We start from the raw sequence: 55,677 nt of genomic DNA, 5'->3' as shown, positions 1-55,677 counted from the left end.
ACGCCCACGTAGCCAAGCTGGGCGATGATGGCGCGCGCCGCATCCTGCGCTTGTTGCGCGCATTCGGGCGCGACGTTCGGTCCCGGCACGGTGGTCGTGAACAGGATGCCGTCGCGGTGCACGTTCTCGGCGATCGGATAGACGACGGACATGCCGTCATGCCCGCGCGCAGTCAGCACCGACACCTCGTAGGCCAGCGGCAGCATTTTCTCTAACAGGCAGGTCACGCCCTTCATTGCCGCGAAGGCGGCGCGCACGTCGTCGCGGCTGGCCACACGTACCTGCCCCTTGCCGTCGTAACCCATGCGCACGGTTTTCAGGATGCCGGGCAGCAGTTCGTCGCCGATGGCGGCGATGTCCTCGAGCGAGGCGATCACCTTGTGCGGCGCCGGCATCACGCCGGATTGCGGCGCGCACTCGACAAAGAAGCGTTTTTCGGCAATGCGGTCCTGGGCGATCGCCACGCAGGCGCCGGCCGGCGCGACGAAACTGCCGTGCGCCAGCAGGTTCATGCTGTCGGCCGGCACGTTCTCGAATTCGGTGGTGACGGCGGCGCACAGCGCCGACAATTGGCCGAGCGCGATGCTGTCGCCGTAATCGGCATTGATCAGGCGCTCGGCAACGTCGCCGGCCGGGCAGCTGATGGCCGGTTCCAGCACCGCCACTTTGTAGCCCATGGCCTGGGCGGCATGCGCGAACATGCGGCCGAGCTGGCCGCCGCCCATGACGCCGAGCCAGGTCGGTGGATTGGCGCTTGGCAAAAACGCGCCCTGCTGCGATTGACTTGCTTTACTCATGGGTTGTACTCAAACGGGCAATATCATCGCCTTGGCGGCGGCGGTCTGGTCCAGGCGGAACTGTTCCAGCTGCGCGGCCAGGGCATCGTCGTCCGCCGCCAGCAGCGCCACGGCGGTCAGCGCGGCATTCGCGGCGCCGGCCTCGCCGATGGCGAAGGTGGCGACCGGAACGCCCTTCGGCATCTGCACGATCGACAGCAGCGAATCCTCGCCGCGCAGGTATTTGGAGGGCACCGGCACGCCCAGCACGGGCACGATGGTTTTCGCCGCAATCATCCCCGGCAGGTGGGCGGCGCCGCCGGCGCCGGCAATGATCGCGCGCAGGCCGCGCGCGCGCGCCGTTTCGGCATAGCTGAACATCTCGTCCGGCATGCGGTGCGCCGAAATGACCTGCGCCTCGAACGGCACCCCGAACTGTTTTAATACGTCGACCGCGTTCTTCATGACGTCCCAGTCGGACGAGGAACCCATCACCACGCCGACCAACGGCTTTGCTTCGCTCATCATCTCAGGCCTTCAGCTTTTCGCCGGTCAGGCGTTCGATGGCTTCGAAATACTTGGCCTGGGTTTTATCGATTACGTCCTGCGGCAAGGCCGGCGCCGGCGCCGTCTTGCCCCAGTCGGTCAGCGTTTCCAGGTAGTCGCGCACGAACTGCTTATCAAAACTTGGCGGCGACATGCCCGGCGCGTACGAATCCGCCGGCCAGAAGCGCGAGGAGTCAGCGGTCAGCACTTCGTCCATCAGGTGCAGCACACCCTGGTCGTCCAGGCCGAATTCGAACTTGGTGTCGGCGATGATGATGCCGCGCGTCGCTGCGTATTCCGACGCGGCGGTGTACAGCGCGATCGAGATGTCGCGCATTTTTGCCGCCAGTTCGGGGCCGATGCGCGACTCCATGTCGGCGAACGAGATGTTCTCGTCGTGCTCGCCCAGGTCGGCTTTCGCGGCCGGGGTAAAGATCGGCTGCGGCAGCTTTTCGGCTTGCTGCAGGCCGGGCGGCAAGGCGATGCCGCAGATCGATCCGCTTTGCTGATAATCCTTCCAGCCCGAACCGATGATGTAGCCGCGCACTACGGCTTCGACCATGATCGGTTTGAGGCGCTTGGCGACGACCGCGCGGCCGCGCACCTGCTCGACTTCGTCAGGGGCAACCACGCTTTCCGGCGCCACGCCGGTCAGATGGTTCGGCACGATATGGCCGAGCTTCTCGAACCAGAAATCGCTCATCTGGTTCAGCACCATGCCCTTGCCCGGGATCGGTTCGTTCATGACGACGTCGAAGGCGGACAGGCGGTCGGTGGTGACGATCAGGATCTTGTCGTCGCCAACGGCGTAGTTGTCGCGCACTTTGCCGTGGCCCAGCAGTGGCAGGGACTTGATCGAGGTTTTATAGAGGCTGTTCATGGGAGGAGTATCAGAGAAACGGACTTCACGGACTCGGCAGCAATGTGACTCGCCGCCGACAAGAGACACGGGCTGCCGCAGCAGCCCGTTCCAGACAGTATATTACTTGACGACTTGCGCCAGTTCGCCGGCTTTGTAACGCTCGGCCATCTTTTCCAGCGGGATCGGCTTGATCTTGCCGGCTTGTCCCTCGCAACCGAACGACAGGTAACGCGCCTTGCAGATCTCGGTGGCCGCTTCGCGCGCCGGCTTGTTGTAGTCGCGCGGGTCGAATTTACCTGGATTCTGGAACAGGTACTTGCGGATCGCGGCGGTCATTGCCAGGCGGATGTCGGTGTCGATGTTGATCTTGCGAACGCCGTGCTTGATGCCTTCCTGGATTTCTTCGACTGGGACACCGTAGGTTTCCTTCATGTCGCCGCCGAATTCGCGGATGATCGCCAGCAGTTCCTGCGGCACCGACGACGAGCCGTGCATCACCAGGTGGGTGTTCGGGATGCGCGCGTGGATTTCCTTGATGCGGTCGATTGCCAGGATGTCGCCGGTTGGCTTGCGCGTGAATTTATACGCGCCGTGCGAGGTGCCGATGGCGATCGCCAGCGCGTCGCACTGGGTGCGCGCGACGAAATCGGCGGCTTGCGCGACGTCGGTCAGCAGCTGCTCGCGGGTCATGGTGCCGTCGGCGCCGTGGCCGTCTTCCTTGTCGCCCTTCATCGTTTCCAGCGAACCGAGCACGCCCAGTTCCGCTTCGACGGTCACGCCGATCGAGTGCGCGAACTTCACGACTTCCTTCGACACTTCGACGTTGTATTCGTACGAAGCGACCGACTTGCCGTCGGCTTCGAGCGAACCGTCCATCATGACCGAACTAAAACCCGAACGGATCGCGGCCATGCAGACGGCCGGCGACTGGCCGTGGTCCTGGTGCATGACGACCGGGATGTGCGGATAGGCTTCGACGGCGGCATCGATCAGGTGGCGCAGGAAAGCTTCGCCGGCGTACTTGCGCGCGCCAGCCGAGGCTTGCATGATCACCGGGCTGTTGGTGGCGTCGGCCGCGGCCATGATGGCCTGCACCTGTTCCAGGTTGTTGACGTTGAACGCCGGCAGGCCGTAGCCGTTTTCGGCAGCATGGTCCAGCAGTTGACGCAGTGATACGAGTGCCATGGTAGTACTCCAATAAGAAGAAATCTGTCTAAGGCTTCGACAACGCGAAGCTTCGTATATTCTTTTTTAATCTTTGTAGGTCTCGCCGACACGCACGATCTTCAGGGCGTTGGTGCCGCCGGCTTCGCCCATCGGCGAACCCCAGGTGACGACGATGGTGTCGCCCGGGCTGACCATGCCTTCCGCGATCAGCAGCTCTTCGGCCTTGCGCAGCACGGCGTGGCTGCCGCCTTCCTGCAGCAGGTGGAATGCTCGCACGTTGCGGTACAGGGAGGCCTTGCGCTGCGTCGTGCGTGACGGGGTCAGGGCAAAAATCGGGGTGGCGATGCCGTGACGGCTCATCCACAGGGCGGTCGAGCCGGACTCCGTCAGCGCGACGATGGCTTTCACCTTCAAGTGGTGCGCAGTGAACAGCGTGCCGTAGGCGATCGACTGGTCGATGCGGGTGAACTGCACGTTCAGGAAGTCGGTATCGAGCTTGTTGTAGTATTCGGACTGCTCCGCTTCGAGACAGACCGCGGCCATCATCTCGACGGTTTCGATCGGGTACTTGCCGGAGGCCGTTTCGGCCGAGGTCATGACGGCATCGGTGCCGTCCAGCACGGCATTGGCCACGTCCGATACTTCGGCGCGGGTCGGCACGGCGTTGACGATCATCGACTCCATCATCTGGGTCGCGGTGATCGCCAGTTTATTCGAGGCGCGCGCCATGCGGATCATGCGCTTTTGCAGCGCCGGCACGGCGGCATTGCCGACTTCCACGGCCAGGTCACCACGGGCAACCATGATGCCATCCGACGCGTCGAGGATTTCCTGCAGCACGGGAATCGCTTCGGCACGCTCGATCTTGGCGATCATCAGCGGCTTGTGCGCATACGGCTCGCCGGCGATGTTCGCCAGCTGGCGCGCCATTTCCATGTCGGTCGCGCTCTTCGGGAACGAGATGGCGAGATAGTCGGCCTGGAAGCTCATCGCCGTCTTGATGTCTTCCATGTCCTTCGCCGTCAGCGCCGGCGCGGTCAGTCCGCCGCCCTGGCGGTTGATGCCCTTGTTGTTCGACAGCTCGCCGCCGACTTTGACGGTGGTGCAGATTTCGTGGCCGGACACGCGGTCCACCACCAGTACGATCAGGCCGTCGTTGAGCAGCAGCTTGTCGCCGGGACGCACGTCGCGCGGCAGTGCCTTGTAGTCGAGGCCCACGCGTTCCTGGTTGCCGAGTTCGCCATTCTCTCCCCACTTGGCGTCGAGGATGAACCGGTCGCCATTATTCAGGAAAATCTTGCCTTCTTCGAACTTGCCGACGCGGATCTTCGGCCCCTGCATGTCGGCCATGATCGCCACTTCGGTGCCGCATTCGGCGGCGGCGCGGCGTATCAGGGTCGCGCGGTCGATGTGGTCCTGGGCCTTGCCGTGTGAGAAGTTAAGGCGCACGACGTCGACGCCGGCGCGGATCATCTTGACGAGAATGTCGAAGTCGGTCGATGCAGGACCGATGGTGGCGACGATCTTGGTGGCGTTGTACAGGGGACGCATGTGTGGGGATCCTCGATTCTGAAAAGAGAAGCGCAGCCTCGGGGCTGCGCTGTTACTTATTTGGCTTTAGTTACTCTTCCGCTGCAGCAGGATCTCGACTGCCGGCAGGGTTTTACCTTCGAGGAACTCGAGGAAGGCGCCGCCGCCGGTAGAGATATAGCCGATCTTGTCGCCGATGTCGTACTTGGCGATGGCCGCCAGCGTATCGCCACCGCCGGCGATCGAGAACCCGTTCGAACCGGCGATTGCCAGCGCCAGGGTTTTCGTGCCTTCGGCGAACTGGTCGAATTCGAACACGCCGACCGGACCGTTCCAGACGATGGTGCCGGCTTTGGCAACTTGCTCGGCCAGCATGGCGGCTGTTTTCGGGCCGATGTCGAGGATCATGTCGTCGTCGGAAACATCCGCCACATCCTTGACGGCGGCGGCGGCGGTCGGGCTGAACTCTTTCGCGCAGACCACGTCGACCGGGATCGGCACCGAGGCGCCGCGCGCGCTCATCATGTCGATAATCTGTTTCGCTTCGTTCACCAGGTCGTTTTCGACCAGCGACTTGCCGATGTTCAGGCCGACGGCCTTCATGAAGGTATTCGCGATGCCGCCGCCGACGATCAGGTTGTCGACTTTGCCGGCCAGGCTTTGCAGGATCGAGAGCTTGCTGGACACTTTCGAGCCGGCGACGATCGCCAGCAGCGGACGCGCCGGCTGGCCCAGGGCTTTACCCAGGGCGTCGAGTTCGGCGGCCAGCAGCGGACCTGCCGCGACGACAGGTGCAAACTTGGCGATGCCGTGAGTGGTCGCTTCGGCGCGGTGCGCGGTGCCGAAGGCATCGTTCACGTACACGTCGCACAGCTTGGCCATTTTCTGCGCCAGTTCGTCGGCATTCTTCTTTTCGCCCTTGTTGACGCGGCAGTTTTCCAGCAGCACGACTTGACCCGGGGCGACGTCGACGCCATCGACCCAGTTCTGCTTCAGTTCGACCGGTTGACCCAGCAGCTCGGACAGGCGCGCGGCGACCGGCGCCAGCGTGTCTTCCGGCTTGAAGTCGCCTTCGGTCGGGCGGCCCAGGTGCGAGGTCACCATCACGGCAGCGCCGGCCTTGACGGCAGCCTGGATCGCTGGAATCGAAGCGCGGATGCGCGTGTCTTCGGTGATGTTGCCGTTGTCGTCCTGCGGCACGTTCAGGTCGGCGCGGATGAAGACGCGCTTACCCTGCAGCGCATCGCGGTCGATCAGGTCTTGCAAGCGGGTAAAACTGAGAACGGCGTCCATGTCGGCTCAACAGTGAAATAGTGAAAGAACGATATTCTACCGCACCCCTCCTACAGACTTGCATCAAAAACGTGTAAGAGACGCAACAGTGTAAAAGCAAGCATCCCAAAAACGATGGTTTGCAGCATGTTCTTGCGCCACACATAAAATCCCAGCGCAGCGATACCGGCCAGCAGCTTCGGATTGCCGAGTTCCAGGTGCACCTTGCCGCCGGCATCGAGCAGCAGGTCCGGCCCGATGATCGCCGCCAGCGCGCAAGCCGGCGCATAACGCAGCATGTCCTGGATGCGCGGCGGGATCGTCACTTTATGACCGATCAGCCAGAAACCGCTGCGCGTGATTGCCGTCGACAGGGCCAGCACCACGATGGTGGCCCAGACTTCCCACTCAGCCATTGTGTGCCTTTCGTTTTTCGATCATCGCTTCGGTCGCCATCGCCGCCAGCATGCCGGCCAGCACCGCCGCCAGCAGGCCGAGCTTGTAAGGAAAACCGTAGGCCAGCACCGAGACCGCCCCGGCGACCAGCACGCCGCACAAGGCCGCGCTGCCCGCCACCAATGGCACCGTGATGCACAGGATCGCCAGCGTGCCGGCAAAGCCCAGCCCCCATTCCGCCGGGATCGCACTGCCGACGAAAATGCCGATCAGCGAACCCACCTGCCAGGCCGCCCAGTTCGGGAACACCAGCCCCTTTAAATAGGACAGCTTGCCCGGTACCGGCGCCGCGGTTGGGAAGCGCTGCAGGAACATCGCCACCGTCAAGTCGCCGGAGATATAGCCGTACATCAGGCGCTGGCGCCACGGCAGGTGCGTGAAATGGGGCGCGAGCAAGGCCGAAAAGATCACGAAGCGCAGGTTGACCACCATCGCGGTGGCAAACGTCACCCAGATCGGCGCATGCGCCAGGATCAGCGGCAGCGAGGCCAGCTGGGCGGAACCTGCAAACACCAGCAATGTCATACCGCAGGCCTGCAAGGGCGTCAGCCCGGTCTTGACCATCGCGATGCCGACCACCAGCCCCCAGGCCGCAATCCCGAACAGGCTCGGCAAGCCGGTCCGCAAACCTTCCTGCCACAGGGCGCGGTCGGGGCGTTCAACGATGGATTGGACAGGGTCAGGCGCGTTCATGTCGCCTTCCTGCAACAGAAAATAAGATGAGCAAAGCTGGGACGAAAAGACATGAAACAAGAAAAGAATTTGTAGGGTGGGCGCCCACGCGTACGTGCTCGACCGAAGACCACCGGCCGTAATCGATCGCTCGAAACCCAACCGCGAGCCACCATCATTGATCGGGAATGTGCATTAACCCAACCATGACGAATCCGCCATTCTACCGATCATTCCGAACGGTCGCCTGAATCCGTTAAAATCCTGTCTTTGCCCAACTTTGCGTGATGGAGAATGTGAATGACTGACAAGACGATGCCTGTGGTGGAACTCGAGGCCAAGGATCTGCCGGCCCACTGCCCGAACCCGGCCATGCCGCTGTGGTCGTCGCACCCGCGCGTCTTCCTCGACTTCGACCATGAGGGTACCGCCAAGTGCCCGTACTGCGGCACCCACTACCGCCTGGCCCCTGGTGTCGCGTTCAAGCACCATTAAGCCTTCAGGCGGCTTGCCGCGCCGCAGTTTCTTATGACCTACGTTGCCCCACGGTGGCTGCCCGGCGGCCACCTGCAAACCATCTATCCCGCCACGCTGGCCGAGAAACCGCCGGTCGCCTACCGGCGCGAACGCTGGGACGTGCAGGACCCGACCCTCGGTGACGATTTCGTCGACGTCGATTTCGTCGATGGCGAGCCGGGTAAGCCGCTGGTCGTGCTGTTCCACGGGCTGGAAGGGTCATCAAGCAGCCATTACGCACGCGGCCTGATGGCGGCGTTGGCAGCGCGCGGCTGGTCGGGCGCGGTGCCGCACTTCCGCGGTTGCTCGGGCGAGCCGAACCGCACGGCGCGCTTCTATCACTCCGGCGACGCCGCCGAGATTGACTGGATCATGGCGCGCCTGCGTGCCCGCGCGCCGGGTCCCATTTATGCGGCCGGTGTTTCGCTGGGCGGCAATGCCCTGCTGCGCTGGCTCGGCGAATCGGGCAGCACCGCGAATTTCGTTAGCGCCGCCGCCGCGATCTCCGCCCCGCTCGACTTGGCGCGCGGCGGCGAAGCCCTCTCTTCCGGCTTCAACATGCTATATACGCGCATGTTCCTGCGCACCCTGGTTCCGAAATGCCTGGCCAAGCTGGAACAATTCCCCGGCCTGTTCGACCGCAGCGCCCTGCTCGCCGCGCGCGACCTCTACGCCTTCGACAACGTCGTCACCGCGCCGCTGCACGGCTACCGCGACACCGACGATTACTGGCACCGCGCCAGCGCCCGCCACGTGCTCAATGACATTACCGTGCCGACGCTGGTGCTGAATGCGCGCAACGATCCTTTCCTACCGGGCCGCCATCTGCCGGCCAGCGCATCGCAGGCGGTGACGCTCGAGTATCCCGACGAAGGCGGCCATGTCGGTTTCCCGGCAGGTCCGTTCCCGGGCCGGATCGACTGGCTGCCGCGCCGCATTCTCTCCTTTTTCGACAGCCTCACCCGCGCGCCCGCTCCAGCCGAATTATGCGAAGCTGGCGCCCATGGATGACATCGTAAAACAGGCAATGGCCAAGTGGCCGAACGTGCCGCACTGCTACGGCTGGCTCGCACTGGATGCGCGCGGCGCCTGGCGCATGCGCGACGAAGCGGCCCAGCAAACAGACGCCCCCGGCGACAAACTCAACAACGCCACGCTGGTCGGTTTTATCAACCGCAACTATGGGCACGACGACGCCGGCCGCTGGTTTTTCCAGAACGGCCCCCAGCGCGTGTACGTGAACCTGGAAGCGACGCCCTACATTGCGCGCACCGACCCGGCGCAGGGCATGCTGCTGCAAACCGGCGCCGCGCTGGGCAGCATCGAACGCCTGTACCTGACGGCAGCCGGCGCCGCCATCGTGCAATCGGGAGAGATTGTCGCCCAGGTCGACGACCGCGACGTCGCGCAATTGTTCGAGTCGCTGGAACTCGATGGTCAGCCGATCGCCGACGAGGCGCTGCTGCGCTGGCTCGACGGCGGCGCGGGAACACTGTCCCTGCGCTGGCGCGGCGCATCGGTGCCGGCCGAACGCATCGCGGGCGACGAATTGCCGCAGCGCTTCGGCTTCGTGCGTGTGCCGGCGCCGTCCGCCTGATCAATTAAAGAGTGTCTAATTCGCCGTTGTAGGGTGGGCGCCCCTGTGCCCACGCGGGTACGCTTTTGCCAGAAATGAGTGGTCAGACCCGTAAGGTGGGCGGCTACACCTGAACGCGTGGGTGTCCGCTACCTGGATGCCGCCCACCTTACGAGGATGTGCGCAAACGCCGGACAGCCGACATCGCGGAACATGAACTGGCCGGCTACTACCTCACTCCGGCACCGCCAGGATCACGCTCGACGCCTTGAAAATCGCGGAGACCGCGCTGCCGACGGCGAGTTCGAGTCCGGTCGCGCTGTCGTTGGTGACAATCGCCGCCAGCGAGGCGCCGCCCGCCAGGTCGATCACCACTTCCGTATTCACGGCGCCGGGTTGCAGGCGTGTCACGGTACCGTGCAACTGGTTGCGCGCCGAGAAGCGTGCGCCGGCGCTGGTTGTCACGAGGATGATCGACGAGGCCTTGACCAGGGCAAAGGCTTCGGCACCGACTTCCAGTGCCAGCTCCTGCGTGCTGGCGTGGGTGATAATGGCGACGATCTTGTGGCCGCCAGCCACGTCGAGTTCGATCTCGTCGTTGACGGCGCCGGTTTTCACTGCGCTGACCTTGCCGAAAAACTGGTTGCGCGCGCTGGTTCGCATACTGACTCTCCTGATGAGCAGGTAATCGTCGGCGAGCCCGGCGCTCTGCCGCCCCAGGTGTTCGACAAAGCGCCGGTGCTCCTGTTCGACCAACTGAAAATTACGCACCAGCTGCGTACCACGCGCCGTCAGCCGGGTACCGCCCCCGCCCTTGCCGCCCGCTGCGCGCTCGACCAGCGCTTCGCCGGCCAAGTTATTCATCATGTCGATCGCATCCCAGGCGCCCTTGTAGCTCATCTTGACCGCCTTGGCGGCCGCCGTGATGGATCCGGAATCGGCGATCGCCGCCAGCAGCGCCAGGCGCGTCGACCCGCCGAAATTTTCGCCGCCGACCGTCAGCCAGAGCGCGCCCTGCACCTCGATCGGTGTTTCTTGTTTATCCTTCATGATTCGACCTGCTCCAACAAAATGGGTTCGGGCGCGGGCGCGCCGTCGTGCAAACGCACGATGTGGCCGCCGAATGCCTCGACGTCGGCGATATCATGAGAAATCAGGATCGTCGGAATCTGCAGGCGGCGCTGCAGCCGGTCGAGCTCGCCACGCAGCTGCACCCGCAAGTCCGGATCGAGCGCCGCGAACGGTTCGTCGAGCAGCAGCGCCGCCGGTTGCGCCACCAGTGTACGCGCCAATGTGGTGCGCTGGCGCTGGCCACCGGACAGTTCGCCCGGCAGCTGGTGCGCCAAGTGCTGCAAATGAAACAGTTCGAGCCAGTAATCGACCGCCTCGCTGCGGACATGCTTGTCCGGATTGCGCCAGCCGCGCTTCGTGCCGAAGGCGATGTTCTGGCGCACGTTCAGGTGCGGAAACAGGGCGTAATCCTGGAACACGTAGCCCATGCGCCGCGTCCGGGGCGGCAAGTCGATGCCGCGGGCAGCGTCGAACAGCAGCGCACCGCCGACCGCGATGCGGCCGCTGTCGGGCCGCAGCAAGCCTGCGATCGCCTGCAAGGTCAAGCTCTTGCCGGCGCCGGAAGGGCCGAACAGCACGATGCGCTGGCTGTCCGACTGGAAACGCACCGCCAGCGTGAAGCTGCGTTTGCCGGAGCGCAGGGTTTTCTGGATGTCGATATCAAAATGCATGCGCGGTCCGCTAACGGTTGAGAATCCGGGCCGGCGCCAGCCGCCCGGCCGTCAACAGCACGGCGACGCAGACGGCCGAGGTGATCAGCACCAGGCCATTGGCAAGATCGTCCTGCCCTGCCTGCACCGCCTCGTAGACGGCGATCGAGAGCGTCTGGGTACGGCCTGGAATGCTGCCGGCCACCATCAGGGTGGCGCCGAACTCGCCCAGTGCGCGTGCGAAAGCGAGCAAGGCGCCGGCCAGGATGCCGCGCCAGGCGAGCGGCAAGGTCACCCGGAAGAACACGGCGAGTTCGCCCAGGCCGAGCACCCGCGCAGCATCCTCGAAGCGGCCGTCGACGGTCTCGAAGGCGGCACGCGCCGGCTTGAACACGAGGGGAAAGGCGACAATGGCGGCGGCAATCACCGCGCCCTGCCAGGTAAAGATCAGGTTGATGCCGAACGTGTCGTGCAAGCGGGCGCCGATCCAGCCCTTGCGGCCCAGCAGCACCAGCAGGTAGTAGCCGAGTACCGTCGGCGGCATCACCAGCGGCAAAGTCAGCACCGTATCGAGCAGTTCGCGCCCCGGGAAACGCCGCCGCGCCAGCAGGTAGCCGGCCAGCACGCCCCACACCAGCGCCAGCGCGGTCGCCCAGCAAGCCACCTTCAATGACAGGGCCAGGGCGGTCCAGGTCGGATGCACTGTTGCGTTCCCCGATTCAGGGTTGAAGGAAGCCGTACCGGACCAGCACCGCCTGCGCCGCCGGCGTCTGGACATAGGCGCTAAACCGGCTCGCCTCGGCGCCGTTGCGGCTGGCCGTCGTCCTGGCGATCGGATACGTGATGGGAAGCGCCAGCGGCACCTCGAACGCCACCTTGACCCGTTCCTTGAACAGCATGGCGTCCGAAGCGTAGACAAAACCGGCCCCGGTCTCGCCGCGCGCAACGTAATCGAGTGCCTGGCGCACGTTCTGGGTCTGGATGAATTTGGACGCGAGCGGCTCCCACAGGGCTGCCGACACCAATGCCTGGCGCGCGTAGCGGCCCGCCGGAACGCTGGCCGGATTACCGATGGCGATGCGCTCGATGCCGGCCTGGCGCAGGTCGTCCAGGCGCGTCAGCGGCGCAGTCGCATCGCGCGGCACGATCACGACCAGGGCATTGCGCACGAAATTCCTGCGCTCGGCAGCGGCAACCAGGCCCTGGGCGACGGCGGCATCCATGGTTTCCTGGTCGGCCGAGGCGAACACATCGACCGGCGCCCCTTTCGCCATCTGCTGCAGGAGCGCGCCCGATGCGCCAAAGTTGAGCAACACCGTCGTTCCCGGATAGCGCGCCTCGTAATCGCGCGCGATTTCCTTGAACGCATCGGTCAGGCTGGCGGCGGCCGACACGGTCAGCTCGGCCGCTTGCGCCAGCGCGCCGGCACTCATGAACAAGCCGGCGATGGCGAACTTGTGTAGCAAAAAGGTACGCATGAAACGCTCCAGGAATCGTATCGATTACTGGAGTGTACACTATCGCTATATACCAAAGTATATAGCGCTTCAAATGACCGGCATGCCCGGGTATAGCAGCGCCCGCTACTTGCCTTTCTCTTCTTCTTTTTCCTCTTTCTGGCGCGCCTTCAGTTCGCGTTCGCGCGCATCGATCACGGATTGCTCGTAGAACGAGACGTCGCTCGCCTTGCGCGCGAAATTCAACTGGTCGACCGCGGCCGGCAGCGCCCCGGCCAACACGTACGATTCGGCCAGCGCCATGTGCTGCAGCGCGATCTTGCCCTGGTTCGAATAGGCGCGCGCCAGCAGGTCGTACAGCTTGGCATCCTCGCGGTACAGTTGCACCTGGTCGCGCAGGTAGCGCGTCGCCTCGTCGAGCTTGCCGGCGTTGATCATCGCATCGGCATACTGGCGCGCCAGCGCGCGCGACAGCGGATAGCGGTGGGTGGCCTGCTCGGCATCCTTCAATGCCTGCTGCACGACTTCCTTCGGCTGACCCGGCGCCAGCTTGATCTCCTGGTCGAGCACGGCGAACATGGCGCCGCCGTCGCTGCTTGGCGCGGCCGAGAACACGCCCGCTTTCGGCTGCATCGCGGCACGCGCCTTGTCGAACCAGCTGCGCGCTCCGGCAAGATCGCCCTCTTTCAGCGCCAGGAACGACAAGCCGTACTGCGCCGCCACCTGCTGCTGGCGGTGCTGCTGGGTCAGCTGGGCCTGGAAGGTGGTGCGGGTATCGCGGCGCCCGATCGTGCCCTGGTCTTGCAGCACCCGCGCACGCGCCTTGGCGAGGTGGAATTCGATGGTGTCGGGACGCTGCCGATACGGCGTTTCCTTGATACGCGCCTGGATGTCGACGATGCGCTCGCTTGTCAGCGGGTGGCTGCTGAGGAAAGCCGGAATCTCGCCATAGATCTTGTTCGCGCTTTGCAGGCGCTTGAAAAAGGCGACCATGCCCGAGGTATCGTAGCCGCCCGCGCCCATGATCTGGAAGCCGACCCGGTCGGCCTCGCGTTCGGCGTCGCGGCTGAAATTCAGCTGCCGCTGCACGGCCAGGCCCTGCCCGCCCATCAGCACGCCCATCGCCGCGTCCGGGCTGGCCTTGGCCGCCAGCGCGGCCAGGATGAACGAGGCCAGCGGCAGCAAGGCGTCCTGGCGCTGCTGGCCGAGCATGCGCGCGATGTGGCGCTGCGACACGTGGCCGATCTCGTGCGAGACGACGCCGGCCAGTTCCGATTCGGTCTGGGCCGCCAGCAGCAGGCCGGAATGGATGCCGATGAAGCCGCCCGGCAGCGCAAACGCGTTGATGGCACTGTCGCGCACCGGGAAGAAGGTAAAGTCGGCATTCGTCTCGCCGCGCGCGCCCGGCATGGCGTCGACCAGGGCGCCGCCGAAATTGTTCAGGTATTCGCCGATCGCATCGTCGTCGAGATAATCGCGGTCGCGCCGGATCTCGCGCATGATCTCTTCGCCGAGTTTGCGTTCGACGATCGGCGACAAGTCTTCGCGCGAGGTGTCGCCCAGGGTCGGCAGGCGTGTCGCATTTGGCAGCTTGCTCAATGGCTGGGCCGGCGCCATGGCCGGGGCGGCGCCACATGCGGCCGACACGAGCAGGACGGCCAACGAACGCCGCCAGCGGACGCGGGCGCGCGGCGGGACGGGGTGGGATGTCGAGTTCACGGTACTATGATAACCCCATCGGCCGGCACACTGCCGCAGCCTGAAACACTTTCTTACCCGAGCATATCGAACCCACTATGAGCCCATCCGATCCAACGACCAGCCTAGACGGCCTGACCCATTTCGACGCCACCGGCCAGGCCCACATGGTCGACGTCGGCGCCAAGGCCGAGACCCACCGCGTCGCAGTCGCCGCCGGCACCATCCGCATGCAACCGGAAACCCTGCAACTGATCGTCTCGGGCAACGCCAAGAAGGGCGACGTGCTCGGCATCGCCCGCATCGCCGCCATCATGGGCGCCAAGCGCACCAGCGACCTGATCCCCCTGTGCCACCCGCTGGCGATCACGCGCGTCGCCGTCGATTTCGACGTCGACACGGCCGCCAACAGCGTCCACTGCCGCGCCCAGGTGGAATTGCACGGCAAGACCGGAGTCGAGATGGAAGCGCTGACCGCGGTGCAGGTGGGCTTGCTGACGATTTACGACATGTGCAAGGCGGTCGATCGCGGCATGGTCATGACGAATATCCGCGTGCTGGAAAAGCATGGCGGCAAGAGCGGTGACTGGACAGCCGCAGGGGACTAAACGTGAACGACAACCCAGCGAAGGCGCCGCTTTATCGCAAGGTAAATACGCGGGCACGCGGGGTTCATCATCGTGTTGGCGGCGACTTCCGCAACGAGCGCCACAGCAAACAGGTGACGGAGTCGGAATCCATGCGCGCCTCAATGCACGGCAGGCAAAACCGCGGGCTGGATTACTCGCCGCTGTTTCGTTTTCTGCTCTCGAAAGTTGGCCACGATTGGTCGGCCGTTCACAGCGAAGCATGCTCGCGGCTCGACCAGGAAGCACCGATTTACTGGCTGGTCGCCCGCAGCGACGAGGAAAAAAGGGAGCTGGTCCGCATCGGAGAAAGCAGCTTCTACAGTGGCTTGTTCATTGATGAACATCACATCCTTCGCCAGGTCAATCCCTCGCTCGGACCTGACGACGTGGATGTCACCTGCTCATGTTGCACCTATACCTTGAATGGCGTCCCGCTTTTGCGAAAGCGGGAAGACGCTCAGCGCTCATAGCGTTGCCGGCAAAGCCGGCCATGCCTCATTGTGCCGGCTGCATCCCCGCCATCCACGCCTGCGTGAACACCCGGCCGATCATGCTGACCGCCTTCCCGTTCGCATCGGCGAAGCGTTCCATCGATTGCTGCTGCACCGCCATCGCATTCTTCGCCAACGCGTCGGCACAGGACTGCGAGGCGGTAACGAACGCGCGCAGCGTGTGCTCCTGGATGATACCCGCTGAACTGAGCAGCAATTGCTGCGTGTTCGCGTGCATGGCGTTCCGGTAGAGGCCGGCGACGTTGGCCCAGGTATCGAACATGGGGGTGGTGGTGACGGTAGGGAATGCCATCGTTGGGTGTGCGCTCATCGTTGCCATGATGTTGCTCTCCTGGTGAATGGATCGAACGCCCAATTGTGCGGCGCACCATCGAGTCTACGCTCCGGTTAGCGATGTGGCTACCTTTGCATGCACCGGCGCCGACAGTCGTGATAATGTTCCGACATCTCAAGGGCGTCGCGAATGGACGATCATGACATTCAAAGACTTCTTCGGCATCGTGCTCGTCACCGCCGGCTTTGCAGTCGGCACGATGGGTTATCGCCTTCTCGGCCTGGCTTGGTATTGGGGAGCCTGCGTGCTGTTGCTGACCGGCGGACTCTTGATCTGGAGCGCCCAGCGCGACCGGGCTCTCCGACATGCCCTGAGCGACGGCCCCGGCGATTGGGGTGACCGTCATTACCTGGGTGGCGGCCACGCCACCGATTGCGCCGACCTCGGCGACGACTAACTACCTCGTTTCCTCCTGCCAAGCGCTCCGGGCCACCCACCCAGCCCGCATGGTAAATTGCTGTCTTTCCGCAAAGCCCGTTGCACGCGGAACTTCCTGACACGCTCAAAGAGGAATCGATGAAATTACGTTTGATGATGCTGGGTGCGGCCATTGCCGCCTCCGGCGCCGTGGCCGCGCCGCGCGGTTTGACGGTGGAAGACCTGGTCGCCCTGGAACGCGTCGGCAGTCCCGCCGTCTCGCCGGACGCCAGCCGCGTCGTGTACACGGTGCGCCGCACTGACATGGGCAAGAACCGCGGCCATACCAGCATCTGGATCGCCGACCTGAAAGGGACGACTGCCCCGAAAGCGCTGACCACGCACGACAGCAGTAGCACCGATCCCGAATGGTCTGCCGCGGGGGACGCCGTCTATTTCCTGTCGAGCCGTTCGGGCAGTTCGCAGGTGTGGCGCCAGGCGGCCAGCGGCGGCGAACCGGTCCAGGTGACCAATCTGCCGCTCGACGTCGATAATTTCCGCGTCTCGCCCACCGGCGACCGCATCGCGTTCAGCCTGGCCGTGTTCCGCGACTGCGCCGATCTCGCTTGCACCAAGGACCGCATCGAGCAGCAGGGCAAGAACAAGGCAAGCGGACGCGTCTACGACCGCCTGTTCGTGCGCCACTGGGATACCTGGGCCGACGGCCGCAATGCCGTGCTGTTCTCGGCGCCGCTGGATGCCAGCGGCCGCGTCGGCAGCGCGCCGGTCAGCCTGTCCGGGTCGCTCGACGGCGACGTGCCGTCGAAACCCTTCGGCGACCGCGAAGAATACCGTTTTAGTCCGGATGGCAAGACCATCGTGTTTTCGGCCCGCATCGCCGGCAAGACCGAAGCCTGGTCGACCAATTTCGACTTGTACGACGTGCCGGCCGCCGGCAATGCCGCGCCGCGCAACCTGACGGCGGACAATCCTGCCTGGGATACCAAGGGCGTGTTTTCGCCGGACGGCCAGACTTTAGCTTATCTGGCGATGGCGCGTCCCGGCTTCGAAGCCGACCGCTTCCAGATTATGCTGATGGATGTTGCCAGCGGCAAGAAGCGCAAGCTGGCCGCCAACTGGGACCGCTCGGCCGGCGCCCTGCAGTGGAGCGCGGATGGCAAGACGCTGGTCGTCGATGCCGAGGACGTGGGCCAGCATCGCCTGTTCGCGATCGATGTCGCCAGCGGTAAAGTAACAGGGCTCACCGACAAGGGTTCGATCGGCGGCTTCGACATGCGCCGCGATACGCTCGCCTATACGCAGGCGACCCTGTCGTCGCCGGCCCAGCTGTACACGGCGCCGCTGGCCGGCGGCCAGGCGCAGCAACTGACAAAGAACAACGCCGACAAGCTGGCCGAGGTCCGCTTCGGCGAATTCGAGCAGTTCTCCTTCAAGGGCGCCAAGGGCGACACGGTGTATGGCTACGTCATGAAGCCGTGGAACGCCCAACCCGGCGCCAAGTACCCGATCGCCTTCCTGGTCCATGGCGGCCCGCAAGGCAGCTTCGGTAATGCCTGGAGCTACCGCTGGAATCCGCAGGTGTATGCGGGCGCGGGTTATGCCGCCGTGTTCATCGACTTCCATGGTTCGACCGGCTACGGCCAGAAGTTCACCGATTCCATCAGCGGCGACTGGGGCGGCGCCCCGCTGGTCGACCTGCAAAAGGGCCTGGCGGCAGCTGTCAAACAATTCCCGTGGCTGGACCGCGAACGCAGTTGCGCACTCGGTGCTTCCTACGGTGGCTACATGATGAACTGGATCGAAGGCAACTGGTCAGACGGTTTCAAATGCATCGTCAACCACGACGGCGTGTTCGATACCCGCGGCATGGCCTATTCGACCGAAGAGCAATGGTTTACCGACTGGGAAAACGGCGGGCCTTACTTTGCCGTACCCCAGAAACACGAGCGCTTCAATCCGGTGCATCACGTGAACAAGTGGAAGACGCCGATGCTCGTGATCCAGGGCGACCTCGACTTCCGCATCCCGACCGCCCAGGCCCTGTCGACCTTCACCGCATTGCAGCGGCGCGGCATCGACAGCAAATTGCTGGTCTTCCCGGACGAGAATCACTGGGTGCTGAAACCAGCTAACTCGCTGTTGTGGCACCACACCGTGATCGGTTGGCTCGACCAGCACCTGAAGCGCTGATTTACTGATTTTTCTGTCAAAACCAGGACAAGCCCGTGTCATCACGGGCTTTTTAACGGGATTTGCCGAAATCGTTGCTTCAGATAAACACACTGCGATGGTAAAATCTCGCCCTTCCCGGGCCGTCGCCCCTAGCTTCCACAATGAACAGCATGCAGTCCGGACAGGCAAACGCCCCCGCACCCCAGGATGTCGATTTCGAGACCATGCATCTCCAGGTCGGCACACGCCTGCAGCTGATCACGCACCGCCGCATTAAGCCAGTCCTGCACTTCTCGAGCCTGGTTGGCTATGTCAAGGATGAGTACATCATCCTCAAGATTCCGATGGAAAGTGGCGCGCCGATCGGCCTGGCCGAAGGCGAGCGCCTGACGATCCGTGTGTTCTCGGGCATCAAGGTGTGTTCGTTCGCCTGCACGGTCGAGCGCGTATTCGGACGTCCGTTGTTCTATGTGCACGTATCGTTCCCGACCTCGGTGCAGGGCACCAGCCTGCGCACGGCAATGCGGGTCAAGGTCGACTTGCCGGCGACGCTCAGCGGCAGCGGCAGCCATGGCAAACCGCTGGCCTGCACCATTTTGAACCTGTCGGTGAGCGGCGCCCTGGTCGTCTCGCCGAACCGCCTGCCGGCGGACGAAGAACAGATCACGCTGCAGTTCGCCCTGCAGGCGCCGCCGGATGACCAGGAAGTGCAGATCGGTGCACGTGCGGCGATCCGCAACGTGAACGTGACCAAGGCGGCCGATGATACTGACCTGTTCACCTACGGCATGCAATTTACCGGCCTCGATCCGGTGCACTACACGCTGCTGCAGAACATGACCTACGAGGCGCTGCTGGAGAACCGGCAAAAAATCGTTTGAGCCTGATCGATGCCTGAATAAAAAAACCCGCTATTGCGGGTTTTTGTTTAACAACCTTACTACGCAGTCTTTCCTTTGCAAACACCTTCCGGCCCGATCAACTTTTGCAGGACGGCGGGTGCAGTACAGGTCCAGACGCCGGTATCCTTGTCGCGGGCCAGGGTAATGGTCTGGCCCTTGATGCTTGTTGGACCGGCAACGATTTCGCAGCTCAGGCTGGCGCCATCGGCACTGGCTGTCGCGGCGAACTTGCAGTTGGCAGTCGGTTTATCCTGTGCTGCCAGGCCGACTTCCTCCGGTTTGCTGACCGTCTCGTTATCCATCAGCTTGGTCTCGATGCCGACTTTACCGGCCGACAGTTCAGCCAACGACACCCCGAACTTCGATTTGGCCATGTAATCCTGATAGACGGGGAACGCGACCGTTGCCAGGATGCCGATGATTGCCACGACAATCATCAATTCGATCAAGGTAAAACCGCCTTCTACTTCTTTGGAAACTTTCCTGAATGACATCGTAATTCTCCGGTGTGATTGAGCAGTCCGGAACGATAACCGTGGCTGCGAGCGCGCGATTGCGGTACCTCAGCCAAAAACAAAAACCCCACCGAAGCGGGGTTTCTGTATCAGTTAAGCGTTACTGATATCAGGTCGCGTCGCCGGTGCAGATGCCGGTTGCGCCGATGAACTTTTGCTTGACTTTGTCAGCTTTGCACGACCATGCACCGGAGCTAGAATCACGGGTCAGGGTGATCGTTTCGCCCTTCACGCCGGTTGGGCCGGCTTCGATAACGCAAGTCAGGCCGGCAGCGGTTGCGGAAGCTGCAGCAGTAAAGGTGCAGTTCGAAGTCTTGGTTGACGCCAGGCCGATTTCTTCCGGCTTGGTGATGTCCTTCCCGTCATTCAGAGCGGTGTCGATGCCGACTTTACCAGCCGAAACTTCTGCCAGAGCAGCGGTGAACTTCGACTTCGCGGTGTACGTCTGGTAGTTCGGGATTGCAACAGCAGCCAGGATGCCGATGATCGCAACAACGATCATCAGTTCGATCAGGGTGAAGCCGGCTTCTGCTTTTTTGACAATTTTCATCGATTTCATGGTGTTTCTCCGAGGGTAGGTATGTGAGGGTAAGTATTCGATATTGCTTCGTGCCACGTACTCCTTATTGCAAGCGCCGTGCCAGCTCGTTTACACCTGGAAACACCGGAGATCGGTAGTTAGTGCATAACAAAAGTGACGGTTTACGTCAGTTCCCACATTTGTACTGACAATTTTTGTCACCCACTGTCCAATTTCTGTATGGAAACGAATTATGCGCACAGGATTTGTCACCTGCAAAATTCGGACGCATAAAAAAAGGAGCCCGCAGGCTCCTTTTCTATAAAACAAGAACTGTCCGGTATTACAGCATGGCCTTCAGCAGGCGTGCCATTTCCGACGGGTTCTTGGTAGCTTTGATGCCGCACTCTTCCATGATGTCCAGCTTGGCTTGCGCGGTATCGGCGCCGCCCGAGATCAGCGCGCCGGCGTGGCCCATGCGCTTGCCCGGAGGAGCGGTGACACCGGCGATGAAGCCGACTACTGGCTTCTTCATGTTGTCCTTGACCCAATGCGCGGCATTGGCTTCGTCTGGACCGCCGATTTCGCCGATCATGATGACTGCATCGGTATCAGGATCTTCGTTGAACATGCGCATGATGTCGATGTGCTTCAGGCCGTTGATCGGGTCGCCGCCGATGCCGACTGCCGACGATTGACCGAGACCGAGTGCGGTCAGCTGGCCGACTGCTTCATAGGTCAGGGTGCCCGAGCGCGAAACGACGCCGATGCGGCCCTTGCGGTGGATGTGACCCGGCATGATGCCGATCTTGATTTCGTCCGGGGTGATCAGGCCTGGGCAGTTAGGACCCAGCAGCAAGGTCTTCGAGCCGGCTTTGGCCATGCGGTCCTTGAGGGCCATCATGTCGCGCACTGGAATGCCTTCGGTGATGCAGATGGCCAGGTCCAGGTCGGCTTCGACGGCTTCCCAGATGGCGGCAGCAGCGCCTGCTGGTGGAACATAGATCACCGACACGGTGGCGCCGGTGGCAGCTTTCGCTTCCGAGACGTTGGCGTAGATCGGGATGCCTTCGAAGTCTTCGCCGGCCTTCTTCGGGTTCACGCCTGCGACGAAGGCAGCCTTGCCGTTCGCGTAGTCGCGGCACATGCGGGTATGGAACTGACCGGTCTTGCCGGTGATACCCTGGGTGATGACTTTAGTATCTTTGTTGATCAGGATCGACATTTTTTATTCCTTGAATTAGGCGTTACCAGCTGCAGCGGCGACGACGGCCTTGGCTGCATCTTCCATCGTATCGGCAGCGATGATCGGCAGACCGGAGTCGGCCAGCATCTTCTTGCCCAGGTCTTCGTTGGTGCCCTTCATGCGCACGACCAGCGGCACTTGCAGCGAGACAGCCTTCGATGCGGTGATCACGCCTTCGGCGATGACGTCGCAACGCATGATGCCGCCGAAGATGTTGACCAGGATGGCTTTCAGGCCAGGGTTCTTCAGCATGATCTTGAATGCTTCGGTGACTTTCTCAGCCGTCGCACCGCCGCCCACGTCCAGGAAGTTGGCCGGCTCGCCGCCGAACAGCTTGATGGTGTCCATGGTGGCCATCGCCAGGCCGGCGCCGTTCACCAGGCAGCCGATGTTGCCGTCCAGCGAGATGTAAGCCAGGTCGAACTTCGATGCTTCGACTTCGGCTGGATCTTCTTCGTCGATGTCGCGGTACGCCATGATCTCTGGCTGGCGGAACAGGGCGTTGGCGTCGAAGTTGAACTTGGCGTCGAGGGCGATCACTTTGCCGTTGCCGGTCAGGATCAGCGGGTTGATTTCGGCCAGCGACGAATCGGTGTCCCAGTAAGCTTGGTAAAGGCCCTTGAGGTTCTGGCGCGCTTCGGGCAGCGATTCGGCAGGAATGCCGATCTTGGTCGAGATGTCGTCCGCTTCGGCGTCGGTCAGGCCGACGGCCGGGTCGATCGCGATCGAATGGATTTTTTCAGGGTTGCTGTGTGCAACTTCCTCGATGTCCATGCCGCCTTCCGACGAGGCCATCAGCACGACCTTCTGGGTCACGCGGTCGGTAACCAGCGAGACGTACAGTTCTTTCTTGATGTCGGCGCCTTCTTCGATCAGCAGGCGGCGCACTTTCTGGCCTTCAGGGCCGGTCTGGTGCGTGATGAGCTGCATGCCCATGATCTGTTCCGCGTATTCCTTGACCTGCTCGATCGACTTGGCCACCTTCACGCCGCCGCCTTTACCACGGCCGCCAGCATGGATCTGGGCCTTGACGACCCAGACCGGGCCGCCCAGCTCTTCCGCTGCCTTGACGGCCTCGTCGACCGACATGCACGGAATGCCGCGCGGAACCGTCACTCCGAACTTTCGGAGGATTTCTTTGCCCTGATACTCATGGATTTTCATGCTGGCTTCCCTTCTTCTGTTACTGATTTAGCTACGTTAATTGGAAAACTTCGACATCAATATCAACCCTGTACGGCCTTGATCACCCAGCGCGGGTAATACTTTGCCACAGCGGGGCCGTCGGCGCGCAGCGCGTGGCAGCGGTCGATTTCATACGGACGCACAGCGTCGCCATCGTTGGCGGCGTTGCGTATCTCGAATTCTTCATCGGCGAAGGCCTGGATTGCCGCGGTGGGCAAAACCTGCGCCAGTTCGGTCAGGTGGGTGCAGCCGAGCACGCCCGAGAGGCGGTCTTTCAGGTGCAGCCGGAAATGTTTCGCAAGCGAGAGGCCAACCAGTTTCTTGTACGCCGGCCCGATCGTGTCGCAATACCCCGGATACGGCACCGAGTCGGACGCGGCTTCGGCGTCGACGATCTCGAGGTCGCGGTTGATGGTAATGCGCAGGCTCAGGTCATGTACGGCCGTGCCCGCCGGACGGGTGCCGGATGCCAGCACGATGTCGCGCGCCTTGATGTCGCGAATACACGCGTCAAGATCCCACAGGCCATCGTCGCGCGCGTACGCTTCGACGGTAATGGCGCGTGTGTGCCGCAGGGAGCGCGGGGCGGGAGGTGACAGAGGCATAAAAAAAACGGGTGCCGGTGAAGGCGGCAATCAATGGGGCAGCCGGTGTGCTGATGCACGTTGCCGCAGCTTCTGCGGCAACAACCGCTCATGCGGCGCTGCTTAAACCGTGAAAGTTTAGCACACGCGGGGCACGGTTGCACTGCAACATGGAAGATGCCGGAAATGCATGGCGCTATGGTGGAGAGAACATCAGCTTGCCTGCTCTGCTGTTAAAAAGCTGACCATGCCCGGGCCAGGGCTACTTATCGACGTTGAGGCCATAGCTTCCTACGCTGCAGCTTAGTATCGATCGCAATGGGCAGGCACTACCAATAAATCCAGCCTGAAACGACAAGCCCGCCAGGCGGCGGGTTTGTCATGAATCTGGGTGGCCCCACCAAGCGAGGCCAAAAACTGACCTAGGGTCATCACCAGTATGACGGCTGGGAGAGGAGGTAGCCTAGGGCTGCATGCACAGTATACCGTTGTGAATCTGGAATCGGCTCAATTATGATGAAGGGACTATCAACCCACGCCGTCCTTAACGAAGCAAACCAGGCCTTCGCCGTCGAGACAAATGCCCCCGTCGCTTTCGAAGGATACGGGCCATATGTTGGTACCAGCTTCGGGTTCGCTTCCGTGCCAGATGAGTCCGTGGAAGGAAACGTCCATTGACGTGCCTCGTTCGTCCTCCCAGCGGCCGCGGATTTCGTCGGTCATGCTATCCGGGCCATCGATCTGGAGCACATAGTCGCCACTGCGCCGGACGTCGAGCACCAGCGTTTTTTCTGCCGTAGCAAGCCGGTAGACACCGACAGGCTCGGGAGCTTGCCGGGTGCAGGCGGCGAGTACCAGCATCACTACGAAGGCAGGGATTGTTCTCATAATGGCAACTTTTCAAACGCAAAGCGCCAGCGTGCAGCGTCATCCGGGTTGAGGAATATGCGGATGCATATCGCCGGATGGCGCTCCGTGCTGGCGCCTGAGAATCAGTAAAGGTTGATACCGCATTGCCGGGCGCAGGGCTGAGTACACCCTGCGGGCAACCGTTAAAACGCGTCGTCCTCGTCGGGCGCACCCTTCAAGGCAGTGCGCACGGCGCTGCTGGAAAAGCCGCGCGCCATCAGGAAGCGCATCTGCTTGCTGCGTTCGGCCGCGTCTTGCGCGACGGTGCCGAACTTGCGCTGCCAGACTTCGACGGCACGCGCGGTTTCGCTGTCGGCCAGGCCGGACTTGAGTTCGGCCAGCGCCTCGCCGTTGACGCCGTGGCTTTGCAGCTCGGCCATCACACGGCTGTTGCCGTAGCGGGCCGCTTTTCGGTGAATCAGCGATTCAGCAAAACGCTCCTGCGACAGCCAGTTGTTCTTTTCCAGAAAATCGAGAAGGGCATCGATGTCGTCGCCCTCCTCGGCATGGCGCGCCAGCTTGCGCTTGAGCTCGATCCGGCTGTGCTCCCTCATCGAGAGGAAGCGCAGGGCCCGGGCCTTTAGACTCAATACTGGTGCGCGCATGGTGGCGGGAGGAACCGGATGGAGCTGACGCGGGTCAGCCCCAGCCAATTACTCCGACACGGCCTTCAGCTTCGGTGCCTTGTCGTCGCCGGCTGCTGCATCGGCGGCGACTGGCGGCAGTTCGCGCACACCGAGGGTCGCACGGACCTTGTTCTCGATTTCGCGCGCCAGGGCTGGGCGGTCCTTCAGGAACAGGCGGGCGTTGTCCTTGCCCTGGCCGATACGTTCGCCGTTGTAGCTGTACCAGGAACCGGACTTCTCCACGATCTTGTTGTCGGCGCCCAGATCGAGGATTTCGCCTTCGCGGGAAGTGCCTTCTCCATACAGGATGTCGAAGTGCGCTTCGCGGAACGGCGGCGCGATCTTGTTCTTGACGACCTTGACCTTGGTTTCGTTACCGATCACCTCGTCACCCGACTTGATCGAACCGGTACGGCGGATGTCCATGCGCACGGAGGCGTAGAACTTCAGCGCGTTACCGCCGGTGGTCGTTTCCGGGCTGCCGAACATGACGCCGATCTTCATACGGATCTGGTTGATGAAGATGACCAGGGTGTTCGTACGGTTGATCGAGGCGGTCAGCTTGCGCAGTGCCTGCGACATCAGACGCGCCTGCAAGCCTGGCAGCGAGTCGCCCATGTCGCCTTCGATCTCGGCGCGCGGGGTCAGTGCCGCCACCGAGTCGATGACCACCAGGTCGACCGAACCCGAGCGCACCAATGCGTCGGTGATTTCGAGTGCCTGTTCGCCGGTGTCCGGCTGCGAGATCAGCAGTTCGTCGAGCTTGATACCCAGCTTTTGCGCGTAACCGACGTCGAGCGCGTGCTCGGCGTCGATGAAGGCGCAGGTGCCGCCGATCTTTTGCATTTGTGCGATGGTCTGCAGCGTCAGCGTGGTTTTACCCGACGATTCCGGACCGTAGATTTCCACGATACGGCCGCGCGGCAAGCCGCCGACGCCGAGCGCGATGTCCAGGCCCAGCGAGCCGGTCGACACGGTTTGCACCTCTTCCACAGGGGTGTTCGCATCCATGCGCATGACCGAGCCCTTGCCGAACTGCTTTTCGATCTGCGCGAGGGCGGCGGCCAGTGCCTTGCCTTTTTCAGAGGCGTTTGCTGCTACTTTTTTGTCGTCCATAATTTTCTCTCAGTCTTGGAGGTACCAAGGTGTGGGCACCCTCACGCTTTACAAGGGTACTACTGTATATAAATCCAGTATTTTTGGCAAGCGCGGTTTTGCTCAACTGTTGAAGAAGACTCGCTTTGTTGCGCCAAATCAAACACAATAAGGTTAGCCGGGAGGTCTAATCGATAACAGGGTGATCTTATGCGAATTTTGCTTGCTGAAGATGATAGCGTACTCGCCGACGGGTTGACGCGCTCCTTGCGTCAGTCCGGTTATGCGATTGATGACGTGCGCAACGGCGCCGACGCCGACACGGCCCTGTCGACCCAGGAATTCGACCTGCTGATCCTCGACCTGGGGCTGCCGAAGATGTCGGGACTGGAAGTGCTGCGCCGCCTGCGCGCGCGCGCTTCGCTGCTGCCGGTATTGATCCTCACCGCGGCCGATTCGGTCGAGCAGCGTGTCGAAGGGCTCGACCTGGGCGCCGACGACTACATGGCCAAGCCGTTTGCCCTGTCCGAACTCGAGGCGCGCGTGCGTGCGCTGACCCGGCGCGGCGCCGGCGGCGGGCCGACCGTGATCCGCCACGGCCCGCTGGTCTACGACCAGGTCGGGCGCAGCGCCTACATCAACGACCAGATGCTCGACCTGTCGGCGCGCGAGCTGGGTTTATTGGAAATCCTGCTGGCCCGCACCGGGCGCCTAGTGTCGAAAGAGCAGCTGGTCGACCACCTGTGCGAATGGGGCGAAGAGGTGTCCAACAACGCCATCGAGGTCTACGTGCACCGGCTGCGCAAGAAGATCGAAGTCGGCGGGGTGCGCATCGCCACCGTGCGCGGCCTGGGCTATTGCCTGGAAAAATATTCCGACGCCGCGCGCGCCGGCGCCGAACAGGCGCTCGATTCGAAGTGAGGAAGCGCGCGTGGAAGCACAGGCTGTCCGCGCCCGAGGCCGGGCTGCCCGAGCCGCTCTACGTGCCGCCGAATCCCGAACCCGAGGAAAACATCCAGCATTCGCTGTTCGGCGAAATCCTCGACTGGATGCTGGCGCCGCTGCTGCTGCTGTGGCCGATGAGCATCGCGATTACTTACCTGGTCGCGAAATCGATCGCCAATCAACCATTCGACCATGCGCTCGAAGACCGCGTCACGGTGTTGGCCCAGCAGGTGCGCGAAGAGAACGGCATCATTACCACCCGCCTGCCGGGCAGCGCGCGCGACATCCTGCGCGCTGACGACATCGACAGCGTGTATTTCCAGGTGGTCGATGCCGCCGGGCGCCACGTCGACGGCGACCGCGAACTGCCGCGCCCGCGTGACGACGAGGCCGACAAGGATGGCGCCGTCCATTTTCGAAGCGCCGCCCTGCACGGCAACCTGCTGCGCGTAGCTTACCTGTACATCAACCTCGACCCGCTGGCGCCACCCGACAGCAACTCTCCCGCCTTCCCGCGCAAGGCGCTGGTGCAGGTGGCGGAAACGCTCGACAAGCGCGCCCTACTGGCCAACGAGATCATCAAGGGCGTGATCCTGCCCCAGTTCATCATCCTGCCGATCATCCTGGCGCTGGTCTGGTTCGCCCTCTCGCGCGGCTTGTCGCCACTGGCCGAACTCCAGGAGCGCATACGCGCCCGTTCCTCGGACGACCTTTCTCCCATCGATTCGCGCCAGGTGCCGGAGGAAATTTCGCCCCTGGTCGGCTCCTTGAACGACATGCTGGGCAGACTGTCCCAGACCATCGACATGCAAAAGCGCTTCATTGCCGACGCCGCGCACCAGATGAAAACGCCGCTGGCCGGCATGCGCATGCAGTCCGAACTCGCCCTGCGCCAGCTCGATCCGGACGAGATCCACCGTTCGCTCGAACAACTGGCGAAGAGTTCGGAATCGGCGACCCGGCTGGTGAACCAGCTGCTGGCCCTGGCGCGCGCGGAAAACCAGCCGCATGCCGGCCTCGCCTTCGAGGAAATCGACCTGGCCGCGCTGGCCCGCGGCGTGGTGCAGGACTGGGTGCAAGCCTCGTTCGCCCATCGCATCGACCTCGGCTACGAGGCCCAGGACGAAGACGTCAATATCGCCGGCAACGCCCTGATGCTGCGCGAACTGCTGTCGAACCTGATCGACAATGCGCTGCGCTACACGCCGCCGGGCGGCAGCGTCACGGTGCGCGTGCGCCGCGACGGCGACGCCGCCCTGCTCGAAGTCGAAGACACCGGCCCCGGCATCGCCCCGCACGAGCGTGCCCACGTGTTCGAACGCTTTTACCGCATCCTCGGCTCGAACACGCCAGGGAGCGGCCTGGGGCTGGCGATCGTGCGCGAGATCGCCGGGCAGCACGGCGCCGAGGTCGACATCTTCAATAATCCGCGCACCCAATCGGCCAAATTCCCGGGCAGCCTGTTCCGGCTGACCTTCCCGCCACCCGTCAACGATGCCATCGATGCCACCTGAGCCAATGCAATCTCCAGCGCCTTCGCCCGAACCGGAGCTGGAACAGCAGCGCCGCCTGGTCGCCGCCCGCGCCGCGCACTGGCGCCGCACCCGGCGCCTGACCTTCGTGCTGCTGGCCTTGTGGCTGATCACCGGCTTTTGCACCGTGTATTTTGCGCGCGAACTGGCGCAGGTGTCCGTGTTCGGCTGGCCGCTATCCTTCTACATGGCGGCGCAGGGCGCGGCGCTGGTCTGCCTGGCGATCATCGGATTCTATGCCTGGCGCATGCGCCGTTTCGACCGCCTGTATGCGCGTGCGCTGGAAGGCAATGCGCAGGTGGGCGGATGAGTACCAATAAACGCTATTTCCGGCGCCTGTCCGGCTACTACGCCTGGTTCTGCGTCTGCTTCGCCGGCTTCCTGCTGGCCCTGACGATCCTCGAAAACGAGGGCATGCCACGCCTGTGGATCGGGCACCTGTTCATGTTCGCCACCATCGTGCTGTACGCCACCATCGGCGTGGTCAGCCGCACCTCGAACGTGACCGAATACTATGTCGCCGGACGGCGCGTACCGGCCCTGTTCAACGGCATGGCCACCGCCGCCGACTGGATCTCGGCGGCCAGCTTCATCAGCCTGGCCGGCGGCTTGTATCTGTCCGGCTTCGACGCCCTCGCCTACATCATGGGCTGGACCGGCGGCTATTGCCTGGTCGCCTTGCTGATCGCGCCTTACCTGCGCAAGTTCGCCCAGTACACGATTCCGGATTACCTCGCGGTGCGCTATGGCGGCGGCGCGGGTGGGCGCGGCGGGCCGGTGCGCGCGCTGGCGGTCGGCGCCACCATCATCGTCTCCTTCGTCTACGTGGTGGCGCAAATCTACGCGGTCGGCCTGATCGCCTCGCGCTTCACGGGCGTCGATTTCTCGGTCGGGATTTTCCTCGGGCTGGCCAGCATCCTGGTCTGCTCGTTCCTGGGCGGCATGCGCGGCATCACCTGGACGCAGGTGGCGCAGTACATCATCATCCTGGTTGCCTTCTTGATTCCGACCATGTGGCTGTCGGCCAAGCACGCCGACAATCCGGTGCCGCAGGTGGCCTACGGTTCGGTGCTGCCGAAACTGGCCCAGCGCGAAGCGCAGCTGGCGGCGGACCCGCGCGAGCGCGAGGTGCGCGCCACCTTCCAGCGCCAGGCGGACAGCTATGGCGCCCGTCTGGCCGGCCTGCCGGCATCCTGGGAACAGGGCAAGCTGGAAGCCCAGCGCCGCCTCGATACGGCGCGCCTGCGCAACGTCTCGCTGGCCGACGTGCGCAGCGCCGAACGCGCGCTCGCCGCCTACCCGAAGACCGCGGACGATGCCGAAACCCTGTGGCGCGAGCAGCGCACGCGCCTGCTGGCACGCGCCCAGCCGCCCCAGCCGCACGCCACGCCCTTCCCGGGCGCGACCGAGGCGGAATCGAATGCGCGCCGCAACAATTTTCTGGCGCTGGTGTTTTGCCTGATGTTCGGCACCGCCGCCCTGCCCCATATCCTGATGCGTTCCTACACCACGCCCTCGGTGGCGGACACCCGCGTCTCGGTGTTCTGGACCCTGTTCTTCATCCTGCTGATTTACCTGAGCATTCCGGCGCTGGCCGTGCTCGCCAAATACGACATCTACACGAGCCTGGTCGGCAGCGATTTCAGTGCGCTGCCGACCTGGATTTCGTACTGGGGCAATATCGACAAGGTCAATCCCCTGATCCAGGTGGTCGACATCAATGGCGACGGCGTGGTGCAGCTGGCGGAAATCGCGATCGACGGCGACGTGCTGGTACTGGCCACGCCGGAAATCGGCGGCCTGCCCTACGTCATTTCCGGCCTGGTCGCGGCCGGCGGCCTGGCAGCGGCGCTGTCCACCGCCGACGGCTTGCTGCTGGCGATCTCGAATGCGCTCTCGCACGACGTGTATTACAAGATCGTCGACCCGGGCGCCTCGACCCAGAAGCGGGTGACGATCTCGAAGCTGCTGCTGCTGGCGGTCGCCTTTATCGCCGCCTATGCCGCCTCGCAAAAGCCGGCCGACATCCTCTCTCTGGTCGGCGCCGCCTTTTCGCTGGCGGCCTCGGCCTTGTTCCCGCCGCTGGTGCTGGGCGTGTTCTGGAAACGGGCAAACCACGCCGGCGCCATCGCCGGCATGCTGGCCGGCTTTTTCGTCTGCCTGTATTACATGGTCCGCGTGCACCCGATGCTGGGCGGGCAGATCGATGCCGCCTGGTTCGACATCGCGCCGATGTCGGCCGGTATCTTCGGGGTCCCGGCAGGCCTGCTGGCGGTGGTCGTCGCCAGCCTGATGACGGCGCCGCCGGCGCGTGGCAGCGATGGTTTAGTGGACTATATCCGCGCGCCGGAGTAGAAAAAAAGTGGCCTTATCTCCCTCGCATGGCCGCGCCCGGATGCCAGTGTTATTCTGGTTTTCCGATTTTGTAGGGTGGGCTTCGCCCACGCGGTGATACGCGACGGCGAGATCATCGAGCACGAGAGCGGAGCCAGTACGTATCGCCGCGTGGGCGGAGCCCACCCTACGTAAAGCCCATACGCGAAGGAGATCCTATGTCATCCGGCAAAATCCTCGTTGCACAAGGAGGCGGCCCGACCGCCGTCATCAACCAGTCGCTGGTCGGGGTGGCGCTGGAGGCGCGCCGCTTCCGCAATGTCACGCGCATCTACGGCGCCCTGCACGGCGTGCGCGGCATCGTCAACGAAAACTTCCTCGACCTGACCCAGGAAACCAGCCACAACCTCGAACTGGTGGCGGCCACGCCCTCGTCGGCCCTCGGTTCGACCCGCGACAAGCCGGACGCGGCCTACTGCACGCACATCCTCGACGTTTTACGCGCCCACGAGATCGAACATTTCTTTTATATCGGCGGCAACGACTCGGCCGACACGGTGCGCATCGTCAGCGAGCAGGCGCGCGCCGCCGGCTATCCGCTGCGCTCGATCCACATCCCGAAAACCATCGACAACGACCTGGTCGGCAACGACCACACGCCCGGCTTTCCATCGGCAGCGCGCTTCGTCGCCCAGGCCTTTGCCGGCGCCAATCTCGACAATGCGGCGCTGCCCGGCGTGTACGTGGGCGTGGTGATGGGCCGCCACGCCGGCTTTCTCACGGCGGCCTCCGCGCTGTGCAAGAAGTTCCCCGATGACGGCCCGCACCTGATCTACCTGCCCGAACGCGTGTTCGACCTGGAACGTTTTCTTGCCGACGTGAAGACGACCTACGCACGCCATGGCCGCTGCGTGATCGCCGTCTCCGAAGGCGTGCACGACGCGGCCGGCGAGCCGATCGTCACCCTGCTGGCGAAGGAAGTCGAAAAGGATGCCCACGGCAACGTGCAACTCTCCGGCACCGGCGCCCTGGCCGACCTGTTGTGCGAGGAAATCAAGGACAAGCTCGGCATCAAGCGCGTGCGTGGCGACACCTTCGGCTACCTGCAGCGCTCGTTCATCGGCTGCGTGTCCGACGTCGATGGCCGCGAGGCGCGCGAAGTGGGAGAGAAGGCGGTGCAGTTCGCCATGTGGGGCGATGCCGACGGCTCGGTGGCGATCCGCCGCACCGGTAGTTATGCGGTCGACTACGTGTTGCAGCCGCTCGACCAAGTAGCCGGCAAGACGCGCACCATGGAAGACGAATTCATCAGCGAGAGCGGCACCGACGTCACCGACGCCTTCCGCCGCTACCTGCGCCCGCTGCTGGGTTCAATCATGCCGGAGGCATTCCGGCTGCGCGGCGCGCAGGTCGCCAAGATGCTGCAACCGGATCGGGCGTGACATTTCGATAGTTTTACACGCAGCAGCGCCTGCTATGCTGTGCGGGCCGCTGCCTTGGCATTCCGATAACAATATCCTGAACGAGACAATATGGCCTTAAGCATTCCCGTGCGTCCCATGTGCCGGCTCGGCAGCGCGCTGGCGCTGTTGCTGGTTGCCGCTGCGCCGCTGCACGCCGCCCCCGCGTCGGCCGCCGTGCTCACGCCGCCGCCGATCGAGCGTTTCTTCATCAATTCGCAAATGGCCGACGCCAGCCTGTCTCCGGACGCACGCTACCTGGCCGCCATTTCCGGCGCCTCGGGCAGGCGCGATTATCTGATCGTGATCGACCTGCACAAGAGGACGGCGCAGACGGTCGCCGGCTACCAGGACGCCGACATTCGCCGCTTCGAATGGGTCAACAATGGCCGTCTCCTGTTCGACCTGACCGACCACCAGCTTGCGCCGGGCGGCCAGGTAATGGCGGCCGGGCTGTACGCGGTCGACCGCGACGGCGGCAACCTGCGCCAGCTCGCCGGACGCCGCGGCGAGCCTCCGATGTCGATCGGCACGAACATCACACGCAAGATCCTGCCCTGGCATACCTTCATGCTCGACCAGCGCGGCGCCCAGAATTCCGACCACGTGTACGTCGAAAGCGTCGAGTTCCTGGAAGACGGCGAGGTACGCAACGTCAACCTGCTGCGCCTGGACACCACAACCGGCACCTACCAGACGGTGCCGCGCCCGGGCAGGGTCGAGGACTGGATGCTCGACCACAAGGGCGAGCCGCGCCTGGCCCTGTCGAGCGAAAAAGGCATCACGACCATGCATTACCTCGATCCCGCGAATGGCCAATGGCGCGTGCTGAGCAGTTTCAATTCCTACCAGGGCGGCAAGGACGCCTTTGCGCCGCTCGGCTTCGGCAGCGACGGCACCCTGTATGCGACCGCCTACGGCAAGAGCGACACCACGGCGCTGGTCACCATCGATCTCGCCACCGGCAAGCCGAATCCGGAGCCGCTGGTCGTCACCCCGGGCTACGACTTCACGGGCATCCTGGTGCGCAGCGGCGAAAAGGTGCTGGGCGTACAGGTGCGCACCGATGCCGACAGCATCGCCTGGTTCAATCCCGCCATGGCCGAGGCCCAGAAAAAACTCGATGCCGCCTTGCCCGGCACGGTCAACCTGATGTCTTTCCCGGCGCAGAACCAGTCCGAGTGGGCACTGGTGAAGTCGTTCTCGGACGTGCGGCCGCTGTCCTACGTGCTCTATAACCTGCGCACCGGCGCGCTCGACCCGGTCGGCGAAGCCTATCCGGGCATCGCTCCGCAACGCATGAGCCAACAGGATCCGGTGCGCTACAAGGCGCGCGACGGCATGGAGATTCCCGCCCTGCTGACCCTCCCGCGCGGCGGCGCCAAGAATGCGCCGCTGGTGGTGCTGGTGCACGGCGGCCCGCACGTGCGCGGCAATCACTGGGGCTGGAAACCGGAAACGCAATTCCTGGCCTCGCGCGGCTACGCGGTGCTGGAACCCGATTTCCGCGGCAGCACCGGTTACGGCGACAAGCATTTCCGCGCCGGCTGGAAGCAATGGGGCCTGGCGATGCAGAACGACCTTGCCGACGGCGCGCGCTGGGCGGTCGCCCAGGGATATGCCGACCCCAAGCGCATCTGCATTGCCGGCGCCAGCTACGGCGGCTATGCCGTGCTGATGGGCCTGGTGAACGACCCCGACCTGTACAAGTGCGGCGTCAGCTGGGCGGGCGTCACCGACATCAACCTGCTCTACGACGGGCACTGGAGCTTCACCTCCGATCTGTCGGCACAATGGAAACAGTACGGCATGCCCGACCTGATTGGTGACAAGGTCAAGGATGCGGCCCAGTTGAAGGCCACCTCCCCGCTCGCGCAGGCGGCGCGCATCAAGGCGCCCCTGCTGCTCGCCTACGGCGGCGTCGACCAGCGTGTGCCGATGTACCACGGCCGTAAATTCCTGGACGCCGTCAAGCCGCACAACAAGCAGGTGGAGTGGATCGAGTACCCAGACGAAGGCCATGGCTGGCGCCTGCCGCAGAACCGCGTCGACTTCTGGGGACGGGTCGAGAAGTTCCTGGACAAGAACATCGGGCCTGCGGCAGCAAATTAATACGAAGTTCGTAGGATGGGCTCTCGAGCCCACGCGGTCTGACCCATGCATGTCGAAACATGGCGCGTCAGCCCATGGTGCAGGTGTAGGGTGAGCAGTTCAAACGTTGCGGCATGCACCGGTACGACCGCGTGGGCTCGAGAGCCCACCCTACGAAAAACACAAGGCGCTCCTCGGAGCGCCTTTTTTATTCAGCCCGGTGCGCTTACAGCACCACAGTCTGCGCCTGCCCCTCTTCACGCGCGCGGATCTCGCCGATACGGTACACGGTCTCGCCCGCCGCCTGCAGCTGGGCCATGGCCGCGTCCGCGTTGTCGGCGGAGACGATCACGGTCATGCCGATGCCGCAATTGAACACGCGGTGCATTTCCGCATCCGCCACGCCGCCGTGCTGCTGCAGCCACTGGAACAGCGGCGGCATCGTCCACGATGAACCGTCGAGCACGGCCGTCAGGTGGTCCTGCAGCACGCGCGGGATGTTTTCAACCAGGCCGCCGCCGGTGATGTGAACCAGGCCCTTGACTTCCATCGATGCCATCAGCGCCAGCAGCGGTTTCACGTAGAGGCGCGTCGGCGCCATCAGCACGTCGGCCAGCTTGCGCCCGTGGAAATCGGCTTCCAGGTCGGGTTTCGCCACCTCGATGATCTTGCGCACCAGCGAATAGCCGTTGGAGTGAATGCCCGACGAGGCCAGGCCCAGCACCACGTCGCCCGGGACGATCTTGCTGCCGTCGATGATCTGCGATTTTTCGACCGCGCCGACGGCGAAGCCGGCCAGGTCGTATTCGCCGTCCGGATACATGCCCGGCATCTCGGCGGTTTCGCCGCCCAGCAACGCGCAGCCCGACTGTTCGCAGCCTTCGGCGATGCCCTTGACCACCGCGGTCGCGGTCGCCACGTCGAGCTTGCCGCAGGCAAAATAGTCGAGGAAGAACAGCGGTTCCGCGCCCTGCACCAGGATGTCGTTCACGCTCATGGCGACCAGGTCGATGCCGACCGTGTCGTGGCGGTTCAACTCGAATGCGAGTTTCAGCTTGGTGCCGACGCCGTCGGTACCCGAGACCAGCACCGGTTCCTTGAACTTCTTGCTGATCTCGAACAGCCCGCCGAAACCGCCGATGCCGCCGAGTACGCCTTCCCGCATGGTGCGCTTGGCTAACGGTTTGATTGCTTCGACCAGGGCGTCGCCGGCGTCGATGTCGACACCCGCGTCGCGGTAGGAGAGAGAAACATTAGATGGTTGGCTCATGGTATTTGGCAGCGGAGGCGGTAAAATAGAAGGCGAAAACTAGATTCGTGCACTGATTCCAGTCAATCCGCTATTCTAACAAAACGCCCCGGCCCATTTGCCAAACCGAGATAACAACAAAAACATGCCCTCATCCCGCCATCTGGAGCACACACCGCCGAGCCTTGCGCCGGCGCTCCCGAAGGCACCCGCGCCTGACCTCATTGCCTCCTCATTTGGCGTTCGCCATCCATGCGTTTCCATTGTCAGCCCGGCAGCTTCTATAATGCCGCATGCGTATGACACTTCCAGGATGACCCGATCGCCATGAAACAGCTGGTGCTCGATTTAGGCGCCGAGCCGGCGCACAGCCTCGATACCTTCCAGGTCGGGGAAAATGCCGAACTGGCGCACCTGATGCACCAGTTCGCGCAGCGTGCATCGCGCGAGCATTTCGCCTACCTGTGGGGCGATACCGGCGCCGGCAAGACCCACCTGCTGCAGGCGCTGGCCGCCACGCCGCACTCGCGCTACATCGCTGCCGACGCATCCGCCGCCGACTTCGTGTTTTCCCCGGAAACGACCTTGTACCTGCTCGACGACTGCGACCGCCTGTCGGCCACGGCGCAAATCGACGCGTTCGCCCTGTTCAACCAGATCCGCGAGCATGGCGCCTACATGGTCTCCACCGGCCCGGTGCCGCCGGCCGTGCTGCCGGTGCGCGAAGATCTGCGCACGCGCATGGGCTGGGGATTGATCTACCTGATCCACGGTTTGTCGGACGACCAGAAGATCGCGGCGCTGACCCAGGCTGCCGAAGCGCGCGGCCTGACCCTGTCGGCCAGCGTGTTACCCTATTTGCTGTCCCATTTCAAGCGCGACATGCGTTCGCTGGCGACCATGCTCGATGCGCTCGACCAGTATTCGCTCGAGACCCAGCGCCCGGTTACGCTGCCCTTGCTGCGCGACTTGCTGCTGTCAAATCCAACCGACGCCGCGCAGTCGGAATTCACGCTGCCGGAAAAGAAACAATGACCAAGCTTGCCCTGTTTGACCTCGACCACACGCTGCTGCCGATCGACTCGGATTACGAGTGGGGCCAGTTCCTGGTGCGCATCGGCGCGGTCGACGCCGCCGCCTATGCGCGCCGCAACGACGCGTTTTTTGCCCAGTACCAGGCTGGCGTGCTCGACCCGGTCGAATACCTGGAATTCGCGCTTGGCACGCTGGCGCGTTTCCCAAAACCTGAACTCGAGGCGATGCATGCGCAGTACATGCGCGAGGTGATCGAACCGGCGGTCCGCCCGCAAGCGCTGGCCCTGGTGCGGCGCCACCTCGATGCGGGCGACCTGGTAGCCATCATCACCGCCACCAACCATTACATTACGGCGCCGATCGCACGCGTGTTCGGCGTCGAACACCATATCGCGGCCATGCCGGAAACGGATGCCGACGGCAAGCCGACCGGGAAACTGGCCGGTACGCCGACCTCGGGACCGGGCAAGGTCAATCACATGCACGCCTGGCTGGAACGCCTCGGCCGCCCTTTCGACAGTTTCGAGAGCAGCCATTTCTACAGCGATTCGCACAACGACATTCCGCTGCTCTCGATCGTTTCGCACCCGGTCGCGACCAACCCGAGCGCCGCGCTCGCCAGCCACGCTCAAGCCCAAGGCTGGCCTTTACTCCATCTCTTCAATGATTAAAAAATTCATTCGTAAAATCCTTGGCGTGAAAGACGAGCGCGATCCTACCCAGCCGCACACCCTCGGCCCGGACGAACACGGCATCGATTTGAAACTGGTGTCGCCGAACGCGATCCGCCTGACGCAAACCCTGCAGGAAGCCGGTTATCAAGCCTTTGTGGTGGGCGGCGCCGTGCGCGACCTACTGCTCGGCGTGAAGCCGAAAGACTTCGATATCGCTACCGACGCCACGCCCGAACAGGTGAAAAAGCTGTTCCGGCGCGCCTTTATCATCGGCCGCCGCTTCCAGATCGTGCACGTGATGTTCGGCCAGGAGCTGCTGGAAGTGACCACCTTCCGCGGCAACGGCAGCAACAACGCCCCCAAGGACGAACACGGTCGCGTCCTGCGCGACAACAACTTCGGACCGCAGCACGAAGACGCCGCCCGCCGCGACTTCACCATCAACGCGATGTACTACGATCCGGCTACGCAAACCGTGCTGGACTACCACGGCGGCATCGCCGACATCCGCGAAAAGACGCTGCGCATCATCGGCGTGCCGGAAGCGCGTTACCGCGAAGACCCGGTGCGCATGCTGCGCGTGGTGCGCTTCGCGGCCAAGCTCGGTTTCACGATCGAGCCGACCACGCGCGCGCCGATCCCCGTGATGGCGCCGCTGATCGACAACGTGCCGGCCGCGCGCGTGTTCGACGAGATGCTGAAATTGCTGCTCTCGGGCCACGCGCTGGCTTGCCTGAAAGAGCTGCGTTCGGCCGGCCTGCATCACGGCTTGCTGCCGCTGCTCGACGTGGTGCTGGAACAGCCGATCGGCATGAAGTTCGTCACCCTGGCGCTAGAATCCACGGACTCGCGCGTAAAGGCCGGCAAGGGGGTGTCGCCGGGCTTCCTGTTCGCCTCGCTGTTGTGGCACCAGGTGCTGGAAAAGTGGACCGCCTACCGCGCCGCCGGCGAAGCGCCGATCCCAGCCCTGCACCTGGCCGCCGATGCCGTGCTCGACACGCAAACCGACAACCTGGCCCTGCAGCGCCGCATCGCCACCGACATGCGCGACATCTGGGCCATGCAGCCGCGCTTCGAACGCCGCAGCGGCAAAGCCCCTTACAAGCTGCTGGAGAACCCGCGCTTCCGCGCCGGCTACGATTTCCTGCTGCTGCGCTGCGAATCGGGCGAACTCGACATGGAGCTGGGCGAATGGTGGACCGCCTTCTACGAAGCCGAAGCGGGCGAGCGCGAACGCCTGGTGACCCAGGCCAACCGCCCGGCGCCGGTCGCCGGCGAAAAGAAGAAGCGTGCGCCACGGCGCGGACCGCGCCACCGTAGTGCCGAAGGTACCGATGCGGGTGCCGATGGAGATGCGGGATCGAACGCGCGCCTGGACGCAAGTTCGAGCGCGGGTTCGATCGCGAATTCGACCGATCCAGGACCGTCCGTGAGCAACATCCGCGAATGATCGCTGTCATCGGCATCGGCGCCAACCTGGGCGATGCGCGGGCGAATGTGCTCGACGCCCTCGCCCGCCTGGATGCGCAGCCCGGCTGCCGGCTGGTTGCCGGTTCAAGCCTGTGGCGCACGGCGCCGATCGACTCGTCGGGCGACGACTACATCAACGCGGTGGCCCTGCTCGACACCGAACTCGACGCCCACGCGCTATTGGCCATGCTGCAAGCCATCGAGACGGCCCACGGCCGCGAGCGCCCCTACCGCAACGCCCCGCGCACGCTCGACCTCGATCTGCTGCTGTATGGCGACGAGGTCATCCATACCCCGGCCCTGAGCGTGCCGCATCCGCGCATGCACGAGCGCGCCTTCGTGCTGGCGCCGCTGCTGGAAGTGGCCCCAAGCGCGGTCATTCCCGGACAGGGACATGCGGCCGATTATTTGCCGGCGGTGGCGGACCAGGCCATCGTCCGCCTCGACAGATAAACCCCATGCAAATTCCCGTTTTCTTCCAGACCGCCGGCTTGCTGGTGCTGTCGAACATCTTCATGACCTTTGCCTGGTACGGGCATTTGAAAAGCCTGAACAACCGGGCCTGGTACATCGCCGCGCTGATCAGCTGGGGCATCGCCCTGTTCGAATACCTGCTGCAGGTGCCGGCCAACCGCATCGGCGCCACCCAGTACAGCCTGGCGCAACTGAAGATCATGCAGGAAGCGATCACCTTGAGCGTGTTCGTACCGTTCGCCATGTTCTATATGGACCAGCCGTTCAAGCTCGATTACGTCTGGGCGGCGCTGTGCCTGGTCGGCGCGGTCTATTTTATTTTCCGCAGTTAAAAACGGGCCGCTTCGGCAGGTTTTTGTGCGCCGGATTACACTACGCCGTCGCATAGTTTGTTTTCAAAAGGATCACCATGAGCGCTTATTTGCAGGGCAAGGAAATGACGGGCGGCGACGCGCCGGCACCGGTTAAAACCACGCCCAAGGCGATCACCATTCCGACGCTGCAGGCGATGCGTGCGGCCGGCACCAAGATCGCCATGCTGACCTGCTACGACGCCAGTTTCGCCTCGCTGATGGACCGCGCCGGCGTCGACATGCTGCTGGTGGGCGATTCGCTCGGCATGGTCTGCGCCGGCCATTCCTCGACGCTGCCGGTGACGCTCGCCGACATGGTCTACCACACTGCCTCGGTCGCGCGCGGCAACAAGAACGCGCTGCTGGTGGCCGACCTGCCCTTCGGCAGCTATGCCACCAGGGAGACCGCCTTCGAAAGCTCGGCCGCGCTGATGCGCGCCGGCGCCCAGATGGTCAAGATCGAAGGCGGCGCCTGGCTGGCCGAGACCGTTTCCTTCCTGTCCGAGCGCGGCATTCCCGTCTGCGCCCACATCGGCCTGACCCCGCAATTCGTCCACCAGCTGGGCGGTTTCAAGGTGCAAGGTAAAACGGATGAAGGCGCCGAACGCCTGAAAAACGATGCGCTGGCCCTGCAAGCGGCGGGCGCGGCGATCGTGCTGCTGGAAGCGGTGCCGGCGGCGCTGGGCAAGGCAACCACCGAACTGCTGCAGGTGCCGACCATCGGCATCGGCGCCGGTCCCGACTGCTCCGGCCAGGTGCTCGTCATGCACGACATGCTGGGCGTCTTCCCGGGCCACAAGGCGCGCTTCGTGAAGAACTTCATGGAAGGGCAAACCAGCATCGAAGCAGCCGTGCGTTCCTATGTCGGCGGCGTCAAGGATGGCAGCTTCCCCGCCGCGGAACACTGCTTCTAAATGACGGCGCGATGAATACCCGGCTGTTCCTGGCGCTGTGGCCCGATCCGGCAATGCGCCACCTGCTGCGCGAACGGCGCGACGCCTGGGACTGGCCGCGCGGCGCCAGCCCCGTGCATGCCGAGAAGCTGCACGTGACGCTGCATTTCCTCGGCGAGGTGCCGAGCGAACGCGTGCCCGAACTGCGCCGCGGCTTCGCGGTGCCGTTCACGCCATTCAGTCTGTCGCTCGGAGTACCGAAACTGTGGCCGCACGGGATTGCCGTGCTCGAGCCGCACGAAGAACCGGCCGAACTGCTGGAATTGCACGCCAAGCTGTCGTCGGCCCTAGTCGCCCTCGGCCTGCAACCTGAAGCGCGCACGTACCGCCCGCACGTGACGCTGGCGCGGCGCGCGAACGGGGCCGTCGTGCCGCCCGAGGCGGAGCCGCTGATTTGGCAGGTCGGTGGGTATGCGCTGGTGGAATCGCAGCCGGATAATGGCGGGGGTTATACCGTGCTGGAACACTACAGCTGAACCACGCGTTTAACGGACTCGCCACGATGCGCATCGGCCGGTTGGACGCGTGGACGGGGAAAACCCGTCCACCCTACGGAAATTGCGCCTTCGCCTTATAGCAGTGCAGTGTTTCCTTTAGCTCACCCCGATCCAGGTGGTTTTCAATTCCGTGTACTTGTCGAAGGCGTGCAATGACTTGTCGCGTCCGTTGCCCGACTGTTTGTAGCCGCCGAAGGGCACGGTGATGTCGTCGTTGTCGTACTGGTTGACGTGCACGGTGCCAGCCCGCAGCGCGCGCGACGTGCGGATCGCCTTGTTGATATCGGCCGTCCAGATCCCCGCCGCCAGGCCGTAGGGCGTGGCATTCGCTTTGCGCACCGCGTCGTCCAGGTCGGTGAACGACAGGACCGACAAGACCGGCCCGAAAATTTCCTCGCGCGCGATGCGCATCGACGCGTTAACGCCGTCGAACAGGGTCGGCTCGATGTACAGGCCGCCACTCTCTGCCCGCGCCGCCCTACCGCCGGCCAGCAGGCGCGCGCCCTCTTCCTTGCCCGCCTCGATGTAGCCAAGCACCGTTTTCATCTGGATCGGATCGACGATCGCGCCCATCACCGTGGCCTCATCGAGCGGGTCGCCCGGCGCGAAGTCGGAGATCATGCCCAGGGCCTTGTCGAGGAAGGCGTCCTTGATCGATGTTTCGACGAACAGGCGCGAAGGTGCGTTGCAGCTTTCTCCCTGATTGAAATAGATCGAGCCGATGGCGGCGGCCACGGCCGCGTCGAGGTCCGGGCAATCGGCGCAGACGATGTTCGCCGACTTGCCGCCGAGTTCGGTCCAGGCGCGTTTCAGATTCGACTGGCCGGCCATCTGCACGATCTCCTTGCCGGTACGCGTGGAACCGGTAAATGCAATGCAGTCCACATCCATGTGCAGCCCGAGCGCGCGCCCGGCCTCGTCGCCGAAACCGGGCACGACATTGAAGACGCCGGGCGGCAGGCCGGCCTCCAGGGCCAGTTCAGCCAGCCGCAGCGCAGTCAAGGGCGCCTTTTCCGAGGGTTTCAGTACCAGGCTGTTGCCGGCGGCCAGCGTCGGGCCGATCTTCCAGGCCGCCATCAGCATCGGATAATTCCAGGGAATGATTGCCGCCACCACGCCGACCGGTTCGCGCGTGATCAGCGCCAGGCTGTTCTCCGCGGTCGGCGCGACCTGGTCGTAGAGCTTGTCGATCGCTTCGCCATACCAGCGGATGCAGTTTTGCGCCAGCGGGACGTCGACGCTGCGGCTGTAGCGGATCGGTTTGCCCATGTCGAGGGTTTCCAGCAGCGCGAGTTCGTCGCGGTGATCGAGCATCAGGTCGGCCAAGCGGACCAGGATCTTCTTGCGTTCGGCGGGCGCCTTGCCGGCCCAGCGGCGGTCGTCGAAGGCGGCGCGGGCGCTGGCCACCGCCGCGTCGACATCCAGGCCATCGCAGCGCGCCACCTGCGCCAGCGTGCGGCCGTCGACCGGAGAGCGGCAATCAAAATACGTTCCCGCGCGCGCGGCGATACGCTCGCCCTCGATGAAAGCGCGGCCGTCGATCCGTAGTTCGGCGGCGCGTTCGTACCATGGTGTTGTTGGCATACCAGTGTTCCTTCCAAAGTGAATAGAATCCGGAGGAAAAACAGTGAGAACCTCATCCGTCGGCGAAGTTCTGCCGCTATAATCGCCGATTTTCCGCCCGATAATTTTCACTCCCCCGGAGCTGCTGCCACCATGAACTACACATTGATTACCTGCGTCGTGGTCTATTTGCTGGGCACGCTGGCGCTGGGAGTATGGGCGGGTACGCGCATCAAGAATACCAGCGACTTCGCCGTGGCTGGGCGCAGCCTGCCGCTGATCATGGTGATCACCACGACGTTTGCCACCTGGTTCGGCGCAGAGACCGTGATGGGCGTGCCGGCCCGGTTCGTGCAGGGCGGCCTGAACGCCGTCATCGAAGACCCGTTCGGCGCCGGCACCTGCCTGATCCTGGTCGGCCTGTTCTTCGCCACCAAGTTATACAAGCTGAACTTGCTCACCATCGGCGACTATTACCGCCAGCGCTACGGCAAGGGCATCGAGGTATTCTGCTCGGTCGCCATCATTCTCAGCTACCTGGGCTGGGTGGCGGCCCAGATCACGGCGCTCGGCCTGGTGTTCTCGGTGCTGACGAACGGCGCCATGGCGCCGGCGGTGGGCATGGTGATCGGCACCCTGGCGGTGCTGATCTATGTGGTGGTCGGCGGCTTCCTGGCCGTGGCCCTGACCGACTTCATCCAGATGATCGTGCTGGTGATCGGCATGTCGATCATCGCCTTCTTCGCGGCCGATCTGGCCGGCGGCGCCGGGCGCGTGCTCGACATGGCGCAGAGCGCCGACCTGTGGCGCCTTTGGCCGGAGCCGACCTTCACCGACATCATGTTCTTCTTCGCCGCCGCCATCACCATGATGTTCGGCAGCATCCCGCAGCAGGACGTGTTCCAGCGCGTGATGTCGGCCAAGGATGCCCCGACCGCGCGCACCGGCGCCGTGATCGGCGGCGCCAGCTACATCCTGTTCGGCTTCGTGCCGATGTTCATCGTCGCCGCCGCCGTGGTGGTGATGGGCGGCAGCGCGATGGACCTGGCCAAGAACGATTACCAGCGCCTGCTGCCGACTTTCGTGATGACCAAGATGCCACTGATCATGCAGATCCTGTTCTTCGGCGCCCTGCTCTCGGCGATTAAAAGCACCTCGTCGGCCACCCTGCTGGCGCCGTCGACCAGCTTTACCGAAAACATCCTGAAAAACCTGCGCCCGGGCATGAGCGACAAGCAGCAACTGTTCGCGATGCGCGTCACCATCGTCGTCTTCGCCGCCCTGGTGCTGGCCTACGCGATCGCGATGGAAGGTACCTCGATTTATGAACTGGTGTCGTCGGCCTACCAGGTCACGCTGGTGGCCGCCTTCGTGCCGCTGGTGATGGGGCTGTACTGGAAGCGGGCCACCACCCAGGGCGCGATCCTGTCGATCGGTGCCGGGATGTTCGTGTGGATTCTGTTCTTCCCGCAGGTTTCGTCGCTGGGCGAACAGTTTCCTGGTCAGCTGGCGGGCTTGATCGCGGCGTTTGCCGGCATGTTCATTGGTTCGCTGGCACCGCAGTTTTTGAAGAATCGGACCGAGCCGTCGAAGACGATTGCGGCAGGCGCTTAATAATTGCAGGCAGGGAGCGCAGGGACGTAGGGTGGGCGGCTTTGCCGCCCACCCTTGTATCTTGAACCTATGTGGAGCCAGCTACTCTACATGGAGTTGAGGCAGCCTGGGACCACCCTGATGGCAAGACCATGAAACGTAGATCAGGTGCCTCAGCTCTTTCTACTTTTGCCAAACTTTGACACTGGACGGTAGCCAAGGGGAAAACCCTGGATGTGCAAGGCAAGCGGGCGAAGTTGGCGTTTCAGGAGCGAGGATCATGAAATATCTTGGCATGGATGTGTCGAAGGAAAACCTCGACAACTGCCTGTTGCGCGATGCAGTCGATACGAAGCGCAAGACCAGAAAGTTCGCCAATAGCCCGTCAGGGCTTGCCGATTTTCTTAGCTTTGTGGAAAAAGAAGGGATCCGTCCGGATGAGCTGCATGTCATCATGGAAGGTACAGGCGTCTACCACCAATTGGCGGCCGAGACGCTGTGCGACGCCGGCATTACAGTCTCTATTGTTAACCCAGCTCATGTAAAAAACTTCGCGCGTGCGATGGCGGTAAGGACCAAAAACGATACCAAGGACAGCTTCGTTCTGGCGCGCTATGGGGCACTCTTGAAGCCTGCCCCATGGATCCCGCCACCGCCAGCGGCGCGGGAGCTACAGGCCTATATCACGCGCGAAGATGCCATCAAAAAGGACATCATTCGTGAACGGAACCGCAAAGAGAAATCTGTTATTGGCCATGCTCTCGATGACGTCCTCACATCGATCGACGAAACCATCGAATTTCTCAATGCTCAGCTAATAGCGATCACAAAAAAAATCACCTCGCACATCAACAAGCATCCTGATTTGAAGGAGGACATGAAGCTGCTGATCAGCATTCCCGGTGTTGGACCGGAGACTGGGCACCACATGCTGGCGGTGATGCATACCCATCAATTTCGCTCGGCCGAACAACTTGCAGCTTATCTCGGCCTGGTGCCTGTCGAACGCCAATCGGGAACCAGCCTGCACGCACAGCCCAGGCTGTCGAAGGCCGGACCGAAAACGATGCGTGCAGCCTTGTACATGCCTGCGGTATCGGCCCTGCAGTGGAATCCTCACATACGAGCACTCAAGGAACGCCTCGCCGCGAAAGGCAAGACCCCGATGGCGATCGTCGGTGCAGCCATGCGCAAGCTGGTACACCTCTGCTTCGGTGTGTTGAAAACCAGAAAAAAATACTCTCCGGAGCACGTCCAGCTTGCTTGACAGCCAAGACGGTATCTACGTCCCTCCGATTTAAGCCAGCTTTTACATCCAGCCGCGGTGCTGCGCATCCGCCAGCGTCAAATCCAGGCACATCCAAATCCGCGCTGCCATCTCGTCGATCTCCGCCTTCGTCATCACCAGCGGCGGCGCCACGATCATCCGGTCGCCCACGGCGCGCATGATGATGCCGTTGCCGAACATGTGCCCGCGGCACAGCATGCCGACTTGCAGCGTGCGCTCGAAAGGCACGCAATCGTGCACCGTCGCCCCTTTGACACGCACCAGGTTCAGGCCCGCCACCATGCCGCAGCTCTCGGCGTGGCCGACCAGCGGGTGCGTCGCCAGCTGCTGAAAGGCCGCCTTCAGGTGCGGGCCGGTTTCCAGCGCTACCTTTTCCACTAACCGTTCGTCGCGCAGGATGCGCAGGTTTTCCAGCGCCGCGGCGCAGGCGACCGGGTGGCCCGAATAGGTAAAACCGTGGTTGAAATCGCCGCCCTGCTCGACCAGCGCATACGCCACGCGCTTACCGACCAGGACGCCGCCGAGCGGTACGTAACCCGAGGTGACGCCCTTGGCAAAGCTGATCAGGTCGGGACGCATGCCCAGCAACTCGGAACCGAACCAGGCGCCAAGCCGCCCGAAGCCGCAGATGACTTCATCGGCCACCAGCAGCACGCCGTACTTGTCGCAGATACGCTGCACTTCCGGCCAATAGGTCGGCGGCGGGATGATGACGCCGCCCGCGCCCTGCACCGGCTCGCCGATAAAGGCGGCGACCTTGTCCGCTCCGAGGGCGAGGATCTCGTCTTCCAGCCAGCCGGCCGCCACCAGGCCGAAGGCGTTTTCATCCAGGCCTTGCCCGTGCTCGGCATAGTTCGGCTGGCCGATGTGGCGGATGCCCGGCACCGGCAAGCCGCCCTGGGCGTGCATGCCGGCCATGCCGCCCAGGGAGACGCCCGCCAGCGTGCTGCCGTGGTAGGCGTTGTGGCGGCTGATGATGACTTGCCGTTCGGGCTGGCCGCGGATGTCCCAGTAGCGCCGCACCATGCGCACGACCGTGTCGTTCGCTTCCGAGCCGGAGCCGGTGAAGAACACGTGGCTGAACTGCGGCGGCGCGAGGGCCACCAGTTCGGCCGCCAGCTGCACTGCCGGGACGTTGGTGGTGTTGAAAAAACTGTTATAGAAGGGCAGCGTTTCCATCTGCCGGTACACGGCTTGCGAGATCGTCGTGCGGCCATACCCCACGTTCACGCACCACAGGCCCGACATGCCGTCGATCAGCTGGTGGCCGTCGGAATCCCACACATACACGCCCTGCCCGCGCACGATCACGCGCGCCCCCTTGCCGCGCAGCGCCGCGTGATCGGTGAACGGGTGCAGGAAGTGCGCCGCGTCGAGCGCCTGGATGGCGCGGGTGTCGAAGGTCTCCACGTCGGGAATGCCCGCGGAGATCATGCTGGCGGCAAGCACCGCCGATTCGTCGGTTGCCATGACGGCACCTCGTTTTGGTTATAAATATCCCTAGTAACGACAGTCAAACGTGCAATAACAGGTGTTCGCGCTCCCATGGACTGATGACGGTCATGAATTCCTGGTGCTCGAGTTCCTTGATCGCCGAATACACATCGATGAAACGGTCGCCCAGCACTTCGCGCAGGCGCGTGTCGTTGCGTACCAGGGTCAGCGCTTCGGGCAGCCCTTGCGGCAGTTCGACCGGCATTTTGTAGGCGCTGCCTTCGACGATCGCGGTCGGCTCCAGCGCATCGACCATGCCGAGGTAGCCGCAGGCGAGCGTCACCGCCAGCGCAAGATACGGGTTGGCGTCGGCGCCGATGATGCGGTTCTCGATGCGGCGGTCCTGCGCCCCGGATACCGGCACCCGGAAGCCGACGGTGCGGTTGTCGACGCCCCATTGCAGGTTGATCGGCGCAGCCGTATGGCGCACGATGCGGCGGTAGGAGTTGACGTAAGGCGCGACGATCGCCATGGCGGAGGGCATGTAACGCTGCAGCCCGCCAATGTACTGGTGGAACAGCTTCGATTCCTTGCCGTCGCCGTCGCTGAAGATGTTGCGCCCGGTTTTCGCATCGACCACGCTCTGGTGCACGTGCATCGCCGAACCAGGCTCATTGGCCATCGGCTTGGCCATGAAGGTGGCGTACATGTCGTGTTTTAAAGCCGCCTCGCGCAGGGTGCGCTTGAAATAGAAGACTTTATCGGCCAGGCCAAGCGGGTCGCCGTGCTGGAAGTTGATTTCCATCTGGCCGGCGCCGATCTCGTGGATCAGGGTGTCGACGTCGAGGTTCATCAGGTCGCAGTAATCGTAGATGTCCTCGAACAGCGGATCGAATTCATTGACGGCGTCGATGCTGTAGACCTGGCGGCTGGTTTCGGCGCGGCCGCTGCGGCCGATCGGGGCGGCCAGCGGCAGGTCCGGGTCGATGTTCTTCGCGGTGAGATAAAACTCAAGCTCGGGCGCGACCAGCGGTTTCCAGCCCTTCTCGTCATACAGCTTCAGTACCCGGCGCAACACCGAGCGCGGGGCGAAGTCGACCAGCGTGCCGTCGGCAAAATAACAGTCGTGGATCACTTGCGCAGTGGGATCGACCGCCCATGGCACCATGGTGATGGTGGTCGGGTCGGCCTTCAGGATCATGTCGCGGTCGGTGGCGGAAATGGCGCGGTCGTAGGCTTCGTCGTCGGTCGGCGAATTGCCGGTGACGGTCATGCCGAGCACGGCTTCCGGCAGGCGCATGCCGCGCTCTTCGGTAAACTTCACCCGCGGCAGGATCTTGCCGCGGGCAACGCCCGTCAGGTCGGGCACCAGGCATTCGATTTCGGTGACGCGCTTGGCATTGAGCCACTCGTCCATGTCGGTGTAAGAAAAATTCTCGCGGATTGCCATCATTGCCTCGGAGTGTGTTCAGGGTCGCAAGGACGCAACGCGCGTCCTGCACGTGGGGAAAGAACGAGGCAGAGCTAAGGGACGGCGCTTGCCGGACCCAGGCGGGCTACTGAAATGGTCCGGATCGTCATGGCCGCCCCTGCTTTTTGGCACGGTAGTCGCGGCAAGCCTGGCCAAAGGCGCCGAACATCTTCATGGAATACGGATTGTGGGTAATGCGCCATTCCGGGTGCCATTGCACCGCCAGCGTAAAACCGGGCGCGGCGCCGACCGAGAACGCTTCCACCAGGCCATCCTCGGCCGTGGCTTCGACGACCAGTCCCGGCGCCAGTTCGTTGACGCCCTGCCCGTGCAGCGAATTGACGGGAATCTCGGCGGCGCCGACGATCCCATGCAGCATCCCGCCCTCCACCAGCCTGATCTTGTGGGCGTCGCCGTATTGCTCGTCCATGCCGAGTTCGGGGTTTTCGCGGTGGTCGAATTTTCCTTCCACCATCTGCACCGCCTGGTGCAGCGAGCCGCCCAGGGCCACGTTCATCTCCTGGAAACCGCGGCAGATCGCAATGATCGGAATGCCCCGGCCCACGGCCGCACGGATCAGCGGCAGGGTCGTCTCGTCGCGCGCGGGGTCTTGCGGCAGCGAGGGGTCGAGCACCTCTTCCGAGTAATAGCTGGGGTGCACGTTCGAGGCGGAACCGGTGAGCATGATCCCGTCGCACAGCTGCAGCATCGTTTCCAGGTCGAGGTCCTTGCCGAGCGAGGGCAGGATCATGGGCGCGCAGTCGGCACCAAGGACGATGGCGTCGACATACTTGTGCTGGGCAGCGTGGTACGGATGTTCGCCGAAGTCACGCGTGCAGGCTGGAACGATAACGATGGGGCGCATGGTGTCTACCTTGTTCGTGAGCGCACTGAGACCATCATACGAGCAATCTGGTCGGAGCGCGAGAGGCCATTAATCCAGATCAAACACGGCGTCGATGCTGCGCACGCAGTGTGCCGATCTGCTAATCAATCTGCGGTTTCATAGCAAAAGCATAACGGCAACTGAACAACCGTGCCAACACGATCCGCTGACCCTCCGGTCATCCTCACGCCAGCGAGCGCTGGCACATCCCAAAAACCGCCGCAAAATTCTTGTCGAAAAGTTTTACATCCTGCACCTGAATTTTTTATAAAGAAATACTAAGTTATTGAAAGAAATAAGTATTTCTTTTGTGGCATAACAATTGCTTATTACCAATCAACAAAATCCTTATCATCTACCGTACATATCATCATGCGCCTCCTCAACAACATCGCCACCGCTGCCGTCCTTGCCTTTGGTGTCACCTCCGCCGCCCATGCGACCTACACCGCCACCCATATCACGACGAGCGACCCGTACGCCTTCACGCTGACTGCCGAGAAGAAGGACGGCATGGCCATCGAGTCGGCCAAGCTGTCGATGTACTTTGCGGACCTGTACGATCTTTTCGGCGCGACGAACGAGACGGTGACTGTCAAACTCGATAACGTGTTCGTCGGTACCGTCAGTAACGTCAGCTTCAGCGGCGATTACTACGGCTTCAATGTGCTGCCATCGATGCTTGGCAACGGCAAGCTGGCCGTGTCGCTCAGCGTCGGCTGCAACAAAACCGTATTCGGTTACTGCATCTCCGAGCAGGACGTGTGGCTCAAGCATGCGCTGCTGACGGTCAACCATGTCCAGATCGCGCCAGTCGATGGCGGCACGCCGCCTGCCACCCCGAGGGAAGTGCCGGAACCAGCCACCCTGCTGACGCTGGGTGTCGGCATGCTGGGCCTGGCCGCAACGCGCCGCCGCCGCGCCTGATCCGCGCACCTGATTTGTCTATGCGGCGGGAAACACGAGCACGAAGGTGCTGGTGTCCAGCCCCGCCCGCACCTCCGCGCGGCCGCCGTGCAACTGCATGATGGCGCTGACGATCGCCAGACCCAGGCCGGTCGACCCGGCTTCTCCACTGCGGGCCGCGTCGGCGCGGTAGAAGCGGTCGAAGAGGTAGGGCAGGTCGCGCGCATCGATCGGCTCGCCCTTGTTGGTCACCGTCAGCTCGGTCTCCTGGCCGGCTGCGCTTGCTTTCACGCTGGCGGCGAGCATGATCACGCTGCCCGGCTGCGCGTGGCGGATCGCGTTCGACAGCAGATTGGCCAGTGCCCGCCGCAGCAACTGGGCGTCGGCCAGCACGGTTCCGCTGGCGGCGTCATCGAGGGTCACGCCGCGCTCCTCGGCTATGCCCTCGAAAAATGCGCGCATGCGCGCGAACTCTTCCCCGATCGCCAGCGGCTGGCGCACCGTGGCCACGTCTTCCTGGCGGGCACGCGCCAGGAATAGCATGCTGTCGACCATGCGCGACAAGCGCTCGAGTTCTTCCACGTTTGAAGCGAGCAATTCCTCGTACTCGTCCGGGCTGCGCCGCTGCGCCAATGCTACCTGGGTCTGGCCCAGCAGGTTGTTGACCGGGGTGCGGAACTCGTGCGCCAGGTCGGCCGAAAATCCCGACAGGCGCGTGTAGCCGTCGTGCAGGCGCAGCAGCATGGCGTTCAAGGCCTCGATCAGCGGACGCAACTCGTTCGGCGCGCCGGCACTGTCGAGCTGACTGTCGAGCCTGCCCGGCCGTACCAGGGCGGCGTGCGCGGCAATTGCGCGCAATGGCCGCAGCCCATGCGCCAGCAGCAACACGGCCAGCAAACCTGCCGCCATGGCCGCCAGCGAGCAGGCCAGCACGATTTGCCGGCGGTAGCGCGCAAACATGGCCGTACGGTCGGCATATACCCGCGCGACGGTGATGCGCACCGGCTGTCCATCGAGCCACGCCGTTCCCGCCACTACCTGGCCCGGTGCGCCGGCGCGGCTGGTCCAGGCCAGGATCGTGGTGCGTGCCGGCGCGGCAGCCGCCGGCGGCAGGGGATAGGTTTCACCCGGTGCATTAATGTCGAGCAGGATCTGACCGTGTGCATCCTCGATGCGCACCAGCGAGTTCTCCTGGCCGCTCATTGTGTCTCGAAAGTATTGCGGGCGCTCCTGCAGCAGCGCCTGCGCGCCTGCGCTGCCGAGCAATTGCTGCACCTGGCGCAGCTTACCGAGCAGGGCGATGTCGTCGCGGCGCTCGATCTCGCCGACAAACGCACGGTACAGGTAGAGGCCGAGGCCGGCCGCGCTCAGGGCCACGATCAGCACGAATGCAAGGCTCACGCGCAGGGTCAGCGATCCCCTCACTGGCCCTGCTCCGCGTCGCACACATAGCCCATGCCGCGCCGGGTATGGATCAGCTTGACAGTAAACGGGTCGTCGAGCTTGCGGCGCAGGCGCCGGATCGCTGCGTCGATGACGTTGGTATCGCTATCGAAATTCATGTCCCAGACCTGGGAGGCGATCAGCGAGCGCGACAGCACCTGGCCCTGGCGCCGCGCCAGCAGGTACAGCAGGTTGAATTCTTGCGCAGTAAGCACGACCTGCTGTCCCTGGCGCCGGACCTTGCGCCGGACGACATCGATTTCCATATCGCCGATGCACAGCAGGTCGTCCTCGCGCACCGGCGCACGTCGCAGCAAGGTGCGGATGCGCGCCACCAGCTCCACGAATGCAAAGGGCTTGACCAGGTAATCGTCGGCGCCCAGTTCCAGTCCCTTGACCCGGTCCTGCACCTCGTCGCGTGCGGTCAGGAACAATACCGGCAATTGCGCCGTCGCTTCGCGTGCACGCAGGGCCGCCAGCACTTCCCAACCGTTCATGCCCGGCAGCATGACGTCGAGTACGACCAGGTCCACTTCCTCCTCGCTGGCGATCTGCAGGCCCTCGCGCCCGTTGCGCGCCAGGCTGGCGCCGAACCCCGACTCGCGCAGGCCGCGCTGCAAGTAGTCGCCGGTCTTCGGCTCGTCTTCGATGATGAGGATGTGCATGGCGCCATTCTACGGCCCCGGGATGGCGCCGAACATGACAGGATTGTCATCCTGGCGTCAGGCTGGCGTCGGCATCGCCTGGGTAGAGTGGCGGCTTCATCTCACCCGAGGATCCCATGACCAAGCTTGTCCTGGCGCTGTGCGCCGCCCTGCTGGCCCAGCCGGCGCTTGCCGCCTTGCCGCCCGCGGCCGACCTGTCGCTCGACGCCGCCAACGGCCTTGCCGCCGCGGCGATCGGCGCCTGCCGTACGCAGGGCCGCGCCATCGTGGTCGCCGTCGTCGACCGCGGCGGCAACCTGGTGGCCGTGCAGCGCGCCGATGGCGTCGGCCCGCACAACACCGAGGCCAGCCGGCGCAAGGCCTATACCGCGCTGTCGACGCGCAGCAGCACGCTCGCGCTGGCCCGCAATGCCGCGGCTGAGCCGGACGCCCGCAACCTCGCGACCCTGCCCGAACTGCTGTTGCTCGGCGGCGGCGTGCCGCTGCGCGCCGGTGGCCAGGTCGTCGGCGCGATCGGGGTGGCCGGCGCAGGCGGCGCCGTCAACGACCATGCCTGCGCACTGGCTGCGATTGCGGCCATTCCGGCATTCGAAGCCTCCCGCAACTGATCCATCCATCAAAGGAATCCACCATGCACAGTATCGCCCGTACCTTCTTTGCCGCCAGCCTGATGAGCGCTTGCCTGCAGGCCGCCGCAGCACCGCAAGCCACCCCGGCAACGGATAACCCGCTTAGCGTCCATATCCTCGACCTGCAAAGCGGCCAGCCGACAGCGGGCGTGGCCGTCACGCTCGAGCAACGCGCTGGCCGCGACTGGCGCGCGCTCGCCAGCGCCGTCACCGACGCCCAGGGCCGGGTGCGCGCCCTGTACCCGGCCGGCAAACCGTTGGCCGCCGGCGCCTACCGTATCGTCTTCAAGACCGGCGAACACTACGCGCGCCTGCGCCAGCCGACCTTCTTCGAGCAGATTCCCGTTGAATTCAAGGTCGACAATACCGCTCAGCACTATCACATTCCCCTGCTGCTGAGCCCGTACGGCTACTCGACCTACCGCGGCAACTGACGCACAGCAGGACGGGGGAGTGGCTGGAAAAGGCCTACCATGCGGGGATCAACCTGGCCAACGAGGATTCCCCATGCCATCCACGAAGCACCCCTCCCTGCCGCACCGGCAAGCCCATGCCGGGACGGCGCCGGATTCACATGGAACGTGAGCCCCTGGCGACTGTCGTCGACGCGCCGCTGTTCATCGTGCCGCGCGTCCTCGATGGCTTGCGCGCGTACCGGACCTCGGCATGCCTGGCCAATGAACTGGTGCAGCTAACCGATAGGCTGCTGGCGGGGATCGAAGCACATCCGACCAAATTCTGGGTGTTGAAGCAGTTTCAAAAGACGCTGGAAGAGGTTGGCGACCGCGACGTCCAAGCGCACGAGCACGTACGCGGCGAGCTGGAAAAGCTGATGGCGCTGCTCGGTATCGCAAGTTCGGATGGGGTGCTGGGCGCTTGCCATCGCTAGCACCGCAATTCGCAACCACATGTCGGCCTCTAGTGCTGACTCCTGCTCCACGCCGTTCAATTACCCGCTATGATCAATTGATCTTGATCAATTTGATCAATCACGCCCACAGAACAGCCAACGACCCAGGAGACACGCAGTGAAAAAGAAAGCGCCGCCCTACCCCCTTCCCATGAAAACCCTGCTCGCGTCGAGCATCGCCGCCGTGCTGCTTGCCGCCTGCGGCGGCAACGACAACGATCCGCCGCCGCCCTCGCGCGTGGCGATGGACGTCGTGCGTACCGCCGGCGGCGAAGTGCGCGCCGTCGAGCGCCTCGGCATGCGCAGCTATTTCGCGATTCCCTTCGCCGCCCCGCCGGTGGGCGCGCGGCGCTGGACCGCGCCGGCGCCGGCGCAGCCGTGGACGACGACGCTGGCCGCCACCAAATCGGCGGCGCCCTGCCTGCAAACCAGCGCCAGCCCGTTCCGGATGACCGGCGACAGCGAAGACTGCCTGTATCTCGACGTGCACGCGCCGACCGGACTCGGACCGTTCCCGGTCATGGTCAACCTGCATGGCGGCGCCTTCAATACCGGCGGCGCCGCAGTGTATGCCGACCCCTCGCCGCTCGTCAACAAAGGCGTGATCGTGGTGAACGTCGGCTACCGCCTCGGCGCCATGGGTTTCCTGGCGCATCCGACCCTTGCTGCCGATGGCGCGGCCGGCAACTACGGCATCATGGACCAGCAGGCGGCCTTGCGCTGGGTGCAGGACAATATCGTCCAGTTCGCGGGCGACAAGAACAACGTCACCCTGTTCGGCGAATCGGCCGGCGGCTTCAGCGTGATGGTGCACCTGGCTTCGCCCGGCTCGAAGGGCCTGTTCAACAAGGCGATGATCCAGAGCGGCAACTATGGCAACGACCGCCAGCTGAGCGCGGCGCAGATGGGCGCCGTCAGCGGCTCCATCGTCGACACGGCGATCAACGCCGCCCGGACTGCCGGCGTCAGCGGCATCAACTGCGCAGCGGGCGCGGTGACGGCGGCCTGCCTGCGCAGCCTGCCGGATGCGGTGATTCGCACCTACCTGGCCGACGCCATCAGTACTGCCCTGCCGATCATGGTGCCTTCGGTGGATGGCAAGGTGCTGCCGAAGTCGGTCAAGGCGACCTTCGCCGCCGGCGAGAACATCAAGGTGCCGACCGTGAACGGCACCAACGAAGACGAATACGCGCTGTACATCGCGATCAACGAAGCCGGACGCCGGGCAGCGGCGACGCCGCCGAACGTCGATCCGGCCAACACCAGCTTCGCGCTGCCGGCCGCGGGCTACGCGCCGACGATCGCCGGCCTGACGGCGGGGACCGGCATCAACGTCAACGAGGTCATCGGTACCTACTATCCGCTGTCGAACTACGGCAGCAATCCGGCCACCCAGCCGAGCCTGGCCGCATCGAGCCTGGCGACCGACCTCGGCTTCTCGTGCCCGGCCCTGCGCACCTCGCAGCGCATCGCTGCCCAGGGTTCGCCGGTCTACATGTACGAATTCCGCGACCAGACCGCCCTGCCGACGGTGGGCGTGGCCAATGGCCGCTACTACCTGAGCTTCCCGCAGGGCGCTGCGCACTCGTACGACCTGCAATACCTCTACAACCTGGGCGACCTGCAAAACGACGAACGGCGCGCGCTGCAGACGGCGATGACCCGTTACTGGACCAATTTCGCCAAGACCGGGAATCCGAACAGCGGCGACAGCGTGCCGGCGGAATGGCCGGCGTTCACGGGGCCGGACAAGGTGCTGGGATTGGATGTGGCGTCGGGCGGCGGGGTGAGGGCGTTGAGCACCTTCGATGCGGATCACAAGTGCTCGACGGCGTGGGCAAGAGTCGTGACGTTCTGATTATCTGAGTCGAGACAGTCGCGTATGTCGTGTGTAATGTAGGGTGTGTAAAGGCAAATTAGAAATGTCCGCTTTTGGCAAAGTTAAAATGTCCGCTTTCTAAAAGTC

At 63.7% G+C, this 55,677-nt stretch carries 57 protein-coding genes (1 of these 57 only partly in view); 28 read left to right on the top strand and 29 right to left on the bottom strand.

Features of this window, described 5'->3' with window-relative positions; all coding sequences use genetic code 11:
• The 8 genes from IFT60_RS22560 to IFT60_RS22525 all read right to left on the bottom strand — a co-directional run.
• On the bottom strand, window positions 1-797 hold the 5' portion of the coding sequence (locus tag IFT60_RS22560) for a 5-(carboxyamino)imidazole ribonucleotide synthase (protein ID WP_192055972.1). It extends 403 nt beyond the left edge of the window; only the first 797 of its 1,200 coding nucleotides appear in the window; its start codon is at window positions 795-797; its stop codon lies off the left edge, out of view.
• Between the two features lie 9 nt (window positions 798-806).
• Window positions 807-1,304, bottom strand: a complete 498-nt coding sequence (gene purE, locus IFT60_RS22555; protein WP_192055970.1) for a 5-(carboxyamino)imidazole ribonucleotide mutase — start codon at window positions 1,302-1,304, stop codon at window positions 807-809.
• Between the two features lies 1 nt (window position 1,305).
• Window positions 1,306-2,202, bottom strand: a complete 897-nt coding sequence (locus IFT60_RS22550) for a phosphoribosylaminoimidazolesuccinocarboxamide synthase (RefSeq protein ID WP_192055968.1) — start codon at window positions 2,200-2,202, stop codon at window positions 1,306-1,308.
• A gap of 102 nt (window positions 2,203-2,304) precedes the next feature.
• A complete protein-coding gene (fba, locus tag IFT60_RS22545; RefSeq protein ID WP_192055966.1) occupies window positions 2,305-3,369 on the bottom strand; it encodes a class II fructose-bisphosphate aldolase in 1,065 nt (354 codons plus the stop codon).
• A gap of 66 nt (window positions 3,370-3,435) precedes the next feature.
• On the bottom strand, window positions 3,436-4,893 hold the full coding sequence (gene pyk, locus IFT60_RS22540) for a pyruvate kinase (RefSeq protein WP_192056018.1): 1,458 nt from the start codon (window positions 4,891-4,893) through the stop codon (window positions 3,436-3,438).
• 75 nt (window positions 4,894-4,968) lie between these two features.
• On the bottom strand, window positions 4,969-6,174 hold the full coding sequence (locus tag IFT60_RS22535; protein WP_192055963.1) for a phosphoglycerate kinase: 1,206 nt from the start codon (window positions 6,172-6,174) through the stop codon (window positions 4,969-4,971).
• A gap of 50 nt (window positions 6,175-6,224) precedes the next feature.
• The gene (locus tag IFT60_RS22530; protein ID WP_192055961.1) at window positions 6,225-6,569 is read right to left on the bottom strand and encodes a branched-chain amino acid transport AzlD family protein; all 345 of its coding nucleotides are present in this window, start codon (window positions 6,567-6,569) and stop codon (window positions 6,225-6,227) included.
• Entirely contained in the window at window positions 6,562-7,302 is a 741-nt protein-coding gene (locus IFT60_RS22525; RefSeq protein ID WP_192055959.1) for an AzlC family ABC transporter permease, read from the bottom strand. Before IFT60_RS22525 ends, IFT60_RS22530 begins: the two co-directional genes overlap by 8 nt.
• Window positions 7,303-7,581: 279 nt before the next feature.
• Between IFT60_RS22525 and IFT60_RS22520 the strand changes: the two genes are divergently transcribed.
• Genes IFT60_RS22520 through IFT60_RS22510 form a run of 3 tightly spaced genes read left to right on the top strand, consistent with a single transcriptional unit; the run spans window position 7,582 to window position 9,394 of the window.
• Window positions 7,582-7,776: a zinc-finger domain-containing protein gene (locus IFT60_RS22520; protein WP_056343230.1), complete on the top strand. Its 195-nt coding sequence runs from the start codon at window positions 7,582-7,584 to the stop codon at window positions 7,774-7,776.
• A 33-nt stretch (window positions 7,777-7,809) separates the two neighbouring features.
• The gene (locus tag IFT60_RS22515; protein ID WP_192055957.1) at window positions 7,810-8,808 is read left to right on the top strand and encodes a YheT family hydrolase; all 999 of its coding nucleotides are present in this window, start codon (window positions 7,810-7,812) and stop codon (window positions 8,806-8,808) included.
• Entirely contained in the window at window positions 8,801-9,394 is a 594-nt protein-coding gene (locus IFT60_RS22510) for a DUF2946 family protein (RefSeq protein WP_192055955.1), read from the top strand. The genes IFT60_RS22515 and IFT60_RS22510 overlap by 8 nt, the downstream gene beginning before the upstream one ends.
• Before the next feature lie 213 nt (window positions 9,395-9,607).
• Here IFT60_RS22510 and modE read toward each other — a convergent pair whose 3' ends face one another.
• The 5 genes from modE to IFT60_RS22485 form a co-directional block, all read right to left on the bottom strand.
• Complete coding sequence (gene modE, locus IFT60_RS22505) at window positions 9,608-10,423, bottom strand: molybdenum-dependent transcriptional regulator ModE (protein WP_192055953.1); 816 nt, start codon at window positions 10,421-10,423, stop codon at window positions 9,608-9,610.
• Window positions 10,420-11,115 (bottom strand): ATP-binding cassette domain-containing protein, encoded by a 696-nt coding sequence (locus IFT60_RS22500; RefSeq protein ID WP_192055951.1) that lies wholly within the window; start codon window positions 11,113-11,115, stop codon window positions 10,420-10,422. The genes modE and IFT60_RS22500 overlap by 4 nt, the downstream gene beginning before the upstream one ends.
• 10 nt (window positions 11,116-11,125) lie before the next feature.
• Window positions 11,126-11,797, bottom strand: a complete 672-nt coding sequence (gene modB, locus IFT60_RS22495) for a molybdate ABC transporter permease subunit (protein ID WP_192055949.1) — start codon at window positions 11,795-11,797, stop codon at window positions 11,126-11,128.
• 16 nt (window positions 11,798-11,813) lie between these two features.
• A complete protein-coding gene (gene modA, locus IFT60_RS22490; RefSeq protein WP_192055947.1) occupies window positions 11,814-12,572 on the bottom strand; it encodes a molybdate ABC transporter substrate-binding protein in 759 nt (252 codons plus the stop codon).
• Window positions 12,573-12,677: 105 nt separating this feature from the next.
• Window positions 12,678-14,168 (bottom strand): M48 family metalloprotease, encoded by a 1,491-nt coding sequence (locus IFT60_RS22485; RefSeq protein WP_192056016.1) that lies wholly within the window; start codon window positions 14,166-14,168, stop codon window positions 12,678-12,680.
• A gap of 179 nt (window positions 14,169-14,347) precedes the next feature.
• Between IFT60_RS22485 and moaC the strand changes: the two genes are divergently transcribed.
• Window positions 14,348-14,857: a cyclic pyranopterin monophosphate synthase MoaC gene (moaC, locus tag IFT60_RS22480; RefSeq protein WP_192055945.1), complete on the top strand. Its 510-nt coding sequence runs from the start codon at window positions 14,348-14,350 to the stop codon at window positions 14,855-14,857.
• 2 nt (window positions 14,858-14,859) lie between these two features.
• Window positions 14,860-15,348 (top strand): hypothetical protein, encoded by a 489-nt coding sequence (locus IFT60_RS22475; protein WP_192055943.1) that lies wholly within the window; start codon window positions 14,860-14,862, stop codon window positions 15,346-15,348.
• 25 nt (window positions 15,349-15,373) lie between these two features.
• Here IFT60_RS22475 and IFT60_RS22470 read toward each other — a convergent pair whose 3' ends face one another.
• The gene (locus IFT60_RS22470; RefSeq protein WP_206759234.1) at window positions 15,374-15,709 is read right to left on the bottom strand and encodes a hypothetical protein; all 336 of its coding nucleotides are present in this window, start codon (window positions 15,707-15,709) and stop codon (window positions 15,374-15,376) included.
• 154 nt (window positions 15,710-15,863) lie between these two features.
• Here IFT60_RS22470 and IFT60_RS22465 point away from each other — a divergent pair, with 154 nt between their 5' ends.
• The 3 genes from IFT60_RS22465 (at window position 15,864) to IFT60_RS22455 (ending at window position 19,155) form a co-directional block, all read left to right on the top strand.
• Entirely contained in the window at window positions 15,864-16,121 is a 258-nt protein-coding gene (locus tag IFT60_RS22465; protein ID WP_192055940.1) for a hypothetical protein, read from the top strand.
• Between the two features lie 119 nt (window positions 16,122-16,240).
• The gene (locus tag IFT60_RS22460; RefSeq protein WP_192055937.1) at window positions 16,241-18,292 is read left to right on the top strand and encodes a S9 family peptidase; all 2,052 of its coding nucleotides are present in this window, start codon (window positions 16,241-16,243) and stop codon (window positions 18,290-18,292) included.
• A 152-nt stretch (window positions 18,293-18,444) separates the two neighbouring features.
• Window positions 18,445-19,155, top strand: coding sequence for a flagellar brake protein (locus IFT60_RS22455; protein ID WP_192056014.1), 711 nt, complete (start codon window positions 18,445-18,447; stop codon window positions 19,153-19,155).
• 59 nt (window positions 19,156-19,214) lie between these two features.
• Here the strand turns inward: IFT60_RS22455 and IFT60_RS22450 are convergent, their stop codons facing one another.
• From IFT60_RS22450 to recA, 8 genes are all read right to left on the bottom strand, one after another.
• Window positions 19,215-19,670, bottom strand: a complete 456-nt coding sequence (locus tag IFT60_RS22450; RefSeq protein WP_192055934.1) for a pilin — start codon at window positions 19,668-19,670, stop codon at window positions 19,215-19,217.
• Between the two features lie 130 nt (window positions 19,671-19,800).
• Window positions 19,801-20,250, bottom strand: coding sequence for a pilin (locus tag IFT60_RS22445; RefSeq protein WP_197986428.1), 450 nt, complete (start codon window positions 20,248-20,250; stop codon window positions 19,801-19,803).
• A 304-nt stretch (window positions 20,251-20,554) separates the two neighbouring features.
• The gene (gene sucD / locus IFT60_RS22440; protein WP_056343211.1) at window positions 20,555-21,436 is read right to left on the bottom strand and encodes a succinate--CoA ligase subunit alpha; all 882 of its coding nucleotides are present in this window, start codon (window positions 21,434-21,436) and stop codon (window positions 20,555-20,557) included.
• Window positions 21,437-21,451: 15 nt separating this feature from the next.
• Window positions 21,452-22,621 carry an ADP-forming succinate--CoA ligase subunit beta gene (gene sucC / locus IFT60_RS22435; protein ID WP_192055931.1) on the bottom strand — a complete coding sequence of 390 codons (1,170 nt, stop codon included), beginning with the start codon at window positions 22,619-22,621 and terminating at the stop codon, window positions 21,452-21,454.
• A 62-nt stretch (window positions 22,622-22,683) separates the two neighbouring features.
• On the bottom strand, window positions 22,684-23,247 hold the full coding sequence (locus IFT60_RS22430) for a DUF2889 domain-containing protein (protein WP_192055930.1): 564 nt from the start codon (window positions 23,245-23,247) through the stop codon (window positions 22,684-22,686).
• Window positions 23,248-23,754: 507 nt separating this feature from the next.
• The gene (locus IFT60_RS22425; protein WP_192055927.1) at window positions 23,755-24,114 is read right to left on the bottom strand and encodes a hypothetical protein; all 360 of its coding nucleotides are present in this window, start codon (window positions 24,112-24,114) and stop codon (window positions 23,755-23,757) included.
• Window positions 24,115-24,278: 164 nt separating this feature from the next.
• Entirely contained in the window at window positions 24,279-24,740 is a 462-nt protein-coding gene (gene recX / locus IFT60_RS22420; RefSeq protein WP_192055925.1) for a recombination regulator RecX, read from the bottom strand.
• Window positions 24,741-24,788: 48 nt separating this feature from the next.
• Window positions 24,789-25,877 (bottom strand): recombinase RecA, encoded by a 1,089-nt coding sequence (gene recA, locus IFT60_RS22415; protein WP_192055923.1) that lies wholly within the window; start codon window positions 25,875-25,877, stop codon window positions 24,789-24,791.
• A 189-nt stretch (window positions 25,878-26,066) separates the two neighbouring features.
• On the opposite strand from recA, the gene IFT60_RS26315 reads away from it, so the two are divergent.
• The 6 genes from IFT60_RS26315 to IFT60_RS22390 all read left to right on the top strand — a co-directional run bounded on the left by IFT60_RS26315 (window position 26,067) and on the right by IFT60_RS22390 (window position 34,239).
• A complete protein-coding gene (locus tag IFT60_RS26315; RefSeq protein ID WP_197986427.1) occupies window positions 26,067-26,777 on the top strand; it encodes a response regulator in 711 nt (236 codons plus the stop codon).
• Window positions 26,774-28,315 (top strand): sensor histidine kinase, encoded by a 1,542-nt coding sequence (locus IFT60_RS22410; protein ID WP_374001255.1) that lies wholly within the window; start codon window positions 26,774-26,776, stop codon window positions 28,313-28,315. Before IFT60_RS26315 ends, IFT60_RS22410 begins: the two co-directional genes overlap by 4 nt.
• A gap of 4 nt (window positions 28,316-28,319) precedes the next feature.
• Window positions 28,320-28,643: a DUF4212 domain-containing protein gene (locus IFT60_RS22405; protein ID WP_192055919.1), complete on the top strand. Its 324-nt coding sequence runs from the start codon at window positions 28,320-28,322 to the stop codon at window positions 28,641-28,643.
• Window positions 28,640-30,688, top strand: coding sequence for a sodium:solute symporter family protein (locus IFT60_RS22400; protein ID WP_192055917.1), 2,049 nt, complete (start codon window positions 28,640-28,642; stop codon window positions 30,686-30,688). Before IFT60_RS22405 ends, IFT60_RS22400 begins: the two co-directional genes overlap by 4 nt.
• Before the next feature lie 197 nt (window positions 30,689-30,885).
• Window positions 30,886-32,109 carry a 6-phosphofructokinase gene (locus IFT60_RS22395; protein ID WP_192055914.1) on the top strand — a complete coding sequence of 408 codons (1,224 nt, stop codon included), beginning with the start codon at window positions 30,886-30,888 and terminating at the stop codon, window positions 32,107-32,109.
• 90 nt (window positions 32,110-32,199) lie between these two features.
• On the top strand, window positions 32,200-34,239 hold the full coding sequence (locus IFT60_RS22390) for an alpha/beta hydrolase family protein (protein ID WP_229511089.1): 2,040 nt from the start codon (window positions 32,200-32,202) through the stop codon (window positions 34,237-34,239).
• Window positions 34,240-34,444: 205 nt separating this feature from the next.
• Here IFT60_RS22390 and purM read toward each other — a convergent pair whose 3' ends face one another.
• A complete protein-coding gene (gene purM / locus IFT60_RS22385; RefSeq protein WP_192055911.1) occupies window positions 34,445-35,488 on the bottom strand; it encodes a phosphoribosylformylglycinamidine cyclo-ligase in 1,044 nt (347 codons plus the stop codon).
• A gap of 306 nt (window positions 35,489-35,794) precedes the next feature.
• Between purM and hda the strand changes: the two genes are divergently transcribed.
• From hda to thpR, 7 genes are all read left to right on the top strand, one after another.
• Complete coding sequence (gene hda, locus IFT60_RS22380; protein WP_192055909.1) at window positions 35,795-36,502, top strand: DnaA regulatory inactivator Hda; 708 nt, start codon at window positions 35,795-35,797, stop codon at window positions 36,500-36,502.
• Window positions 36,499-37,173, top strand: coding sequence for a histidinol-phosphatase (locus tag IFT60_RS22375; RefSeq protein ID WP_192055906.1), 675 nt, complete (start codon window positions 36,499-36,501; stop codon window positions 37,171-37,173). The genes hda and IFT60_RS22375 overlap by 4 nt, the downstream gene beginning before the upstream one ends.
• A complete protein-coding gene (gene pcnB / locus IFT60_RS22370; protein ID WP_192055903.1) occupies window positions 37,166-38,626 on the top strand; it encodes a polynucleotide adenylyltransferase PcnB in 1,461 nt (486 codons plus the stop codon). The genes IFT60_RS22375 and pcnB overlap by 8 nt, the downstream gene beginning before the upstream one ends.
• Window positions 38,623-39,099, top strand: a complete 477-nt coding sequence (gene folK / locus IFT60_RS22365) for a 2-amino-4-hydroxy-6-hydroxymethyldihydropteridine diphosphokinase (RefSeq protein ID WP_192055901.1) — start codon at window positions 38,623-38,625, stop codon at window positions 39,097-39,099. Before pcnB ends, folK begins: the two co-directional genes overlap by 4 nt.
• Window positions 39,100-39,104: 5 nt before the next feature.
• Entirely contained in the window at window positions 39,105-39,452 is a 348-nt protein-coding gene (locus IFT60_RS22360; protein WP_192055898.1) for a DMT family protein, read from the top strand.
• A gap of 77 nt (window positions 39,453-39,529) precedes the next feature.
• A complete protein-coding gene (gene panB, locus IFT60_RS22355; protein WP_192055896.1) occupies window positions 39,530-40,387 on the top strand; it encodes a 3-methyl-2-oxobutanoate hydroxymethyltransferase in 858 nt (285 codons plus the stop codon).
• A gap of 11 nt (window positions 40,388-40,398) precedes the next feature.
• Window positions 40,399-40,902 (top strand): RNA 2',3'-cyclic phosphodiesterase, encoded by a 504-nt coding sequence (gene thpR / locus IFT60_RS22350; RefSeq protein ID WP_192055893.1) that lies wholly within the window; start codon window positions 40,399-40,401, stop codon window positions 40,900-40,902.
• 117 nt (window positions 40,903-41,019) lie between these two features.
• On the opposite strand, the gene IFT60_RS22345 is transcribed toward thpR, so the two are convergent.
• On the bottom strand, window positions 41,020-42,507 hold the full coding sequence (locus IFT60_RS22345) for an aldehyde dehydrogenase (protein ID WP_192055890.1): 1,488 nt from the start codon (window positions 42,505-42,507) through the stop codon (window positions 41,020-41,022).
• A 132-nt stretch (window positions 42,508-42,639) separates the two neighbouring features.
• Between IFT60_RS22345 and IFT60_RS22340 the strand changes: the two genes are divergently transcribed.
• Complete coding sequence (locus tag IFT60_RS22340; RefSeq protein WP_192055888.1) at window positions 42,640-44,100, top strand: high affinity choline transporter 1; 1,461 nt, start codon at window positions 42,640-42,642, stop codon at window positions 44,098-44,100.
• Window positions 44,101-44,359: 259 nt separating this feature from the next.
• The gene (locus IFT60_RS22335; RefSeq protein ID WP_192055886.1) at window positions 44,360-45,346 is read left to right on the top strand and encodes an IS110 family RNA-guided transposase; all 987 of its coding nucleotides are present in this window, start codon (window positions 44,360-44,362) and stop codon (window positions 45,344-45,346) included.
• Between the two features lie 42 nt (window positions 45,347-45,388).
• On the opposite strand, the gene IFT60_RS22330 is transcribed toward IFT60_RS22335, so the two are convergent.
• From IFT60_RS22330 to IFT60_RS22320, 3 genes are all read right to left on the bottom strand, one after another.
• A complete protein-coding gene (locus IFT60_RS22330) occupies window positions 45,389-46,801 on the bottom strand; it encodes an aspartate aminotransferase family protein (RefSeq protein WP_229511096.1) in 1,413 nt (470 codons plus the stop codon).
• Between the two features lie 79 nt (window positions 46,802-46,880).
• Complete coding sequence (locus IFT60_RS22325) at window positions 46,881-48,251, bottom strand: glutamine synthetase family protein (protein ID WP_192056008.1); 1,371 nt, start codon at window positions 48,249-48,251, stop codon at window positions 46,881-46,883.
• A gap of 127 nt (window positions 48,252-48,378) precedes the next feature.
• A complete protein-coding gene (locus IFT60_RS22320; RefSeq protein ID WP_192055882.1) occupies window positions 48,379-49,137 on the bottom strand; it encodes a gamma-glutamyl-gamma-aminobutyrate hydrolase family protein in 759 nt (252 codons plus the stop codon).
• A 393-nt stretch (window positions 49,138-49,530) separates the two neighbouring features.
• Between IFT60_RS22320 and IFT60_RS22315 the strand changes: the two genes are divergently transcribed.
• Entirely contained in the window at window positions 49,531-50,085 is a 555-nt protein-coding gene (locus tag IFT60_RS22315) for a PEP-CTERM sorting domain-containing protein (protein WP_192055880.1), read from the top strand.
• 18 nt (window positions 50,086-50,103) lie between these two features.
• Here IFT60_RS22315 and IFT60_RS22310 read toward each other — a convergent pair whose 3' ends face one another.
• Both IFT60_RS22310 and IFT60_RS22305 read right to left on the bottom strand, forming a co-directional pair.
• Entirely contained in the window at window positions 50,104-51,489 is a 1,386-nt protein-coding gene (locus IFT60_RS22310; RefSeq protein ID WP_192055878.1) for a heavy metal sensor histidine kinase, read from the bottom strand.
• Window positions 51,486-52,172 (bottom strand): heavy metal response regulator transcription factor, encoded by a 687-nt coding sequence (locus IFT60_RS22305; protein WP_192055875.1) that lies wholly within the window; start codon window positions 52,170-52,172, stop codon window positions 51,486-51,488. Before IFT60_RS22305 ends, IFT60_RS22310 begins: the two co-directional genes overlap by 4 nt.
• A 116-nt stretch (window positions 52,173-52,288) precedes the next feature.
• Between IFT60_RS22305 and IFT60_RS22300 the strand changes: the two genes are divergently transcribed.
• The 4 genes from IFT60_RS22300 to IFT60_RS22285 all read left to right on the top strand — a co-directional run bounded on the left by IFT60_RS22300 (window position 52,289) and on the right by IFT60_RS22285 (window position 55,569).
• Window positions 52,289-52,780, top strand: coding sequence for a GlcG/HbpS family heme-binding protein (locus tag IFT60_RS22300; protein ID WP_192055872.1), 492 nt, complete (start codon window positions 52,289-52,291; stop codon window positions 52,778-52,780).
• 23 nt (window positions 52,781-52,803) lie between these two features.
• On the top strand, window positions 52,804-53,235 hold the full coding sequence (gene uraH / locus IFT60_RS22295; protein WP_197986426.1) for a hydroxyisourate hydrolase: 432 nt from the start codon (window positions 52,804-52,806) through the stop codon (window positions 53,233-53,235).
• 140 nt (window positions 53,236-53,375) lie between these two features.
• Window positions 53,376-53,690, top strand: a complete 315-nt coding sequence (locus IFT60_RS22290; protein WP_192055869.1) for a DUF4844 domain-containing protein — start codon at window positions 53,376-53,378, stop codon at window positions 53,688-53,690.
• A gap of 139 nt (window positions 53,691-53,829) precedes the next feature.
• Window positions 53,830-55,569: a carboxylesterase/lipase family protein gene (locus IFT60_RS22285; RefSeq protein WP_192055866.1), complete on the top strand. Its 1,740-nt coding sequence runs from the start codon at window positions 53,830-53,832 to the stop codon at window positions 55,567-55,569.
• Window positions 55,570-55,677 lie beyond the last annotated feature (108 nt).

It is taken from the genome of Massilia sp. CFBP 13721 (assembly GCF_014842025.1).
Lineage (GTDB): Bacteria > Pseudomonadota > Gammaproteobacteria > Burkholderiales > Burkholderiaceae_D > Telluria.
The sequence above is the reverse complement of the archived record's forward strand: the minus strand, read 5'-3'. Positions and strand labels throughout refer to the sequence as shown.

What these genes read in the sequence shown, in the direction of transcription:
- purE (WP_192055970.1), bottom strand. Translation starts at nt 1,304, where the DNA reads ATGATGAGCGAAGCAAAGCCGTTGGTCGGCGTGGTGATGGGTTCCTCG.
- IFT60_RS22550 (WP_192055968.1), bottom strand. Translation starts at nt 2,202, where the DNA reads ATGAACAGCCTCTATAAAACCTCGATCAAGTCCCTGCCACTGCTGGGC.
- fba (WP_192055966.1), bottom strand. Translation starts at nt 3,369, where the DNA reads ATGGCACTCGTATCACTGCGTCAACTGCTGGACCATGCTGCCGAAAAC.
- IFT60_RS22535 (WP_192055963.1), bottom strand. Translation starts at nt 6,174, where the DNA reads ATGGACGCCGTTCTCAGTTTTACCCGCTTGCAAGACCTGATCGACCGC.
- IFT60_RS22530 (WP_192055961.1), bottom strand. Translation starts at nt 6,569, where the DNA reads ATGGCTGAGTGGGAAGTCTGGGCCACCATCGTGGTGCTGGCCCTGTCG.
- IFT60_RS22525 (WP_192055959.1), bottom strand. Translation starts at nt 7,302, where the DNA reads ATGAACGCGCCTGACCCTGTCCAATCCATCGTTGAACGCCCCGACCGC.
- IFT60_RS22520 (WP_056343230.1), top strand. Translation starts at nt 7,582, where the DNA reads ATGACTGACAAGACGATGCCTGTGGTGGAACTCGAGGCCAAGGATCTG.
- IFT60_RS22515 (WP_192055957.1), top strand. Translation starts at nt 7,810, where the DNA reads ATGACCTACGTTGCCCCACGGTGGCTGCCCGGCGGCCACCTGCAAACC.
- IFT60_RS22510 (WP_192055955.1), top strand. Translation starts at nt 8,801, where the DNA reads ATGGATGACATCGTAAAACAGGCAATGGCCAAGTGGCCGAACGTGCCG.
- modE (WP_192055953.1), bottom strand. Translation starts at nt 10,423, where the DNA reads ATGAAGGATAAACAAGAAACACCGATCGAGGTGCAGGGCGCGCTCTGG.
- IFT60_RS22500 (WP_192055951.1), bottom strand. Translation starts at nt 11,115, where the DNA reads ATGCATTTTGATATCGACATCCAGAAAACCCTGCGCTCCGGCAAACGC.
- modA (WP_192055947.1), bottom strand. Translation starts at nt 12,572, where the DNA reads ATGCGTACCTTTTTGCTACACAAGTTCGCCATCGCCGGCTTGTTCATG.
- IFT60_RS22485 (WP_192056016.1), bottom strand. Translation starts at nt 14,168, where the DNA reads ATGGCGCCGGCCCAGCCATTGAGCAAGCTGCCAAATGCGACACGCCTG.
- moaC (WP_192055945.1), top strand. Translation starts at nt 14,348, where the DNA reads ATGAGCCCATCCGATCCAACGACCAGCCTAGACGGCCTGACCCATTTC.
- IFT60_RS22470 (WP_206759234.1), bottom strand. Translation starts at nt 15,709, where the DNA reads ATGGCAACGATGAGCGCACACCCAACGATGGCATTCCCTACCGTCACC.
- IFT60_RS22465 (WP_192055940.1), top strand. Translation starts at nt 15,864, where the DNA reads ATGACATTCAAAGACTTCTTCGGCATCGTGCTCGTCACCGCCGGCTTT.
- IFT60_RS22460 (WP_192055937.1), top strand. Translation starts at nt 16,241, where the DNA reads ATGAAATTACGTTTGATGATGCTGGGTGCGGCCATTGCCGCCTCCGGC.
- IFT60_RS22455 (WP_192056014.1), top strand. Translation starts at nt 18,445, where the DNA reads ATGCAGTCCGGACAGGCAAACGCCCCCGCACCCCAGGATGTCGATTTC.
- IFT60_RS22450 (WP_192055934.1), bottom strand. Translation starts at nt 19,670, where the DNA reads ATGTCATTCAGGAAAGTTTCCAAAGAAGTAGAAGGCGGTTTTACCTTG.
- IFT60_RS22445 (WP_197986428.1), bottom strand. Translation starts at nt 20,250, where the DNA reads ATGAAATCGATGAAAATTGTCAAAAAAGCAGAAGCCGGCTTCACCCTG.
- sucD (WP_056343211.1), bottom strand. Translation starts at nt 21,436, where the DNA reads ATGTCGATCCTGATCAACAAAGATACTAAAGTCATCACCCAGGGTATC.
- sucC (WP_192055931.1), bottom strand. Translation starts at nt 22,621, where the DNA reads ATGAAAATCCATGAGTATCAGGGCAAAGAAATCCTCCGAAAGTTCGGA.
- IFT60_RS22430 (WP_192055930.1), bottom strand. Translation starts at nt 23,247, where the DNA reads ATGCCTCTGTCACCTCCCGCCCCGCGCTCCCTGCGGCACACACGCGCC.
- IFT60_RS22425 (WP_192055927.1), bottom strand. Translation starts at nt 24,114, where the DNA reads ATGAGAACAATCCCTGCCTTCGTAGTGATGCTGGTACTCGCCGCCTGC.
- recX (WP_192055925.1), bottom strand. Translation starts at nt 24,740, where the DNA reads ATGCGCGCACCAGTATTGAGTCTAAAGGCCCGGGCCCTGCGCTTCCTC.
- recA (WP_192055923.1), bottom strand. Translation starts at nt 25,877, where the DNA reads ATGGACGACAAAAAAGTAGCAGCAAACGCCTCTGAAAAAGGCAAGGCA.
- IFT60_RS26315 (WP_197986427.1), top strand. Translation starts at nt 26,067, where the DNA reads ATGCGAATTTTGCTTGCTGAAGATGATAGCGTACTCGCCGACGGGTTG.
- IFT60_RS22405 (WP_192055919.1), top strand. Translation starts at nt 28,320, where the DNA reads ATGCAATCTCCAGCGCCTTCGCCCGAACCGGAGCTGGAACAGCAGCGC.
- IFT60_RS22400 (WP_192055917.1), top strand. Translation starts at nt 28,640, where the DNA reads ATGAGTACCAATAAACGCTATTTCCGGCGCCTGTCCGGCTACTACGCC.
- IFT60_RS22395 (WP_192055914.1), top strand. Translation starts at nt 30,886, where the DNA reads ATGTCATCCGGCAAAATCCTCGTTGCACAAGGAGGCGGCCCGACCGCC.
- IFT60_RS22390 (WP_229511089.1), top strand. Translation starts at nt 32,200, where the DNA reads ATGGCCTTAAGCATTCCCGTGCGTCCCATGTGCCGGCTCGGCAGCGCG.
- purM (WP_192055911.1), bottom strand. Translation starts at nt 35,488, where the DNA reads ATGAGCCAACCATCTAATGTTTCTCTCTCCTACCGCGACGCGGGTGTC.
- hda (WP_192055909.1), top strand. Translation starts at nt 35,795, where the DNA reads ATGAAACAGCTGGTGCTCGATTTAGGCGCCGAGCCGGCGCACAGCCTC.
- IFT60_RS22375 (WP_192055906.1), top strand. Translation starts at nt 36,499, where the DNA reads ATGACCAAGCTTGCCCTGTTTGACCTCGACCACACGCTGCTGCCGATC.
- pcnB (WP_192055903.1), top strand. Translation starts at nt 37,166, where the DNA reads ATGATTAAAAAATTCATTCGTAAAATCCTTGGCGTGAAAGACGAGCGC.
- folK (WP_192055901.1), top strand. Translation starts at nt 38,623, where the DNA reads ATGATCGCTGTCATCGGCATCGGCGCCAACCTGGGCGATGCGCGGGCG.
- IFT60_RS22360 (WP_192055898.1), top strand. Translation starts at nt 39,105, where the DNA reads ATGCAAATTCCCGTTTTCTTCCAGACCGCCGGCTTGCTGGTGCTGTCG.
- panB (WP_192055896.1), top strand. Translation starts at nt 39,530, where the DNA reads ATGAGCGCTTATTTGCAGGGCAAGGAAATGACGGGCGGCGACGCGCCG.
- thpR (WP_192055893.1), top strand. Translation starts at nt 40,399, where the DNA reads ATGAATACCCGGCTGTTCCTGGCGCTGTGGCCCGATCCGGCAATGCGC.
- IFT60_RS22345 (WP_192055890.1), bottom strand. Translation starts at nt 42,507, where the DNA reads ATGCCAACAACACCATGGTACGAACGCGCCGCCGAACTACGGATCGAC.
- IFT60_RS22340 (WP_192055888.1), top strand. Translation starts at nt 42,640, where the DNA reads ATGAACTACACATTGATTACCTGCGTCGTGGTCTATTTGCTGGGCACG.
- IFT60_RS22335 (WP_192055886.1), top strand. Translation starts at nt 44,360, where the DNA reads ATGAAATATCTTGGCATGGATGTGTCGAAGGAAAACCTCGACAACTGC.
- IFT60_RS22330 (WP_229511096.1), bottom strand. Translation starts at nt 46,801, where the DNA reads ATGATCTCCGCGGGCATTCCCGACGTGGAGACCTTCGACACCCGCGCC.
- IFT60_RS22325 (WP_192056008.1), bottom strand. Translation starts at nt 48,251, where the DNA reads ATGGCAATCCGCGAGAATTTTTCTTACACCGACATGGACGAGTGGCTC.
- IFT60_RS22320 (WP_192055882.1), bottom strand. Translation starts at nt 49,137, where the DNA reads ATGCGCCCCATCGTTATCGTTCCAGCCTGCACGCGTGACTTCGGCGAA.
- IFT60_RS22315 (WP_192055880.1), top strand. Translation starts at nt 49,531, where the DNA reads ATGCGCCTCCTCAACAACATCGCCACCGCTGCCGTCCTTGCCTTTGGT.
- IFT60_RS22305 (WP_192055875.1), bottom strand. Translation starts at nt 52,172, where the DNA reads ATGCACATCCTCATCATCGAAGACGAGCCGAAGACCGGCGACTACTTG.
- IFT60_RS22300 (WP_192055872.1), top strand. Translation starts at nt 52,289, where the DNA reads ATGACCAAGCTTGTCCTGGCGCTGTGCGCCGCCCTGCTGGCCCAGCCG.
- uraH (WP_197986426.1), top strand. Translation starts at nt 52,804, where the DNA reads ATGCACAGTATCGCCCGTACCTTCTTTGCCGCCAGCCTGATGAGCGCT.
- IFT60_RS22290 (WP_192055869.1), top strand. Translation starts at nt 53,376, where the DNA reads ATGGAACGTGAGCCCCTGGCGACTGTCGTCGACGCGCCGCTGTTCATC.